General features: G+C 71.8%; 43 protein-coding genes and 1 pseudogene. 17 read left to right on the forward strand and 27 right to left on the reverse strand.

The genetic code is table 11. From position 1 onward, the window contains the following. Positions 1 to 645: 645 nt before the first annotated feature. Both tyrS and A3IG_RS0118015 read right to left on the reverse strand, forming a co-directional pair. On the reverse strand, positions 646 to 1911 hold the full coding sequence (gene tyrS / locus A3IG_RS0118010; RefSeq protein ID WP_018384984.1) for a tyrosine--tRNA ligase: 1266 nt from the start codon (positions 1909 to 1911) through the stop codon (positions 646 to 648). 182 nt (positions 1912 to 2093) lie between these two features. Then, positions 2094 to 2768, reverse strand: coding sequence for a DNA-3-methyladenine glycosylase (locus A3IG_RS0118015; RefSeq protein WP_018384985.1), 675 nt, complete (start codon positions 2766 to 2768; stop codon positions 2094 to 2096). Positions 2769 to 2927: 159 nt separating this feature from the next. Here A3IG_RS0118015 and A3IG_RS0118020 point away from each other — a divergent pair, with 159 nt between their 5' ends. The 3 genes from A3IG_RS0118020 (at position 2928) to A3IG_RS0118030 (ending at position 5302) form a co-directional block, all read left to right on the forward strand. Continuing rightward, a complete protein-coding gene (locus A3IG_RS0118020) occupies positions 2928 to 3710 on the forward strand; it encodes a sporulation protein (RefSeq protein WP_018384986.1) in 783 nt (260 codons plus the stop codon). 158 nt (positions 3711 to 3868) lie between these two features. Continuing rightward, on the forward strand, positions 3869 to 4402 hold the full coding sequence (locus A3IG_RS0118025; protein WP_018384987.1) for a YbhB/YbcL family Raf kinase inhibitor-like protein: 534 nt from the start codon (positions 3869 to 3871) through the stop codon (positions 4400 to 4402). A gap of 396 nt (positions 4403 to 4798) precedes the next feature. Then, positions 4799 to 5302: an HNH endonuclease gene (locus tag A3IG_RS0118030; RefSeq protein WP_026220384.1), complete on the forward strand. Its 504-nt coding sequence runs from the start codon at positions 4799 to 4801 to the stop codon at positions 5300 to 5302. Between the two features lie 90 nt (positions 5303 to 5392). Here A3IG_RS0118030 and A3IG_RS0118035 read toward each other — a convergent pair whose 3' ends face one another. The 6 genes from A3IG_RS0118035 to A3IG_RS0118060 all read right to left on the reverse strand — a co-directional run bounded on the left by A3IG_RS0118035 (position 5393) and on the right by A3IG_RS0118060 (position 11219). Continuing rightward, a complete protein-coding gene (locus A3IG_RS0118035) occupies positions 5393 to 7348 on the reverse strand; it encodes an outer membrane protein assembly factor BamB family protein (protein ID WP_078500631.1) in 1956 nt (651 codons plus the stop codon). Between the two features lie 293 nt (positions 7349 to 7641). Further along, the gene (locus A3IG_RS0118040) at positions 7642 to 7932 is read right to left on the reverse strand and encodes a 4a-hydroxytetrahydrobiopterin dehydratase (RefSeq protein WP_018384990.1); all 291 of its coding nucleotides are present in this window, start codon (positions 7930 to 7932) and stop codon (positions 7642 to 7644) included. A 12-nt stretch (positions 7933 to 7944) separates the two neighbouring features. Continuing rightward, positions 7945 to 8712 carry a sulfite exporter TauE/SafE family protein gene (locus tag A3IG_RS0118045; RefSeq protein ID WP_018384991.1) on the reverse strand — a complete coding sequence of 256 codons (768 nt, stop codon included), beginning with the start codon at positions 8710 to 8712 and terminating at the stop codon, positions 7945 to 7947. 89 nt (positions 8713 to 8801) lie between these two features. Beyond that, positions 8802 to 9803, reverse strand: coding sequence for an SPFH domain-containing protein (locus A3IG_RS0118050; RefSeq protein ID WP_018384992.1), 1002 nt, complete (start codon positions 9801 to 9803; stop codon positions 8802 to 8804). Positions 9804 to 9837: 34 nt separating this feature from the next. After that, complete coding sequence (locus A3IG_RS0118055; RefSeq protein ID WP_078500633.1) at positions 9838 to 10263, reverse strand: NfeD family protein; 426 nt, start codon at positions 10261 to 10263, stop codon at positions 9838 to 9840. A 161-nt stretch (positions 10264 to 10424) separates the two neighbouring features. Beyond that, entirely contained in the window at positions 10425 to 11219 is a 795-nt protein-coding gene (locus A3IG_RS0118060) for an ABC transporter ATP-binding protein (RefSeq protein WP_026220386.1), read from the reverse strand. Positions 11220 to 11338: 119 nt separating this feature from the next. On the opposite strand from A3IG_RS0118060, the gene A3IG_RS0118065 reads away from it, so the two are divergent. Beyond that, on the forward strand, positions 11339 to 12193 hold the full coding sequence (locus tag A3IG_RS0118065) for a hypothetical protein (RefSeq protein WP_018384995.1): 855 nt from the start codon (positions 11339 to 11341) through the stop codon (positions 12191 to 12193). 55 nt (positions 12194 to 12248) lie between these two features. Here A3IG_RS0118065 and A3IG_RS0118070 read toward each other — a convergent pair whose 3' ends face one another. Continuing rightward, positions 12249 to 12905, reverse strand: a complete 657-nt coding sequence (locus A3IG_RS0118070) for a response regulator (protein ID WP_018384996.1) — start codon at positions 12903 to 12905, stop codon at positions 12249 to 12251. Continuing rightward, the gene (locus tag A3IG_RS0118075; RefSeq protein ID WP_018384997.1) at positions 12898 to 14088 is read right to left on the reverse strand and encodes a GAF domain-containing sensor histidine kinase; all 1191 of its coding nucleotides are present in this window, start codon (positions 14086 to 14088) and stop codon (positions 12898 to 12900) included. Before A3IG_RS0118075 ends, A3IG_RS0118070 begins: the two co-directional genes overlap by 8 nt. Before the next feature lie 423 nt (positions 14089 to 14511). On the opposite strand from A3IG_RS0118075, the gene A3IG_RS0118080 reads away from it, so the two are divergent. Further along, the gene (locus A3IG_RS0118080; RefSeq protein WP_018384998.1) at positions 14512 to 14934 is read left to right on the forward strand and encodes an aggregation-promoting factor C-terminal-like domain-containing protein; all 423 of its coding nucleotides are present in this window, start codon (positions 14512 to 14514) and stop codon (positions 14932 to 14934) included. Between the two features lie 93 nt (positions 14935 to 15027). On the opposite strand, the gene A3IG_RS0118085 is transcribed toward A3IG_RS0118080, so the two are convergent. Next, positions 15028 to 17697, reverse strand: a complete 2670-nt coding sequence (locus A3IG_RS0118085) for an ABC transporter ATP-binding protein/permease (RefSeq protein WP_078500635.1) — start codon at positions 17695 to 17697, stop codon at positions 15028 to 15030. A gap of 236 nt (positions 17698 to 17933) precedes the next feature. Between A3IG_RS0118085 and serB the strand changes: the two genes are divergently transcribed. Then, entirely contained in the window at positions 17934 to 19151 is a 1218-nt protein-coding gene (gene serB / locus A3IG_RS0118090; RefSeq protein WP_040911847.1) for a phosphoserine phosphatase SerB, read from the forward strand. 41 nt (positions 19152 to 19192) lie between these two features. Here serB and A3IG_RS0118095 read toward each other — a convergent pair whose 3' ends face one another. The 3 genes from A3IG_RS0118095 to A3IG_RS0118105 form a co-directional block, all read right to left on the reverse strand. Continuing rightward, positions 19193 to 19711, reverse strand: coding sequence for a SixA phosphatase family protein (locus tag A3IG_RS0118095; RefSeq protein WP_018385001.1), 519 nt, complete (start codon positions 19709 to 19711; stop codon positions 19193 to 19195). Between the two features lie 108 nt (positions 19712 to 19819). Further along, entirely contained in the window at positions 19820 to 20041 is a 222-nt protein-coding gene (locus A3IG_RS30250) for a hypothetical protein (RefSeq protein ID WP_018385002.1), read from the reverse strand. A gap of 172 nt (positions 20042 to 20213) precedes the next feature. After that, on the reverse strand, positions 20214 to 21542 hold the full coding sequence (locus A3IG_RS0118105) for a CynX/NimT family MFS transporter (protein WP_018385003.1): 1329 nt from the start codon (positions 21540 to 21542) through the stop codon (positions 20214 to 20216). A gap of 48 nt (positions 21543 to 21590) precedes the next feature. Here A3IG_RS0118105 and A3IG_RS0118110 point away from each other — a divergent pair, with 48 nt between their 5' ends. Next, positions 21591 to 22256: a FadR/GntR family transcriptional regulator gene (locus tag A3IG_RS0118110; protein WP_018385004.1), complete on the forward strand. Its 666-nt coding sequence runs from the start codon at positions 21591 to 21593 to the stop codon at positions 22254 to 22256. A gap of 68 nt (positions 22257 to 22324) precedes the next feature. On the opposite strand, the gene fabI is transcribed toward A3IG_RS0118110, so the two are convergent. Both fabI and fabG read right to left on the reverse strand, forming a co-directional pair. Then, entirely contained in the window at positions 22325 to 23092 is a 768-nt protein-coding gene (gene fabI / locus A3IG_RS0118115) for an enoyl-ACP reductase FabI (RefSeq protein ID WP_018385005.1), read from the reverse strand. A gap of 4 nt (positions 23093 to 23096) precedes the next feature. Beyond that, positions 23097 to 23816 (reverse strand): 3-oxoacyl-[acyl-carrier-protein] reductase, encoded by a 720-nt coding sequence (gene fabG / locus A3IG_RS0118120; RefSeq protein ID WP_018385006.1) that lies wholly within the window; start codon positions 23814 to 23816, stop codon positions 23097 to 23099. Positions 23817 to 24056: 240 nt separating this feature from the next. Between fabG and A3IG_RS0118125 the strand changes: the two genes are divergently transcribed. The 4 genes and pseudogenes from A3IG_RS0118125 (at position 24057) to A3IG_RS0118140 (ending at position 28335) form a co-directional block, all read left to right on the forward strand. Then, positions 24057 to 25583 carry a TldD/PmbA family protein gene (locus tag A3IG_RS0118125; protein ID WP_018385007.1) on the forward strand — a complete coding sequence of 509 codons (1527 nt, stop codon included), beginning with the start codon at positions 24057 to 24059 and terminating at the stop codon, positions 25581 to 25583. Between the two features lie 124 nt (positions 25584 to 25707). After that, entirely contained in the window at positions 25708 to 27114 is a 1407-nt protein-coding gene (locus A3IG_RS0118130; protein ID WP_018385008.1) for a metallopeptidase TldD-related protein, read from the forward strand. Positions 27115 to 27240: 126 nt separating this feature from the next. Beyond that, positions 27241 to 27502 (forward strand): annotated as a pseudogene (locus A3IG_RS35280) (DUF3099 domain-containing protein); the annotation flags it as partial. Between the two features lie 611 nt (positions 27503 to 28113). Then, positions 28114 to 28335, forward strand: a complete 222-nt coding sequence (locus A3IG_RS0118140; protein WP_018385011.1) for a hypothetical protein — start codon at positions 28114 to 28116, stop codon at positions 28333 to 28335. 35 nt (positions 28336 to 28370) lie between these two features. Here A3IG_RS0118140 and moaA read toward each other — a convergent pair whose 3' ends face one another. The 3 genes from moaA to A3IG_RS30260 all read right to left on the reverse strand — a co-directional run bounded on the left by moaA (position 28371) and on the right by A3IG_RS30260 (position 31836). Continuing rightward, the gene (gene moaA / locus A3IG_RS0118145) at positions 28371 to 29375 is read right to left on the reverse strand and encodes a GTP 3',8-cyclase MoaA (RefSeq protein ID WP_018385012.1); all 1005 of its coding nucleotides are present in this window, start codon (positions 29373 to 29375) and stop codon (positions 28371 to 28373) included. A 407-nt stretch (positions 29376 to 29782) separates the two neighbouring features. Then, positions 29783 to 31414, reverse strand: coding sequence for a solute symporter family protein (locus A3IG_RS0118150; protein WP_018385013.1), 1632 nt, complete (start codon positions 31412 to 31414; stop codon positions 29783 to 29785). After that, positions 31411 to 31836, reverse strand: coding sequence for a DUF485 domain-containing protein (locus tag A3IG_RS30260; protein WP_104530792.1), 426 nt, complete (start codon positions 31834 to 31836; stop codon positions 31411 to 31413). The genes A3IG_RS0118150 and A3IG_RS30260 overlap by 4 nt, the downstream gene beginning before the upstream one ends. Before the next feature lie 596 nt (positions 31837 to 32432). Here A3IG_RS30260 and A3IG_RS0118160 point away from each other — a divergent pair. After that, positions 32433 to 33977, forward strand: coding sequence for a S8 family peptidase (locus A3IG_RS0118160; protein WP_026220389.1), 1545 nt, complete (start codon positions 32433 to 32435; stop codon positions 33975 to 33977). Between the two features lie 18 nt (positions 33978 to 33995). On the opposite strand, the gene A3IG_RS30265 is transcribed toward A3IG_RS0118160, so the two are convergent. After that, positions 33996 to 35069: a lysoplasmalogenase family protein gene (locus tag A3IG_RS30265; RefSeq protein ID WP_018385016.1), complete on the reverse strand. Its 1074-nt coding sequence runs from the start codon at positions 35067 to 35069 to the stop codon at positions 33996 to 33998. Then, positions 35066 to 35953 (reverse strand): sterol desaturase family protein, encoded by an 888-nt coding sequence (locus tag A3IG_RS0118170; RefSeq protein ID WP_018385017.1) that lies wholly within the window; start codon positions 35951 to 35953, stop codon positions 35066 to 35068. The genes A3IG_RS30265 and A3IG_RS0118170 overlap by 4 nt, the downstream gene beginning before the upstream one ends. 279 nt (positions 35954 to 36232) lie before the next feature. Here A3IG_RS0118170 and A3IG_RS0118175 point away from each other — a divergent pair, with 279 nt between their 5' ends. From A3IG_RS0118175 to A3IG_RS0118190, 4 genes are all read left to right on the forward strand, one after another. Next, positions 36233 to 37237 carry a DEDDh family exonuclease gene (locus A3IG_RS0118175; protein WP_040911851.1) on the forward strand — a complete coding sequence of 335 codons (1005 nt, stop codon included), beginning with the start codon at positions 36233 to 36235 and terminating at the stop codon, positions 37235 to 37237. A 155-nt stretch (positions 37238 to 37392) separates the two neighbouring features. Next, a complete protein-coding gene (locus A3IG_RS0118180) occupies positions 37393 to 38265 on the forward strand; it encodes an SURF1 family cytochrome oxidase biogenesis protein (RefSeq protein WP_018385019.1) in 873 nt (290 codons plus the stop codon). A 198-nt stretch (positions 38266 to 38463) separates the two neighbouring features. Further along, on the forward strand, positions 38464 to 40254 hold the full coding sequence (locus A3IG_RS0118185; RefSeq protein ID WP_018385020.1) for a glycoside hydrolase family 15 protein: 1791 nt from the start codon (positions 38464 to 38466) through the stop codon (positions 40252 to 40254). A gap of 10 nt (positions 40255 to 40264) precedes the next feature. Next, on the forward strand, positions 40265 to 41026 hold the full coding sequence (locus A3IG_RS0118190; protein WP_018385021.1) for an SDR family oxidoreductase: 762 nt from the start codon (positions 40265 to 40267) through the stop codon (positions 41024 to 41026). 7 nt (positions 41027 to 41033) lie between these two features. On the opposite strand, the gene A3IG_RS0118195 is transcribed toward A3IG_RS0118190, so the two are convergent. From A3IG_RS0118195 to A3IG_RS0118220, 6 genes are read right to left on the reverse strand one after another with little or no spacing between them, the layout of a single operon-like run. Continuing rightward, complete coding sequence (locus A3IG_RS0118195) at positions 41034 to 41660, reverse strand: hypothetical protein (protein ID WP_018385022.1); 627 nt, start codon at positions 41658 to 41660, stop codon at positions 41034 to 41036. After that, positions 41657 to 42262, reverse strand: coding sequence for a DUF6286 domain-containing protein (locus tag A3IG_RS0118200; RefSeq protein ID WP_018385023.1), 606 nt, complete (start codon positions 42260 to 42262; stop codon positions 41657 to 41659). The genes A3IG_RS0118195 and A3IG_RS0118200 overlap by 4 nt, the downstream gene beginning before the upstream one ends. Next, a complete protein-coding gene (locus A3IG_RS0118205) occupies positions 42259 to 42651 on the reverse strand; it encodes an Asp23/Gls24 family envelope stress response protein (protein WP_018385024.1) in 393 nt (130 codons plus the stop codon). Before A3IG_RS0118205 ends, A3IG_RS0118200 begins: the two co-directional genes overlap by 4 nt. Next, a complete protein-coding gene (locus A3IG_RS0118210) occupies positions 42648 to 42830 on the reverse strand; it encodes a hypothetical protein (protein WP_018385025.1) in 183 nt (60 codons plus the stop codon). Before A3IG_RS0118210 ends, A3IG_RS0118205 begins: the two co-directional genes overlap by 4 nt. 59 nt (positions 42831 to 42889) lie before the next feature. Next, complete coding sequence (locus A3IG_RS34810) at positions 42890 to 43237, reverse strand: hypothetical protein (RefSeq protein WP_018385026.1); 348 nt, start codon at positions 43235 to 43237, stop codon at positions 42890 to 42892. 33 nt (positions 43238 to 43270) lie between these two features. After that, positions 43271 to 43765 (reverse strand): Asp23/Gls24 family envelope stress response protein, encoded by a 495-nt coding sequence (locus A3IG_RS0118220; protein ID WP_018385027.1) that lies wholly within the window; start codon positions 43763 to 43765, stop codon positions 43271 to 43273. 194 nt (positions 43766 to 43959) lie between these two features. Here A3IG_RS0118220 and A3IG_RS30270 point away from each other — a divergent pair, with 194 nt between their 5' ends. Continuing rightward, positions 43960 to 44829, forward strand: a complete 870-nt coding sequence (locus A3IG_RS30270; protein WP_018385028.1) for a hypothetical protein — start codon at positions 43960 to 43962, stop codon at positions 44827 to 44829. The last annotated feature ends 160 nt before the right edge of the window (positions 44830 to 44989 follow it).

The raw sequence follows: 44989 nt of genomic DNA on the forward strand, positions 1-44989 counted from the left end.
CATCGGCGGCAGGCCAGGCCTCGGAGGTCACATACGCGGCAGAGCGGCGGTCCGTCACCGGGAAAAATCGGCGACCACCACCAGCGTCCCTGCATATGTTGTTTCAAAGGAACCACCCGACAGGCAGCCCCAGCCCACACNACGCGGGCCAGAACCCACCCATCCGGGGGTATCAACTAATCTGGCGTTGATTTTTGGTACGCTGTTGAGTTCTCAAGGAACGAACGCTTCCTTCAAGACCCTTTCACCGGTCTCTCCGGGCGCTTTCCGTTCGGTGATCCAGACTCTATCAGAAGATTTCCCGACCTGAGTCCTTCTCGTTTTCGCCTTGGCCTTTCGGCTTCGGCATGTCCACTACGTTAGCGCATTCCTTCGCGGCTTGCGAATTCCTGACTCGGAGGCCTTCCTCGCACTTTCCATGCCGTATCGACACGAGCGCGCAAAGGTGCGCCCGAGTTGATTCGGGTCAGATCGTAAGAGGAGATTCGCGTAGTGGTTGCCGCCAGCGAGGTTCCGGGTGCACCGGCCGTCCCGCTGTCAAGCGGCTCAGGCCACGTTACGCATTCAGGTCCGCGGAGTCAAGTTCGGCCCTTCGCCCCGGGACGGTGGAGGCACCGTCCCGGGGCGAAGGGCGTCGTCCACCGGTCAGTCCGTCGCCACTTCGACGGCCGCGAGGTGCTTCTTGCCCCGGCGCAGCACCAGCCAGCGACCGTGGAGCAGGTCCTCGGGAGCTGGCACGGCGTCCTCCGCGGTGACCTTGGTGTTGTTCACGTAGGCCCCGCCTTCCTTGATGGTGCGCCGGGCGGCGGACTTGCTGCTGACCAGGCCCGATTCCGCGAGGAGGTCCACCACCGGAGCCAGGTTGCCCACCTTCGCGTACGGCAGTTCGGCGAGGGCGGCCGTCAGCGTGGAGCGGTCCAGGTCGGCGAGGTCCCCCTGGCCGAACAGTGCCCGCGAGGCCGCGACCACCCGTTCGCAGTGGTCGGCACCGTGGACCAGGGATGTCATCTCCTCGGCCAGCGCCCGCTGGGCGGCTCGGGCCGCGGGGCGTTCCCTGGTGAGCGTCTCCAGCTCCTCGATCTCCTCGCGGCTCCGGAAGCTGAAGATGCGCAGCAGCGTGGGGACGTCCCGGTCCTCGGCGTTCAGCCAGAACTGGTAGAAGGCGTACGGCGTGGTCAGCTCGGCGTCGAGCCAGATGGTGCCGCTTTCCGTCTTGCCGAACTTGGTGCCGTCCGCCTTGGTGATCAGCGGAGTGGCCAGGGCGTGGACCGATGCCCCGGTGACTCGGTGGATCAGGTCGATCCCCGCGGTCAGGTTGCCCCACTGGTCGCTGCCACCGGTCTGGAGGGTGCAGCCGTAACGGCGGTACAGCTCGAGGTAGTCCAGGCCCTGGAGGATCTGGTAGCTGAACTCGGTGTAGCTGATGCCCAGGTCGGAGTTGAGCCGACGGGCCACCGCCTCCTTGGCGATCATCTTGTTGACCCGGAAGTGCTTGCCCACGTCCCGCAGCAGCTCGATCGCCGAAAGACCGGACGTCCAGTCCAGGTTGTTGACCATGACGGCCGCGTTGGGCCCCTCGAAGGTGAGGAACGGTTCGATCTGGGACCGGACGCGCTCGACCCAGTTGGCGACGGTCTCGGGGGCGTTGAGCGCCCGCTCCGCTGTCGGCTTGGGGTCCCCGACGAGCCCGGTGGCGCCACCGACCAGGCCGAGGGGACGGTGTCCCGCCCGCTGGAAGCGGCGGAGGGTGAGGATCTGCACCATGTTGCCGATGTGCAGGCTGGGAGCAGTCGGGTCGAAACCGCAATAGACCGTGACAGGGCCGTCCGCGAGCGCCTTACGCAGTGCGTCCTCGTCGGTGGACAGGGCCAGCAGCCCGCGCCACTTCAGCTCGTCGACGATGTCCGTCACGGGTCCGTGTCTCCTTGGGGTTCCGCTTGGTTCCTCCCGGACCGGGTGGTTCCGGGCCAGGTGCGGGGGTCCGCCCTACGAGCCTACGCGGTCGCCGCTCCGCGTCCGAGCCCGACCGTCCCGGGGGCGGACACCCCCGGGCAGGGGGTGCGCGGCCGGGGACGTGGGTCGCCGGCCGACGGCTACGGGGCGACCGTGCCCGCCCTGACCGGGCGCCGGCGCGGCACGTGCGGCCGGTAAGGGCTGACCGTCGGGTCCCCGGCGATCCAGAACCGCCAGGGCGTTGCGGCTCCGTCCCCGCTGAGCCCGGTGCGGGGTCCGGCCAGGACGGTGTCCGGGTCCGCAGGAGCACCGCGCAGCACCCGGAACGGGGTGTCGGTGGCGGGAACCGGGGGCGGGCAGACGTCTGCGCCGTACTGCGTGAGGTCCACGTCGAGGGCGGTGGCCAGCCGGGCCGGCCCCTTGGCCAGCTCACTGTCCCTGCGGGCGGTGGGGCGGCGGCCACGCGCCTGTTCGACCCCTCGGATGATCTCCCCCGCGCGCAGCAGCACTCCGGACGCCTTGTCCTCCGGTCCGCAGACCAGGTTCAGGCAGTGCCACATGCCGTAGGTGAAGTAGACGTAGGCGTGCCCCGGGGGGCCGAACATGGCGGCGTTGCGGTCCGTGCGTCCGCGGTACGCGTGCGACCCGGGGTCGTCCGCTCCGTCGTACGCCTCGACCTCGGTCAACCGCAGTTCGATCGGGCCCCGTGGGGTCGTCCGGACCAGGACCCTGCCGAGGAGGTCCCGGGCCACCTCGGTGACGTGGCGGTCGAAGAAGGTCCGGTCCAGGGGGGTACGGTCGAGTTCGTCGGGCATGCCGGCGAGGTTAGTGCAACGCTGCCCCGCGCCGACGTCGGCCCGGGCTGCCACGGCGGGCGGGGCCGAGCGGAACCACGCGGGCTGTTTCGACGTGTGTGGCGTGTATACAGTGCGCCAGGGTTGAGTAACCGAGTGTCGCAGTCGAGAGGAACGAACGTGGGCTTCAAGAAGCTGCTTGCCAGTCTGGGCGCCGGTGGCGCCTCGGTGGAGACCGTCCTGACCGAGCCCAACGTCGTTCCCGGCGGAGTGGTGCAGGGAGAGATCCGGATCCAGGGCGGTTCGGTGGCCCAGCAGGTCGAGGGTCTCTCGGTCGGCCTCCAGGCGCGCGTCGAGGTCGAGTCCGGGGACGGCGAGTACCAGCAGGACGTGCAGTTCCACAAGCAGCGACTCGGCGGCGCCTTCGAGGTACGGGCCAACGAGGTCCACACGGTGCCGTTCGGGCTGGAGATCCCCTGGGAGACCCCGATCACGATGTTCGAGGGCAGGCACCTCACCGGAATGAACGTGGGGGTGGTCACCGAGCTGGAGATCGCCCGTGCGGTGGACTCCGGGGACCTCGATCCGGTCAACGTGCACCCGCTGCCGGCCCAGCAGGCCGTCCTGGACGCGTTCGGCTCCCTGGGGTTCCGCTTCAAGAGCGCGGACCTGGAGCGGGGCCGGGTGCACGGGACCAGGCAGGGGTTGCCGTTCTACCAGGAGATCGAGTTCCACGCGCCGTCGCAGTTCCGCGGGCTGAACCAGGTGGAGCTGACCTTCGTGGCGGACTCCCGGGAGATGGACGTGGTGCTGGAGATGGACAAGAAGCCCGGTCTGTTCTCCGAGGGGAGTGACTCCTACCGTGCGTTCAAGATGCCGCTGAACGGCTTCCAGAACACCGACTGGACGGCCTACCTCAACCAGTGGATCTCCGAGGTCGGTGGGCGCCGCAACTGGTTCTGAGCCGGGCCGGCGATCATCGCCGCGTGCGGCGCGTCGGTCGGGGAGTCGTCACGGTCAGGGGGCGTGGTCGCCGGGTGCGATCACGCCCCCCTTGGTGTCGGGCGGGTCTAGGGTGACTGCTGACCACCGAGTCCCGCACTTCCCCGGGAGGACTGACCGTGACCGAGTCGAACCGGCCCCCGCTCCCCCACGACTTCCTGCCCCCGGTGCCGTCGTTCACCGTGGTCAGTGACGACCTGGTACCGGGGGCGGTACTGGCTGACGCGCAGGTCCACGCGAAGGGGAACACGTCCCCGCACCTGCGCTGGGAGGGGTTCCCGGAGCAGACCCGCAGTTTCGCCGTGAGCTGTTTCGACCCTGACGCGCCGACCGGCAGCGGGTTCTGGCACTGGGTGCTCTTCGACGTCCCGGCGACGGTGACCGAGCTCCCGGCGGGCGCGGGCAGCGCGGGCTTCGTGGGGCTCCCCGACGGGGCGGTGCACGCCCGGAACGACTACGGGACCAGGGACTTCGGTGGCGCCGCGCCGCCCGCGGGGGACCCGGCGCACCGGTACATCTTCACCGTGTACGCGGTGGACACCGACACGCTGGGGGTGGGCGCGGACGCCTCGCCCGCTGCGGTCGGCTTCAACCTGCGCTTCCACACGTTGGCCCGGGCGCACGTGATCGGCGAGTACGCGACGCCGGAATGAGAAAACCCGTTGCGGGTACGGCCCGGTGACGGCACAGTAGGCCTGTTCGACGCACACCTCATGGTCGTCGGGCAGTCGGCACCGCAGTGGCGGGGCGGACGGAGCCGTGAGAACCGGCTCGGTCCGCTGCCGGAGCCTCGGTCGTCAACCGGGCGTCCGCGCCGACTGCCGTCCCCTTCCGGTGCGCCCCGGTCGGGTGCCCCGGTTCGTGGGTGGCGATCCACCTCGTCGTCGTTCCCGCGCGGTTCGGCCGTGCTCCCGTTGCTTCCCCCGCACCTGGCCTGATCTGTGCCCACGTCCTGTCCGCCGGGAAATTGCGTTGTTCGGGGCCTGGCGCGCTCGGCACAGTGGAGTCACCTCGCCAGGGGGCGGGGCGGGTCCGTGGAGGTGGGCAGGGTGCAGCAGACGTTGGTCCTCAACGCGAGCTTCGAGCCGCTGGCGACGGTGTCCCTGCGGCGCGCGGTGGTGCTGGTGCTCCAGGACAAGGCGGTGGTGGAGCAGGAGCATCCGGGGCTGCGGTTGCGTGCCGCGACGGTGGAGCTGCCGGTGCCCCGGGTGATCCGACTCTGCCGGTACGTCCGGGTGCCGTTCCGACAACGGGCGGCCTGGTCGCGGCGCGGCGTGCTGGTGCGGGACCGGCACCGGTGCGCGTACTGCGGACGCCGGGCGACCACCGTCGACCACCTGGTACCGCGCTCCCGGGGTGGCGCCGACTCCTGGCTGAACACGGTGGCGGCCTGCGCGGCGGACAACCAGCGCAAGGCGGACCGCACGCCGGAACAGGCGGGGATGACCCTGCTCAGCGCCCCGTTCGAGCCGACCCCGGGGGACGCTCTGGTGCTGGCGTTGGGCCTGGCTGAGCCGGACGCGCTGCCACGGTGGCTGGCGGTGTCCGCGTAGCGGTCGCCAGGGGGCGGTTCGGGGCCGTGCACGACGTCGGGCCCGCCCCCGGTCGGGGGCGGGCCCGGCGGTCCGCGTCCGGGCGGTGGGTCACTTGGGGCCGAAGGCGACGACCCTGGGGTTGTAGCTGGAGGCGTACGCCTCCACGCCGAATATCAGGTCACCCTTGAGTACGAGCTGGTTGAAGTCCAGCGACGTCATCACCGAGGAACCCGAGGGGAAGGAACCGCCCTCGGTCTGCTTGCCGGAGTCCAGGGCGATGCTGACGAGCTTCCCCGAGGTGTCGTAACCGCCTTCCTTCGCGGCCACCACCGAGGTGTCGTTGACCGCGAGGATCTGGGCGCCCTTCTCGGCGGTCCCGATGTCCTGGTGCCACTTCTCCGCGCCGGTGGTCAGGTCGAAGGCGGCCACCGTGGCACTCTTGCCGCTGCTGCCCTTGCCCACGGCGGTCACCATGGTGGTGCCGGTGAAGTAGTACCTGGGGAGTCGGCCGAGCACCGAGGTCCGGTCGGGCAGGTTGCCGAACGCCTGGGCCATGGGTATCTGCCGGCCCGGCTTGCCCTTGGCGTCGAACGCCACGATGTTGCCGCGGGCGGCGGCACTGCCCTCGTTGACCAGGGCGACGGCGGGGGCGGCGGAGAGTATGGAGACCTTGGTCTGTGAGTCACCGGGCGCGGAGTAGGTCCACAGGCTCTTGCGGCCGTTGTTGAGGTCCAGCGAGTGGATGACGGTCTTGTCGGAGTCGAAACAGGTCTGCTCGACGAGGACCGCCGTCGGGGTGGCCTCACCGGTGATGTTGCAGTACTCCTTGCCACCGGCGTCCCAGTTCTTCTTGCCGGCGTCGAGCGAGTAGGAGAAGACCATCTCGGCGGTGATGGCGAAGACCCGGTTGTTCTTCTCGTCGATGGCGACGTCGCCGTAGTCGCCGTCCTCCGCACCGGGCTTGACGTCCTTGAACCACACGGGGCGGCCGGTCTTGGTGTCGATGATGGTCAGCAGGGTGCACGGGTGGAAGGACTCCGCGCTCGCCTTGCGGAACAGCACCGCGGCCTTGCCGTCGGAGGTGATCTCGTCGGACATGTAGCAGGGCACGGCGTTGGACTCGGGGGCCTCGACGTCCCAGGCCTTCTCGCCGGTCTTCAGGTCGTAGGCGGTGATGGACTGCTCGTCGCCGAGGATGAAGTTGTTCCCGGACAGCCAGTTGCCCACCAGGCCGGTGGATGACGAGGGAGAGGTGTCCGCGGCGGTCTTGGCCTTCCACAGCGTGGTTCGGTCGGGCTCGAGTTGGAACGTGCTGGTGCTCAGCGCCAGCCCGTCCTTCCCCTCGTTCTCGTTGCCCTTCTTCTCCGGGTCGTCCGTCGACGGCCCGCCGTTCTGGCCGCTGGTCGTGCCGCCGGTCTTCGCCTCGTCGTCCTTGCCGTCGTCGCCGGTGAGGACGACGACCGCGCCGATCGCCAGGGCGAGCGCCACGACACCGCCGACGACGCCGAGGACCACCCCGTTCTTCCGGCCGCCCCCGCCGCCCGTGGGTGAGGGAGGCGTCGGGTAGCCCGGCTGCTGGGGGTAGCCGCCGCCCCAGCCTGGCTGGCCCGGTACGCCTGGCTGGCCCGGTACGCCTGGCTGGCCCGGTACGCCTGGCTGGCCGTACGGCGCCGGCTGCGGGTAGCCGTACCCCGGCTGGGGCTGGGGCGTGCCGTACCCCGGCGGGGGCGGAGGGGCGCCGTAACCGGACTGGGGTTGCGGGTATCCGTACCCTCCGGGCTGGGCGGGCGGTGCCGGCGGCGGGGGTGTCGCCGGTGCGCCGGGCGTCGCCGGAGGGGGCGGTCCCGTCCAGGCCTGCGTCGGGGCGTAGTGCGCTCCGGCGCCGGGCGGGGGCTCCGGTGGCTGGCCGAACTGGCCTGCCGCTGGTGGCGGCGGGGGCGGCTGTTGTCCGGACTGCCCCGGTGGCGGGGGCGGATCGCTCGGGCCCGTCCACGCCTGCGTCGGGGCGTAGTGCCCGTCGGGCTGGTCGTTCTGCCCGTGGGTGCCATGTGGTTGGTCGGCCATGTCCCCGTTCCCGTTTCATCCCCGTGTTGCGGCCTGCTCGGTGAGTCCTCACCACGCCGCTTGCACCGCGAGCCAACAGGGCCTTCCGCCGGGGGCCCGGTGACTCGCGGCGCGGCCGGCCAGGTCAGGACCCCCGGGAAGGCACAATATGGATCCCCCGCATGGTAGCGAGGGTTCCACCTCAGGGCTGAACGGGCATGGGCGTCGGCGGAAACGGTGACGGGAACGAGACACACGCCGGCGCGTGGATTCCGTTATGTGGGCTTCCGTCGGGGTGCGTGATGGGTCGTCGCTCACTCGTTGTCAGTGACGGCGTCGATGCGCTGGGCGAGCTGGATGTCGAGTTCGGTGAGGCCTCCCACGGAGTGGGTGCTCACGGCGAAGTGCAGGGTCCGCCAGCGGATGTCGATGTCCGGGTGGTGGTCCATCTCCTCGGCCACCCGGGCGACCTCGTCGACGACGGCGATGGCTGCGGGGAAGTCACGGGCCTGCACGGTGCGGCGCAGGGTGTCGCCGTCGCGCCGCCACTGCGGGAGCCGGGCGAGGTGGCTGGTGAGCTGGTCTTCGGTCAGTTTCTCTGGCATGGGCCCAGCCTCTCAGCCGAGCACCAGTTTCGCGACGGCGACGAGGCCGACGACGACGATGACGCCGCGCAGCACCGTGGGGGACAGCCGCCGGCCGATCTTCGCGCCGATCTGTCCGCCGATGGCCGCTCCGACGGCGAGCAGGCCCACGGCGCTCCAGTCGAAGTCGGCCACGAAGAGGAAGACCACGGCGGCGACCCCGTTGACGATCAAGGCCAGGACGTTCTTGATCGCATTGATCCGCTGGATGTCCTCGGTGAGGGCGAGCCCCATCATGCCGAGCAGCAGGACGCCCTGGGCGGCACCGAAGTAGCCGCCGTAGATCCCACAGAGCCCGATGCCCACGGTGAGCAGGGGCCCACCGTAGTGGGAGGGTTCGGTGCCGTCGCGTTCCCGGCGGGCCGCGACGGCGCGGGCGAGACGGGGTTGTAGGACCACCAGGACCAGGGCGATGCAGATCAGGGCCGGAACGATGGCGTCGAACGCCGCGGAGGGGAGTTGGATCAGCAGGAAGGCGCCGGTGAGGCCGCCGAGCAGGGAGGCGGTCCCGAACCGCAGGACCCTGGAGCGCTGGCCGACGAGTTCGCGACGGTACCCCACGGCGCCGCTGACCGAGCCGGGGACCAGGCCCAGGGTGTTGGAGACGTTGGCGGTGATCGGCGGGAGGCCGACGGCGAGCAGCACCGGGAAGGTGATCAGCGTGCCGGAGCCGACGATGACGTTGATCGTCCCGGCACCGATGCCCGCGGTGAGGACCGCGAGCGCTTCCAGGACGGTCATGCTGCCCCTCTTCGCTGGTTCTGGGATCGTCGCAGGGTGCCTCGATCATGCCCGAAGAGGGACGGCGTGGCGGCTGGGGGGGCGGGAGGTCAGGTGCCCTCGCCGAAGAGCGGGTTCTCCCGCCGGGTGGGCAGCGGCTTGGGCTCGACGGTGGGGGCGGGGCCGGCGGGGGGTCGGCTGCCACCGTTGGACCCGTTCCCGCCGGGGGCCGGGGGCTGGGGGGCCATGCCCCCCAGGACGCCGCCGAGGCCCTTGAGCGCGTCGCCGAGCTCGCTGGGGATGATCCACAGCTTGTTGGCGTCGCCTTCGGCGATCTTGGGGAGCATCTGGAGGTACTGGTAGGCGAGGAGCTTCTGGTCCGGATCGCCGTCGTGGATGGACTGGAAGACGGTGCTGATGGCCTTGGCCTCGCCCTCGGCGCGCAGGGCCGCCGCCTTGGCCTCGCCCTCCGCGCGGAGCACCGCGGACTGCCGTTCGCCCTCGGCGGTGAGGATCTGGGACTGCTTGATCCCCTCGGCGGTGAGGATGGCGGCACGCTTGTCCCGGTCGGCCCGCATCTGCTTCTCCATCGAGTCCTGGATGGAGGTGGGGGGTTCGATCGCCTTCAGCTCGACGCGGTTGACCCGGATGCCCCACTTGCCGGTGGCCTCGTCCAGCACGCCGCGCAGGGCCGCGTTGATCTCCTCACGGGACGTCAGGGTCCGCTCGAGGTCCATGCCGCCGATGATGTTGCGCAGGGTGGTGACGGTGAGCTGCTCGATCGCCTGGATGTAGCTGGCCACCTCGTAGGTCGCGGCCCGGGCGTCGGTGACCTGGTAGTAGATGACGGTGTCGATGTTCACCACCAGGTTGTCCTGGGTGATGACCGGTTGCGGCGGGAAGGGGACGACCTGCTCCCGGAGGTCGATCCGGTTCCGGATCGTGTCGATGAACGGAACGACGATGTTCAGGCCCGCGTTGAGGGTGCGGGTGTACCGGCCGAAGCGCTCGACGATGGCGGCGCTCGCCTGCGGAATGACCTGGACGGTCTTGATCAGTGCGATGAACACCAGCACGACCAGGATGATCAGGACGATGATGATGGGCGTCACGCCGCTCAGTCTCCCTTAAGCACGATGAGGCCAGCTAGACGACGACGGCGGTGGCGCCGTCGATCTCCACGACGTCGACCTGCTGCCCTGCCTCGAAGATCTGTCCGTCGTCGAGCGCGCGGGCGGACCACACTTCACCGGCCAGTTTGATCCGGCCGTTGCCGCTGTTGTCCACCCGCTCCAGAACCACCGCCTGGCGGCCGCGGAGCGCGTCGATGCCGGTCCTGGCCTCCATGGGCGGTCTCTGGTTACGCCTCGCGATGGGGTTCACCACCACCAGCAGGGCGGTGGACACCACGGCGAAGGTGACGACCTGCACCACGATGCCGCCGCCGACGGCGGAGACGATCGCTGCGGACAGGGCACCACCCGCGAACATGGCGAATTCCGGCATCGCGGTCACTACCAGGGGAATACCCAGGCCAACCGCGGCGATCAACCACCAGATCCAAGCGTCCACCTACTCATCGTAGGCGTGTCACCGCCCTTCGTACGAGGGGCAATTGGGGTGCACACCGGTGTTTCCCTCATGGCCTGCCGGTTTGTCGCGTGATCGGGTGGTACTGCGGCCGGCGGCCCGTGACCCGCCCCGGCTGTGGACTCCCCCGAGCCGGGTTCCGGTCAGGAGTTCAGGGGCAGCCCGTAGGCGGTCCAGCGGTCCTCGCGGCGTTCCACCACCAGGGGCAGACCGAAGCACAGCGAGAGGTTGCGGGAGGTGAGTTCGAGTTCGATGGGGCCGGCCGCGATCACCTTTCCCTGACGCAGCATCAGGACATGGGTGAATCCCGGCGCGATCTCCTCGACGTGGTGGGTGACCATGATCATGGACGGGGCGATGGGGTCGCGCGCCAGCCGACCGAGGCGCCGCACCAGGTCCTCACGTCCACCGAGGTCAAGGCCGGCCGCGGGCTCGTCGAGGAGCAGCAGCTCGGGGTCGATCATGATGGCGCGGGCGATCAGGGTGCGCTTGCGCTCGCCTTCGGACAGGGTGCCGAAGGTCCGGTCGGCGAACTCGGCCATGCCGAGCCGGTCGAGGATCATCCGGGCCCGGGTCTCGTCGGTCTCGTCGTAGCTCTCCCGCCAGTGGGCGGTCATGCCGTACGCGGCGGTGAGCACGGTGTCCAGGACGGTCTGCCGGCGGGGCATCTTCTCGGCCATGGCGACGCCGGCCATGCCGATCCGCGGGCGGAGCTCGAACACGTCGACGGCTCCGAGCCGGTCACCCAGGATGCTGACGGTGCCCGTGGTGGGGAACAGGTAGCTCGACGCGAGGTTGAGCAGGGTGGTCTTCCCCGCGCCGTTGGGGCCGACGATCACCCAGCGCTCACCCTCCGAGACCTTCCAGGAGACCTGGTCCACCAGCGGGCGGCCATCGCGGACCACGGATACGTCCACCAGCTCCAGCACGTCACTCATGTGCCCGTTGTCTCCCATGCAGTGTGGTCATCTGAGGTCTTGTCCCCGGCCGGCGCCGCGCGGACGCCTAGGCAAAACCTACGCCACCGGCTGTCCGGGCCGGTCCATAGGCTGGGGGCATGCTTGAGGAACGTCGCTCAGGGCGGTTCGTCGCGTGGGGAAACGCCACGATCGCCGGACTTGTCGCACCGGATGACGCCGCGGGGAAGGTCCGCGGCACGGACACCGTGCACCACGTCGAAGGCCTGCCCACCGCCGGTGGGCAGCCGTCAGCCGAGCGCGTGGCGCTCGCCTGGGGCCTGGGCCGGCTGCGGGCCCTGGGGGTGCGCGGGTTCCGGCTGGCCCTTCCGGTGCCCGGGCACCCGCTGGGGCTGAGCGGTCCGCCGGATTTCAACGTCCTGGCGCTCGAGGCGGGCGAGGCCGTGATCGCCGTGCTGTCCGACGCCGGGCCGGGTGACCACGTGCGGGGCGCGGAGGGCGGCGGGGGTCTCGGTCTCGTGCCGGAGGTGACCGCGGCCGGGCCGCAGGGTGACCAGCACGTGGCGGTGGTGTGGCGCTGCCTGCCGGTGCTCGGGGGCCCGCCCGCCGACGTCCCCTCGCTCGCCGAGGCCGAGCGGGAGCTGTCCCAGGCGCTGCGGGAGGCGACCAGGACGCTGACCGCGCTGGACGTCGCCGGGTCAGCCGGCCCGGCACGGACGGCCCTTGACGCGCTCAGGTCCGCGGGGCCGCGCCCCCTGTTGGCGCCGGGTTACCCGGGCCGGGCCGTGCGGGTGCTGGAGACGGCGCAGCGGGTGGCCTCGCTCGTGGGCATCGCGATGGGCGGCTCGGGTTCCGGCGAGCACGGGACGGCGATCACCGCCTCCCAGGTGGCGGCGCGCACGGCGGCGCTGCGGACGGTGGAGCGCACCGCCCGTCGGGCCCAGACCGCGGCCTACAACGCGTACCTGGAGGAGCGTGACCGGGGCCGCGCGTGACCCCGCCCCGTGCGGCGGCGGGGCCCGGCGGCGAGTGGTGACCGGCGCGGGCGGGTCAGTCCGCCATGTCGTGGCGGACCGCCCACAGCGCAGCCTGGGTGCGGTCGGCCAGGTCCAGCTTCATCAGGATGTTGGACACGTGGGTCTTGACGGTCTTCTCGGAGAGCAGCAGGGCCCGGGCGATCTCGCGGTTGGACCGGCCGTTGGCGATCAACGCCAGGACCTCGCGTTCCCGTTCGGTGAGCGTGCCGCCGCGGCCCTGCCCGCCGTTGGGGGCGTCGGGGCTCAGCAGGGTCTCGGCGACCTCGGGTTGGAGCAGCACATGGCCGGCGTGCACCGAGCGGATGGCACTGGCCAGGGCTTCCGGGTCGATGTCCTTGTAGACGTAGCCCATCGCTCCGGCGCGCAGCGCGGGGATCACCGACCGCCGCTCGGTGAAGCTGGTGATGACGAGGACCCGGGCGGTGCTGCCGCGGTCCCGCAGGGCCCGGAGCGCTTCGATCCCGTCCATTCCAGGCATGGCCATGTCCATCAGGACCACGTCGGGACGCAGCTGCGTGGCCCGCTCCACGCCCTGGGCCCCGTCGCCGGCCTCGCCGACCACCTCGATGTCCCCCTGGACCTCGAGGAAGGTGCGCAGCCCCCGGCGGACCACCTGGTGGTCGTCCACCACCAGCACCCGGATCCGCTGTGCCGTCTCCTGGTCAGCCACCGGGCACCACCATCTCGACCACGGTGCCCCGTCCGGGCGCCGATGTGATGTGCAACGTTCCGCCCACCGCCCTGGCCCGGTCCCGCATCGAGACGAGCCCCAGGTGTCGCCCGGCCCGCCGAACGGCGTCGGGGTCGAAGCCCCTGCCGTCGTCGGCCACCCGCAGCACGGCTCCCCTGCCGTGTGCGCCGCCCTCGCCGTCGCCACCGGCCAGGTCCATCCGGACGGTGTCGGCCCCGGCGTGGCGCAGCGCGTTGTGCAGCGCCTCCTGGGCCACCCGCAGCAGCGCCTCTTCCTGGGCGGAGGGGAGGGGGTGTGCGTGGTGGCAGGCGAAGGTGACGTGGGCGGAGTGCGCCCGGTTCAGCACCTCCGCCTGACTACGGAGGGTGGCCACCAGCCCGTCCTCGTCCAACCCCGCGGGGTGCAGCTCCACCACCACCGCGCGCAGCTCGTCGGTGGCCTCGGCGGCGAGCTCCGCGACCTGGGCGAGTTCCGCCCTGGCCCGGCCCGGGGCGCGGTCCACCAGGGTGGCCGCTGCCTGGGCGGTGAGTCGCAGCGAGAACAGCTTCTGGGAGACGGCGTCGTGCAGCTCCCTGGCGATCCTGGCGCGTTCCTCGGCGATGGTCAGTTCGCGGCTCCGCTCGTACAGGCGGGCGTTGGTCAGGGCGATGGCGGCGTGCGCGGCCAGCAGGCGCAGCAGCGCCTCGTCCCGGTCGGTGAAGGCGCACCTGCCGTCAACGCAGGAGTCGCTGTCGTTCGCCAGGAACAGGGCGCCGAGGACCTCGTCGCCGTGCAGGACGGGCACGCCGAGGAAGTCCCCGAGGTTGGGGTGGGCGCGGGGCCAGCCCCCGAACCTGGGGTGTTGCTGGACGTCACCGAGCCGCTGGGGGGTGGCCTCGCGCAGCATCACCGCGAGGATGCCGTGCTGGCGGGGCAGTGGGCCGATGGCCTTCCACTGGTCCTCGCTGATCCCGTCCACCACGAACTGGGCGAAGCCCCCGTGGTCGTCGGGCACCCCGAGGGCGGCGTAGTCGGCTCCGAGGAGTTCCCTGGCCGAGGAGACGATGGTCTGGAGCACCTCGCTGACCTCGAGCTGTCGGCTCATGGCCAGCACGGCGGCGCTGATCGCCTCGATGCCCGTGGCGGGGCCGGGCCGGCGGTCGCCGGGGTCGGAGGTGGACATGTGCCTCACGGTACCCGCGCGGAACGGAGGCCGGGGTGGCCGTGGTCGGGGGCCCGTCCGCGGTGTGAGCGGGGTCACCCCGAGCCGGGGCGGGCGGGCACGGTGTGTGCTCCGGTGGGGACGCTGAGCGGTGGCGGCTGTGAGCTGACCCATAGGACTTAGGTCCTCTACGACCGCGCCTCGTAGGCGGCTCGGTGTTCGCCGCCGTCGGCGGGGCAGCAACGGCCACGGTGGGAGCTACGACCGGGGGTCGTAGCGGGGATGCTTGTCCGGTTTGGGGTCGATCGTCATATTGGTTGGCGTCGCACATGGTCACGGCGGATCCGTGGCACCGACGTACCCCCACCCGTAGCGGCCCGGCGCACGAGCGCCCGGAGCGGGCATCGTCCAGGCGACTTCCCCACCCGGAAGGTGTTCATGCGTATGCCGATCAAGACGATCAAGCGACTCTCCCCGCGGAGGGCCGTCGTGGCCGGTGCCGCCGTGCTGGTCGCTTCGGGAGGCGCCGTGGCGATGGCCTCGCCCGCCAACGCGGCACCGACCGACTCCGCCCCGGCGAGCAGTTCGCGCCAGATCGCCCGGCAGATGATCCCGAACGACACCCAGTACTCGTGCTTCAGCAACATCGTGCAGCACGAGAGCAGCTGGGACCACACCGCTGTGAACCCGACCAGCGGTTCCTACGGTCTGGTGCAGGCGCTGCCGGCGACCAAGATGGCCTCGGCGGGCAGCGACTGGAAGACCAACCCGAAGACCCAGATCAAGTGGGGTTTGGACTACATGAACGACCGCTACGGCAGCCCGTGTGACGCCTGGGCGTTCTGGCAGAACCACCACTGGTACTGATCTGACCCCGGCCGGCCCGGTCAGACGGAACGAGGGTGGTGACCCCTGCGGGTCACCACCCTCGTTCCGTGCTCCCCGCGGGGAGCGCGCCGGTCAGCGGCGCATGACCTCCGGCTCGTGCCGGCGCAGCAGCCGGATCACGATCACGCCGCACAGCACGCCCATCCCGAACAGCACGCCGACGTCGAACAGCCACTGTCCGCGGGTCGCCTCCCACAGCGGGTCGGTGTTCCCCGGGTTCTGTTTGTCCCACGGCGCCATCAGGGTGGCGAGGCGGGCCGTGGTTCCCTCGGCGGCCACCGCCCACCTGGAGGGCATCAGCCAGGCGACCTGCTCGAGGCCCGGCTTGTCGTAGACCTGGAAGAGGACCCCGGTGAAGACCACCTGGACGATGGCGAAGAGCACCAGCAGCGGCATGGTCTTCTCCGCGGTCTTCACCAGCGCGGAGATGATCAGTCCGAACATCATCGAGGTGAAGCCGAGGGCCACCATGCTCACGGTCATCTCGATGGCCGGGGTGTTCTCCACGATCAGGCCCTCGGCCGGCATCTCGCGGGGGGCGAAGCCGATCGCACAGATGATCACACCCTGGAAGGCCGTGATCAATCCGAGCACGATGACCTTCGACATCAGGTAGGCCGAACGGGACAGTCCGGTTGCCCGTTCCCGTTCGTAGATCACCCGTTCCTTGATCAGTTCCCGGACGGAGTTGGCCGCTCCGGAGAAGCACATGCCGATCACCAGGACCAGCAGGATGGTGCCCGCGGCCTGGTTGAACTGGACCTTGCCCTGTTTGGTCAGGGGTGGTTGGGACAGGCCGAACTCGGCGGGGATGACCACGCTGACCACGCCCAGGATGATCGGCAGGACCAGCATCAGCGCGATGAAACCGCGGTCGGAGGCGATCACCGACCCGTAGCGGCGGACCAGCGTCCAGAGCTGCGAGCCCCAGCTCTGCGGTTTGTGCGGCCGGACCATCGACGGCGGCTGCACCGGCATCGCCTGCGGGGGCGCGGCGTCGATGTCGGCGGCGTACCGCTGGTAGTGGGCCGAGCCGTGCCAGCGGCCTCCCCAGTCGTGGTCGCGGTAGGTCTCGAACGCCTGGAAGACGTCGGCCCAGGTCTCGTACCCGAAGAACTCCAGTGCCTCGTTGGGCGGCCCGAAGTACGCGACCGAACCCCCGGGGGCCATCACCAGCAGTCGGTCACACAGGGCGAGTTCGGCCACCGAGTGGGTGACCACCAGCACCGTGCGGCCGTCGTCGGCCAGCGCCCGCAGCAACTGCATGACGTCGCGGTCCATGCCCGGGTCCAGGCCGGAGGTCGGCTCGTCGAGGAAGATCAACGAGGGCTTGGTGAGCAGTTCGAGGGCGACCGAGACGCGCTTGCGCTGGCCGCCGGACAGGGAGGTGATGCGCTTGCCGGCGTGGATGTCCAGTTTGAGCTCGCCCAGCACCTCCTCGACCCGGCGGTTGCGCTCGGCGGTCTCGGTGTCGCCGGGGAACCGCAGCTTGGCCGCGTACCGCAGGGCGGTGCGCACGGTGAGCTGGGGGTGCAGGATGTCGTCCTGGGGAACCAGACCGATGCGCTGGCGCAGTTCCGCGAACTGCTTGTAGAGGTTGCGGTTGTCGTACAGGACCTCGCCCTCGTCGGCCGGCCGGTAGCCGGTGAGCGCGCGCAGCAGGGTGGACTTCCCCGAGCCGGAGGGGCCGATGACGCCGATCAACGACTTCTCCGGGACGCCGAAGCTGACGTTGTTCAGGATCTTCTGCCCGCCGCCGACCTTCACCGTGAGCCGGCGGGCCGAGAAGGAGACGGCCCCGGTGTCGACGAACTCCTCGAGCTGGTCACCGACCAGACGGAACGTGGAGTGGCCCACGCCCACGATGTCGTCCGGACGCAGCAGGTGGCGTTGGATGGGCTGACCGTTGACGTAGGTGCCGTTGTGGCTGCCGAGGTCAACGATCTCGTAGCGGCCGTCGGCGGTGGCCCGGAACTCGGCGTGGTACCGGGAGACCTGCAGGTCGGAGACGACGTGGTCGTTGTCGAGGGCGCGGCCGATCCGGGTGACCCGCGTGGTGAGGTTGCGGATCATCGTTGGCCCACGGCTGCCCCCGGGGCCGGGGTACTGCAGGCCCGGCTGGGGCTGGCCGTAGGGCGGCTGGGCGGCCGGGGGGTGTTGGGGGCCGGGGCCCGCCGGGGCCCCCGGCTGGCCGGGGGCGAACGCGGCCCCGCCCTGCCAGGCCCCCGGAGCACCGGCTGGTTGGGGTTGGCCGGGGTGCGGTGGCTGTCGCTGCGGCTGGTAGGGCCCTTGCGCCTGCTGTGGTACGTGTGGCTGGGGTGGCTGTTGATGGGGCGGCTGCCCCGCGGGCTGCGGGGTGCGCGGCGGGGCCATCCCGGCCTGGCCCTGGGCGGCGATCCCCGGGGCCATGGCGGTGGGCGCGCTGTAGACGTCGGGCCGTGCCGCGGCAAAGGTCAGGCGGGGGCCGTCGGTGGCGTTGCCCAGGTGGACGACCGAACCCGGGCCGACCTCGACCTGTTGGACTCGTCGTCCCTGTGCGTAGGTGCCGTTGGTGCTGCCCTGGTCCTGGAAGACCCAGGCCCGTCCGTTCCACCCGATGCTGGCGTGCCGCCATGAGACCCGGGCGTCGTTGAAGACCACGTCGGCCTGCGGATCACGACCAAGCAAATATGACCGGGACGGCTCAAACGTCCACGTTTGTCCGTTCAATTCCAGTACGAGTTCCGGCACTCCATGCCCCACAACGTTGTCCCCCGAGTTGTCCCCCCGTGCGGGGAGTCTAGGGATGCTGAATATCGGGTGGAACTATTGCAGGCCGCGGGGTCGAACAGAAAGCTGGGTGTGATCCCGCAACACAGTTGTCGACGAACCGTGGAACGAGTGCCACGAACCGTGCGCGGAACGGCCCCTCCGGGGCTGTCCGGCTGGCGGAACGCCGGGTGGCCAGTTCACTCGTGGCCGCTACCGTGGGGCTCATCATGAGAGATTCCAGCGCCCGAACGGATGTTCCCACCCTTCTCGTCAAGATCTTCGGCAAGGACCGTCCAGGCATCACGGCCGGCCTGTTCGACGTGCTGGCCGGGTTCGGCCTGGACGTGGTCGACATCGAGCAGGTCGTCACCCGGGGGCGGCTGGTGCTGTGCGCCCTGGTCACCCATCCGGCGCAGGGCCAGGCCACCGAGGGCGAGGTGCGGGCCACCGTGCACCGCTGGGCCGAGTCCATGAAGCTCGACGCGGAGATCCTCTCCGGCGTGGGCGACAACCGGCCCAGGGCCGAGGGCCGCTCCCACGTCACCGTGCTCGGCCACCCACTGACCGCCAGGTCCACCTCCGCCATCGCCGCGCGCATCGCCGACTGCGGAGGCAACATCGACCGCGTCTTCCGGCTGGCCAAGTACCCGGTGACGGCCGTCGAGTTCGCCGTGTCCGGGGTGGCCACCGAGCCGCTGCGCACCGCCCTGGCGGCGGAGGCGCACCAAAGGGGCGTGGACATCGCCGTGGTCAGCGCCGGCCTGCACCGCCGGGCCCAGCGCCTGGTGGTGATGGACGTGGACTCCACGCTCATCCAGGACGAGGTGATCGAGCTGTTCGCGGCGCACGCCGGCTGCGCGGAGAAGGTGGCCGCGGTCACCGCCGCCGCGATGCGCGGGGAACTGGACTTCGAACAGTCGCTGCACGCCCGGGTGGCGCTGCTGAAGGGCCTGGACGCGCGGGTGGTGGACAAGGTGCGCCAGGAGGTGCGGCTGACGCCGGGCGCGCGCACCCTGATCCGCACCCTCAAACGGCTCGGCTACCAGGTGGGCGTCGTCTCCGGTGGGTTCACCCAGGTCACCGACGACCTCAGGGTACGCCTCGGGCTCGACTTCGCCGCGGCCAACACCCTGGAGGTGGTGGACGGGCGGCTCACCGGGCGGGTCGTCGGCGAGCTGGTGGACCGGGCGGGCAAGGCGCGGATACTCGCCAGGTTCGCCGCGGAGGCAGGTGTGCCGCTGGCGCAGACCGTGGCCGTCGGGGACGGGGCCAACGACCTCGACATGCTCAACACTGCGGGACTCGGGGTCGCGTTCAACGCCAAGCCGGTGGTGCGCGAGGCCGCGCACACCGCGGTCAACTTCCCGTTCCTGGACACCGTGCTGTACCTGCTGGGGATCACCCGCGAAGAGGTCGAGGCCGCGGACCTGGTGGACGGGGCCTGACAGCCGCCGGTCGGGCCCCGAACGGGTCGGGGCCCGGCTCCTCAGTCGTGCGGTGACCAGTAGGCGGTCAGCCTGGCCACTCCGTGCTCGACGGACTTCCACGGCCCGGAGAAGGTGAGCACCGCGGCGGCACAGGTCGGGAAGCCGTAGCTGACCAGCCGGGCCGCGCTCTCCGGTTCCGCGGCGCCGGCCAGCGCGTCCACCAGGGCGTGCATGCCCGGGTTGTGGCCGATCACCACCAGGTCACCGACGTCGTCGGGGACCTCGGTGAGCAGGGCGAGCAGGTCGCCGAGGCTCGCCTCGTACAGCCGCTCCTCGTACACGGTCCTGGGGCGGCGGGGCAGCTCGTGGGCCACGAGCTTCCAGGTCTGCCTGGTCCGCACCGACGTGGAACACAGGGCGAGGTCGAGGTCGATGCCGGACCCGGCGAGCCAGTGGCCGGCCGCCGGGGCGTCCCTGCGGCCGCGGTCGGCGAGGGGTCGCTCGTGGTCGGGCACCGACGGCCAGTCGGCCTTGGCGTGGCGGAGTACGACGATCCTGCGGGGCGTGTCGACGCTCATGCTCCTCAGCTTCGCAGAAAACCCGCGGGGCGGCGCGCCCCGGGGGGCACCACGACCCCGGCCCCGCCGGTGCGGGCGGGAGGCCGCCGGAGGGGGCTTGGGGTGGCCTCAGTGGACCAGGAAGTCGAGGACCACGTCCGGCAGCACCCGTTGGACCTGCTCCATGACCGGGTGCTGCCCCCGGTCGGGCCGCTCCGTCGCCCGCGCGGGACACGCGGCGAGCGCGAGCAGCGTCACGAACGCGGCCACCGGCAGGGCGAGCGCCGCCCACCACCCCACCCTCGTCAGCGGCTTGGCGCTCGAGGGTGCCGGGTACTGCCGAGGGTGCATGGCCGCTCCAGGGTCTCGTCCGTCCTCGCCCCGTGGCGCTCCGGGCGGGGCGCCGGGTGCCCCCGGCGTACCCATGACGTTAGGGGGAGCGGGCGTCCGTTCCCATCAGGCGGACCACCCAGTTATCCCTGAACCCACCCCCAGGTCGGGGGTGGGGTTAACCCCACCCCGCTCAGCCGCTGACCGGACGCCGCCGAAGCTGGTCCTCGACGTGCCCGGCCCGACCGGCGAGCACCCCGGCGGCTACCTGGGGCAGCAACAGCGCGGCGATCAACGCGATCGGGAGGTCCCAGTCGCCGCTGTGGTCGTACAGGGCCCCGACCGCGATGGGCCCGGGGATGGAGATCAGGTACCCCACCGACTGGGCGAACGCGGAGAGCTTGCCCACCCCCACCGCGCTGCGGGCCCGCAGCCCCACCATGGTCAGCGCGAGCGGGAACGAGCAGTTGGAGACGCCGAGCAGCACGGCCCACACCCAGGGCGCCTGGGCCGGCGCCAGGGCCAGCCCCAGGTAGCCGACGATCCCGAAGAGACCGAGCCCGACCACGAACCCGCCCTGGTTGCGGTAGCGGGCGGCCATCGCCGGCAGCACGAACGCCAGCGGCACGCCCATCCCCATGGTGACCGCCAGCAGCACCCCGGCCTGCCCCGCGGAGACCCCGGCGTCCCGGAAGATCTGCGGCAGCCAGCCCATGGTGATGTAGGCGCCGGTGGCCTGGAGGCCGAAGAAGACGGCCAGCGCCCAGGCGGTGCGGCTGCGGCTGATCGGGAAGGCGGGGACGGCGGGTCGCGGCCCGTCCTCCGGCCGCGCCCGGTCCTCGGTGCGGGCCCGGAGCACGATCACCGCCCAGGGCAGCACCGCCACCGCCGCGAGCACCGCCCACGAGCCGAGACCCAGCCGCCAGCTCCCGCCCAGCGCGTCGGCCATCGGCACGGTGACCGCCGCCGCGGTGGAGGTACCCAGGGCGAGCGCCATCGAGTACAGGCCGGTCATCGGCCCGATCCGGTCGGGGAACCAGCGTTTGACGATCACCGGAAGCAGCACGTTGGAGACCGCTATGCCGGCCAGCGCCACGGCACTGAACAGGAGGAACAGCGCCGTGCCACCGGACACCGCGCGCACGGCGAGGCCGGCGGTGATCGCGACAAGACCGGCCCCCACCACGGCGGCCGGGCCGGACCGGCGGGCGAGCCGGGGGGCGAGCCCACCGAAGACCGCGAAGCACAGGGCGGGCACCGAGGTCAGCATCCCGGCGACGGTGCCGCTCATCCCGAGCCCGTCCCTGACCTCCTCCATCAGCGCGCCGAGGCTGGTCACGGCGGGCCGCAGGTTGACCGCCGCCACCACGAGCCCGACCATCACCAGCCATCGCACCCCGGGAGCCCGACGAACGGTCGGTCCCTCGGCGCCGGCTCCGACCGCCGGCCGGTCCACCGCCCCGTCCGGGCGTCCCGGTCCGGACTCCCTGGTCCGCGTTCCCGCGGCACTGTCCTCTTGCATGCCCCCATCATAGAATCATGGGATGTATTCGTTCTGCTCGGGAGTGACATGCCGCTGACCGCGCCCCACCGCTCGGCGCTCGCCGCCCAGGTGATCGCCCAACTCAGGAACCAGATCACCTCGGGCGAGTGGCCCGTGGGCACCCGCATCCCCACCGAGCCGGAGCTGGTGGCGCAGCTCGGGGTGGCCCGCAACACCGTCCGGGAGGCGATCAGGGCGCTGGCGCACAACGGACTGCTCGACATCCGCCAGGGCTCGGGCACCTACGTGGTGGCCACCAGCGAACTCGCCGGGGTGATGCAACGCCGGTTCGCCGGGGCCGACCACCAGCACGTCGGCGAGCTGCGCAGCGCCCTCGAGGCGGCCGGGGCCCGGCTGGCCGCGGTCCGCCGCACCGACGCCGACCTGCGACTCCTGCACGGCGCACTCGCCCGGCGTGAGGACGCCTGGAGGTCGGGCGACACCGAGACGTTCGTACAGGCCGACGCGACCCTGCACCAGGCCGTCGTGGCCGCGTCGCACAACGACGTCCTGGCCGCCCTCTACGCCGACCTCGGCGAGGTGCTCCGGGACAACCTGCGCCGGAACGTCGGCACCGACCTGGAGTCCGCGGAGTACAAGGACCACTCGCGACTGATCATCGCCATCGAGGCCGGGGACGCGCTGGAGGCCGCCGCGCTGGCCGCCTCCTACGCCCCCCGCTGCGCCCCCTGACGCCCCGGCCGGGGAACGCGCGAGCCACGCCGGCAGGGCCGGCGTGGCTCGCGGTCAGACAGTCCCGGTCACGCCCCGACGGCGTGCACCCCCCCGTCCACGTGCAGGATCTCTCCCGTGGTCTTGGGGAACCAGTCGGACAGCAGGGCGACGACCCCCCGGGCCGGGGGCTCCGGGTCGGCGAGGTCCCAGGACAGCGGGGCCCGCTCGTCCCAGACCTTGGTCAGCCCGTCGAAGCCCGGGATGGACTTCGCGGCCATCGACTTGATCGGCCCGGCGGAGACCAGGTTGACCCGGATGTTCCGGGGGCCGAGGTCGCGGGCGAGGTAACGGGCGGTGGAGGCCAACGCCGCCTTGGCGACGCCCATCCAGTCGTACTGCGGCCAGGCCACCGACGCGTCGAAGTCCATGCCGACGACCGACCCGCCCTGCTCCATCAGCGGCAGCGCGGCCATGGTCAGCGACTTCAGGGAGTAGGCGGAGACCTGGAGCGCGGTGGCCACCGAGTCCCACGGGGTGTTGAGGAAGTTGCCGCCCAGGGCGTCCTGCGGCGCGAAGCCGATGGAGTGCACCACCCCGTCCAGGCCGTCCACGTGCTGACGCACCCGTTCGGCGAGGCTGTCGAGCTGCTCCTGGTTGGAGACGTCGAGTTCCAGCACCGGTGCCGGCTTGGGCAGCCGGGCCGCGATCCGCTCGACCAGGCTGAGCCGTCCGAATCCGGTCAGCACCACCTCGGCGCCCTGCTCCTGGGCGAGTTTGGCGCTGTGGAAGGCGATCGACGACTCCAACAGGACGCCGGTGACCAGAATCCGCTTGCCGTTGAGAAGTCCACTCATGATGTCAGTGCCCCATGCCCAATCCACCGTCGACGGGAACGACGGCTCCGGTGATGTACGTGGCCTGGTCAGAGGCGAGGAAGCGCACCGCGTCGGCCACCTCCTCGGGCTGCGCGTACCGACCGAGCGGCACCTGGCGGAGGATCTCCGCCTTGCGCTCCTCGCCGACCACCTGGGTCATGGCGGTGTCGACGAAGCCGGGGGTGATGACGTTGACGGTGATGTTCCGCGAGCCGAGCTCACGGGCCAGGGAGCGGGCGAACCCGACCAGACCGGCCTTGGAGGCGGCGTAGTTGGCCTGACCCGCCGCGCCGCTGAGGCCGACCACCGAGGAGATCAGGACGATCCGGCCCGAGCGGGCCCTGAGCATCCCCCGGCAGGCCCGCTTGACCGTGCGGAAGGTGCCGGTGAGGTTGGTCTGCAGGACGGCTTCGAAGTCCTCCTCGGACATCCGCAGGAGCAACTGGTCACGGGTGATGCCCGCGTTGGCGACCAGCACCTGCACCGGACCGTGGCTCGCCTCGACCTCCTTGTAGGCCGACTCCACCTGCTCGGGGTCGGTGATGTCGCACTTGACGCCGAGGACGCCGAGCGCGGTCAGTTCCTCCGGCGGCTCACCCGAGCGGTATGTGATCGCGACCTTGTCGCCTCCGTCCGCGAAGGCACGGGCGATGGCCAGGCCGATCCCTCTGTTGCCTCCGGTGACGAGTACCGAGCGGCTCAACGGTCCACCCCTGTCCTGATGGGAATCCGTGCGTCGGACACGGAACGTACCCTACGAAAGCTATCGGTCCGCTCGGGACCAGGAGGACTCCGGCCCCCACAGCGCCCCAGGACCGGCTCTGTCGGATTCCACCAAGCCCGGCGGGCGGCGGCGGGCCCGGTCGGGAGGTTATCCACTGGGCCGGGACCGATCGGCACGTCATGATTCACTGCGAACGACCCGACACCGAACGGAGGCGCTGTGCCCCATCAGATCGATCCGGCGTTCCTGGCCCATCCCCTGCGCACGCTCGCCGACGCCGCGTTGCAGCGGGCTCGGGAGCTGGGCGCGGAGCACGCGGACTTCCGCTTCGAGCGGGTGCGCAGCGCCGCCTGGCGGCTCCGGGACGCCCACCTCGCCGGCTCCTCGGACACCACGGACACCGGGTTCGCGGTGCGCGTGGTGCACCGGGGAGCCTGGGGGTTCGCCTCGGGGGTGGACCTGACGGCGGACGCGGCGGCCCGGGTCGCCGAACAGGCGGTGGCCATGGCCCGGTTGTCGGCGCAGGTGGCGGTGGCCGCGGGTTCCGGTGACCGGGTGGAGCTGGCCGACGAACCGGTGTACCCGGACGCCACCTGGATCTCCTCGTACGAGGTCAACCCGTTCGACGTCCCGGACCGGGAGAAGACGGACCTGCTGACCGCGTGGAGCGAGCGGCTCCTCGCCGCGCGGGACGTGTCCCACGTGGACGCCTCGCTGCTCGCGGTGCAGGAGAACAAGTTCTACGCGGACACCGCCGGCACCAGCACCACGCAGCAGCGGGTACGGGTGCACCCCGTGCTCACCGCGGTCGCGGTGGACGCCGCGTCGGGGGCGTTCGAGTCGATGCGCACGTGTGCGCCACCGGCCGGGCGCGGCTGGGAGTACCTGACCGGGACCGGCTGGGACTGGGACGACGAGCTGGCGCGGATTCCGGGGTGGCTCGCCGAGAAGCTCCACGCGCCCAGCGTGGAGCCGGGCAGGTACGACGTGGTGATAGACCCGTCGAACCTGTGGCTGACGATCCACGAGTCCATCGGCCACGCCACCGAGCTGGACCGGGCGTTGGGTTACGAGGCGGCGTACGCGGGCACCTCCTTCGCCACCTTCGACCAGCTCGGAACGCTGCGGTACGGCTCGGAGCTCATGAACGTCACCGGGGACCGCACCGTGGACCACGGTCTGGCCACCGTCGGCTACGACGACGAGGGCGTGGCCGGGCAGTCCTGGGACCTGGTCCGGGACGGGGTGCTGGTGGGTTACCAGCTCGACCGCGGGATGGCCCGGCGGTCGGGCTTCGAACGGTCCAACGGCTGCGCCTTCGCGGACTCGCCCGGCCACGTCCCGGTGCAGCGGATGGCGAACGTCTCCCTGCGGCCGGCGGCGGACGGCCCGTCCACCGAGGAGCTGATCTCGGGGGTGGAGCGCGGGCTCTACCTGGTCGGGGACCGGTCCTGGTCGATCGACATGCAGCGGTACAACTTCCAGTTCACCCAGCAGCGGGCCTACCTGATCCGTGACGGCCGGCTGGCCGGGCAGCTCAGGGACGTCGCCTACCAGGGGGTGACCCCGCAGTTCTGGGGTTCGCTCAAGGCGGTCGGCGGTCCGCAGACGTATGTCCTGGGTGGGGCGTTCAACTGCGGGAAGGCGCAGCCCGGGCAGATCGCGGCGGTGAGCCACGGCTGTCCTTCCGCCCTCTTCAGCGACGTCAACGTCCTCAACACGGCGCAGGAGTCCGGCCGTTCCTGAGCCGGCACGCCGCTGCCGGCGGCACGCCGCACCACGAGTACCGGACGTGCCGCGCGTGGACCACCAGGCCACCAGCCCACCCGCCGCGGTCACTCCGGCGGAGAAGCGAAGGAAGAGGAGACAGATGAGTTCCCCGGTTGCCCCGCACGAGGTCGTCGAGCGTGCCCTCGAGCTGTCCCGCGCCGACGGCTGCGTTGTGATCGCCGACGAGCACTCCACCGCCAACCTGCGCTGGGCAGGCAACGCCTTGACCACCAACGGCGTGACCCGCGGGCGCACCCTGACCGTGGTGGCGACGGTGGACGGAGCCCAGGGCACCGCGTCGGGGGTGGTCTCCCGCTCCGCCGTCACCGCGGACGAGCTGGAGCCGCTGGTGCGCGCCGCGGAGGCCGCCGCCCGGGACGCCGGGCCGGCCGAGGACGCCCAGCCGCTGGTCTCCGGGGTGCCGCGGAGCCCCGCGTTCACGGACGCGCCGGACGAGACGTCGGGGGAGGTCTTCGCCGCGTTCGCCCCCGCCCTGGGCGAGGCGTTCGCCAGGGCCAGGGCAGGGGACGCCGCGGGACCGCGGGAGCTGTACGGCTTCGCCCAGCACACCGTGACCTCCACCTACCTGGGGAACTCCGCGGGGCTGCGGCTGCGCCACGACCAGCCGACCGGGTCGGTGGAGCTGAACGCCAAGTCCCCGGACCGGGCGCGCTCGGCCTGGGCCGGCGCCAGCACCCGCGACTTCACCGACGTGGACCTGGTTGCGCTCGAGGACGAACTGGTCCGGCGGCTGGAGTGGGCACGGCGCGCCGTGGAGCTCCCGGCCGGTCGGTACGAGACGCTGCTGCCCCCCACCGCCGTCTCCGACCTGCTGGTCTACCAGTACTGGTCGTCGGGCGCGCGGGACGCCAAGGAGGGTCGGACGGTCTTCAGCAAGCCGGGGGGCGGCACCCGGGTCGGTGAGCGGCTGTCCCCGCTGCCCCTCACCCTGAGCAGCGACCCGTGGGAGCCGGGCCTCGAGGCGGCGCCCTTCGTGATCGCGCACGCCTCGGGTGACGACTCCTCGGTGTTCGACAACGGCCTGCCGCTGGAGCGGACCGACTGGATTCGGGACGGGGCGTTGAACGCGCTGCTCACCAGTCGCCACTCGTCGGGCCTGACCGGTCTGCCGGTGCGGCCGGGCGTGGACAACCTGGTGCTGCGCAGCCCGGAGGGGACCAGGTCGCTGGACGAGATGGTGGCGGCGACCGAACGCGGGCTGCTGCTGACCTGTCTGTGGTACATCCGCGAGGTGGACCCGGCGACGCTGCTGCTCACCGGGCTCACCCGGGACGGGGTGTACCTGGTGGAGGGCGGCGAGGTCACCGGGGCCGTCAACAACTTCCGGTTCAACGAGTCGCCGGTGGACGTGCTGGGCCGGGCGGTGGAGGTGGGCCGGACCGAGCGGACCCTGCCCCGGGAGTGGGGTGACTACTTCACCCGGGCGGCGATGCCGGCGATGCGGGTGCCGGACTTCAACATGAGCTCGGTGAGCAAGGGGGTGTGAGCGGCTCGAACCGGTGGGAGGGCCGCCACGCGGGGCGCCCCGGTCTCGATGGGAGCGGGGTCCCGGCGTACCGTGGAGCAGTCCGGGACCGGCTCCCGGTTCTTCGACGCAACCGGACGGTGAGGGATGCGGAAGCAGAGCGGAGGTCCCGGGGTATTCCGGATCACCGGCGCCAGGACCGGGCTCACCGAGGACGTCGGGGGCAGGCAGCGCCGCTATGTGATCTCCATGGTCGTCCGGTCCCTGTGCGTGCTCCTCGCGGTGCTGCTGTGGAACGTCTCCCGTCCGTTGGCGTGGGCCGCGCTGGTCGGGGGTGCGCTGTTGCCGTACGTCGCGGTGGTGATCGCCAATGCCGGTCGGGAGAACGCCCCGGGGTTGCCCACCACCGTGCTCCCCCCGCTGCTGCGCCGCCAGTTGCCGGCCCCCGCCCCCGCCCCCGGCGCTTCGGCGGACCAGTCAGAACAGCCAGACCAGTCAGAACAGCCAGACCAGTCGGCGCAGTCAGACCAGTCGGCCGAGTCAGCCGCGGGACACACGGAGCGCGTGGAGCGCGTGGTCCACACGGGTACCGTGGTGTCCACGGGTTGCGAGGGGCACCCGGGTGCCGGGAGCGACACAGGTGTGGTAGGCGACACGGGCGCAGTGGGTGACGCCGGTGCCGCAGCACGCCCCGCTGACCCCGAGCCGGCGGGTGGAGACGGGGCGGACGCCGGGCCGGTACATTCGGCCACGTCGGCCGAGGAGCAGCCGGTCGGCAGCCACGCAGGTCACGGCGGCGCTCCACCGTCCGAGCAGCGACAATCCGGACGGGCACCGTCCGAATTCCGCTGAATGCTCAAGAAAAGCTCAAGAGAATCAACGAATTCTGCTGCACCCCGGGGGCTGGCCCGTGCCATACTTCGTACGCGCTCCGTATCCCCCGTCGGAGCGACGGACCGACGCCGGGCGGCTCCCCCCGTGGCTGCCCGGCGTCGCCCATGTCTGGCCGAGGTGAGGATCGTGACGCAGCGTGCGGCAGCGGAGCCGATCTGCTCCGCCAAGGGATGCCGTCAACCGGCCGAGTGGGTCCTCGCCTGGAACAATCCCAAGATCCACACCCCGGACCGGCGCAAGACCTGGCTGGCCTGTTCCGGCCACCGTGAGCACCTGTCGTCGTTCCTCGGGGTGCGGGGGATGCTGAAGGACGTGGTCCCGTTCGCCCAGTGGACGGCACAGCAGTAGTCCCCCGGCCCGGCGGCACCGGCGAACGCCGCGGTTCAGCCGCCGATCGCGGACATCGGGCGGTCGGGCTGGAGGAAGGCGGGATCGTCCAGGCCGCTGCCGGCCTTCTTCCCCCACATGGCGATCCGCCACAGCTCGGCGATCTCCGCGTCGCTGGCTCCGGCCCGCAGACTCGTCCGCAGGTCGGACTCCTCCCGGGCGAACAGGCAGGTGCGGACCTGGCCGTCGGCGGTGAGTCGGGTGCGGTCGCAGGCGCGGCAGAACGGGCGGGTCACGCTGGCGATCACGCCGACCCTGGCCGGGCCGCCGTCCACCAGCCAGCGTTCCGCCGGGGCGGAGCCCCTCCGGTCGTCCAGCTCCGGGGTGAGGTCGAACCGCTGGGTGAGCCGCTGGAGGATCTCCGCGGCGGTGACCATGTCCGAGCGCTGCCAGCCGTGCTGGGCGTCGAGCGGCATCTGCTCGATGAAACGCAGCTCGTAGTCGTGCGCCAGGGCCCAGGACAGCAGGTCGGCGGCCTCGTCGTCGTTGATCCCGCGCATCAGCACCGCGTTGACCTTCACCGGGGCCAGTCCTGAGGCCCTGGCCGCCAGCAGGCCCTCGATCACGTCGCCGTGCCGCCTGCGGCGGGTCAGCCGCTGGAAGACGTCGGGCCGCAGGGTGTCCAGTGAGACGTTGACCCGGTCGAGCCCGGCCTGGCGCAGCGCGGCGGAGTTGCGGGCCAGGCCGATGCCGTTGGTGGTCAGGGACAGCCTGGGGCGGGGCCGCAGCTCGGCGCAGGCGGCGACGATGCCGACGAGGCCGGGGCGGAGGAGTGGTTCACCTCCGGTGAAGCGCACCTCGCGCACCCCCAGCTCCGTGACCGCGATCCGGACCAGCCGGACGATCTCCTCGTCGGTGAGGAGCTCGGACTTGGCCAGCCACTGGAGCCCTTCTTCGGGCATGCAGTAGGTGCAGCGGAGGTTGCACCGGTCGGTCAGGGAGACCCGCAGGTCGGTGGCGATGCGTCCGAAGCTGTCGATGAGAACGACGTCCACCTCCATTCGCGGCGGGCGCTGCCCGCGCCCGCTTCGCCCTCAAGATTAGGACGGTCGTCCGACATTTGCCCCGTCGTTTCCCGGTGCCACGTCTCGATCCCGCGACACTTACGGAACATTCACCATCGGATCGGACATATCGACCAGGTACACCTGGCTCTTCGGGGTCGTGAGGGGACGCGGGCGCCAGCCAGTGCGCAAGGGGTTGACGTGACCGGCGCCCGTGTCTGGCCGCAGAGTACGCCAGAACGCGTATACCACAACAGCCTGTCTCACCCATGGCCAACGCCTTTTGGGGGATGCCGTCGTGGCCACGATGCGGGGTCGCCCCGGTCCCTACCGCCGTAGGGACCGGGGCGACCCCGAGCCGGACGTCCCGGCCGCCGGTGCGACCGGCCGCGACGTCCGGTGACTCAGTGCGCGCCGGCTCCGGTCAGCGAGCGCACCTCCAGCTCCGCGTACTTCTTCACGTCGGGCTCCTCCTTGGACAGCAGGGTGGCGATCCAACCGAGCAGGAAGCCGAGGGGAATGGAGACCAGGCCCGGGTTCTCCAGCGGGAACCAGGCGAAGTCCACGCCGGTGAACAGGGACTTCTCCTCTCCTGAGACCACCGGGGAGAAGACGACCAGGAGCACCGAGGAGGTCAGTCCTCCGTAGATGCTCCACAGCGCCCCCTGGGTGGTGAACCGCTTCCAGAACAGGCTGTACAGCATCGTCGGCAGGTTGGCGGACGCGGCGACCGCGAAGGCCAGGGCGACCAGAGCGGCGGTGTTCAGCCGGTCCGCGAAGATGCCGAGCACGATGGCGACGGCGCCGATGCCGACCGCCGCCAGCTTGGCCACGGCCAGCTCCTCCTTCTCCCCCGCCTTGCCCTTGCGGATCACGTTGGTCCACAGGTCGTGGGCGAACGACACCGAGGAGGCGAGGGTGAGCCCGGCCACCACGGCCAGGATGGTGGCGAAGGCCACCGCGGAGATCACCGCCAGCAGGATCGCCCCGCCGGTGGAGTCGGGACCGCCACCGACCGCCTCGGCGAGCAGCGGCGCCGCCGTGTTGCCCGCGGGGTTGGACTCGGTGATCCGATCCGGACCGACCATGGCCGCCGCGCCGAAGCCCAGCGCGATGGTCATCAGGTAGAAGGCCCCGATGATGCCGATGGCCCAGTTGACCGAGGTGCGGGCGGCGCGCGCGGTGGGCACGGTGTAGAACCGGACCAGGATGTGCGGCAGTCCCGCGGTGCCCAGGACCAGGGCCAGACCGAGCGAGATGAAGTCCAGTTTGCTGGTGCCGTCCTTGCCGTAGCGCAACCCGGGTTCCAGGAAGGCGTCACCGTGGCCGCTGGAGTCGGCCGCCGCGCCCAGCAGGGTGGAGACGTTCCAGTCGAACTCGTTGAGCACCAGGATGGTGACCAGCAGGGTGCCGCTGATCAGCAGCACCGCTTTGATCATCTGGACCCAGGTGGTGCCCTTCATCCCACCGATGGTCACGTAGACCACCATGGTGAGTCCGACCAGGGCGATGACCAGGCGGCGGGCGGCCTCCCCGTCGATCCCCAGCAGGAGCGCCACCAGCGTGCCCGCGCCGACCATCTGCGCCAGCAGGTAGAAGATCGACACCACGATCGTGGAGGTACCGGCGGCGGTGCGCACCGGGCGCTGCCGCAGCCGGAACGCCAGCACGTCGGCCATGGTGAACCGGCCGGAGTTCCGCAACGGCTCGGCCACCAGCAGCAACGCCACCAACCAGGCGACCAGGAAGCCGATGGAGTACAGGAACCCGTCGTACCCGTACAGGGCGATGGCGCCGGCGATGCCCAGGAAGGAGGCCGCCGACATGTAGTCGCCGGAGATCGCCAGTCCGTTCTGGAAGCCGGTGAAGGAACGCCCGCCGGCGTAGAAGTCGGTGGCGCTCTTGCTCTTCCGCCCCGCCCAGACGGTGATCGCCAGGGTGGACACCACGAAGAGCGAGAACAGGCTCAGGATGAGTGTCCTGTGGTCGCTGGCCTCGCTCTCGGCGAGGTACGTCATGGTCGCGTGGCCGGTCATCGCGCGTCACTCTCCGGGGCCGCCTTGGTGGTGCTGGTGGTGGTGCCGGCGTCGAACGTCCCGCCGCCGGTGTCGGTGTCGAGGTTCGCCAGCGACGCCTCCAGCGACGCCCTGATGAGGTCGGCGCGCGGGTCCAGCCTGGCGTTGGCGTGGCGCGCGTACCACCAGGCGATGAGGAACGTCGTCAGGAACTGGAGGAGCCCGAACACGAACGCCGTGTTGATGTTGCCGACCACCGTGCTCGCCATGAAGTCACCGGCGTAGTTGGACAGCAGCACGTACAGCAGGTACCAGGAGATGAACGCGACGGTCAGCGGGAAGGCGAACCTGCGGTAGGAACGGCGCAGTTCACCGAACTCGGGGCCGGCTTGTACCTGCGAGTACGGATCGTCCGGCGGCACCGGACGGTGAGCGGTATCCACTCGATCTCCTGGGGGGCGGGCCCGCACTCGGGCGGGCTACGGGCACACGGGCACGCGTGACAACGTGACGCGCGTCACGTCACCAGATGGTTCCGCGCATGCTAGGGGTGTGCGCGAGCCCCGGAGAAGGGGGAACGGGGCCACGGTCCGCCCAAGCGCCACCACCACGCGCCAAACGGTTCGTTCCACAGGACGAACGGCTCCGCCGCCGCCGACCGGACACTCACCCGTTCGACGGAACCCGCGGGTTTCGGCCGCATTGACACGGTGGGTGCGGGAGTTGGCTCAGCGTCAGGCAGACGCGGGCACGCCGCACCTCTTCTTGTGCGCTCGCCGCCGGCCGCTTGGAGAGCCCCTGCCCACGTTCCTCGGCAGGGGCGCGGCCTTCGGCGACCGTCGCCCGGCGACAACCGGCTGGTCCGGTTTCGTCACCGGTGTCACACCGCGTGGTGCCGGTGCGTGATTTTGCCGCAGATGACCAAGAAACCATTGAGTGGGTGGCCTGGTCAGCGATAGCTTCACTCGATCGCTGTGCCGCCGTCGACCCGATCGCGCGGTACGCGTTGTTGAGGCTTTTCTCGGCGAATGGAGAACCCATGAGTGCTGTTCCAGCCCGTCGGCGTCGCGCCGCGACCGTTCCGTTGAGCATCGTTGCGGCGGCGGTCCTGGCGTGCACGCCCCTGGGCGTCAGCGCGGCGTCCGCGGACAGCGGCGGTGACGGCGAGCGGGCCACCGCCGCCGCGGAAGGCCCCACCATGAGCTACGTGGTGAACACCAGAACCGGCTCCGGGGCGATCCACCTCGCGGAGAAGGCGGTCAAGAAGGCCGGCGGCACCGTGGTCATGTCGTACCCGCAGATAGGCGTGGTCGTCGCGCACTCCACCAACCCGCAGTTCGCCCAGGAGATGCGGTCCGTCCGCGGCATCTCCTCCGTCGGTTCCACCCGCACCGTGCCGATCCGCTCCGCGGCGACCACCGAGGTCGGGAAGCCGACCATGGTGAGCGCCGAGCAGTCGGCCGAGGCCGAGGCGCAGGCGACCGCGGGCCAGGAGCCCAAGGAGCCGTTGCAGTGGGACCTGCCCGCCATCAAGGCGGACAAGGCACACGCCATCTCCACCGGCAGCAGCAAGGTGAACGTCGCCGTCATCGACACCGGCGTCGACGACACCCACGAGGACCTGAAGGCCAACTTCGACCGGGACTCGTCGGTCTCCTGCGTCGGCGGTGCCCCGGACACCTCCGACGGCGCCTGGCGGCCCTTCCCGGACTCCGACGGCAACTACCACGGCACCCACGTCGCGGGCACCATCGCGGCTCCCCGCAACGGCACCGGCGTGGCCGGCGTCGCTCCCGGGGTGAAGGTCTCCGCGATCAAGGTCAGTGAGCCGGGCAACAGCCTGTTCTACTCCGAGAGCGTGGTCTGCGGGTTCGTCTGGGCTGCCGAGCACGGGGCCGACGTCACCAACAACAGCTACTACGTGGACCCGTGGCTGTTCAACTGCCCGAGCGACCCCGACCAGAAGGCCATCGCCGAGGCGGTGGGCCGGGCCGCCGCCTACGCGCAGCACAAGGGCGTCCTGAACGTGGCCGCCGCGGGCAACGACTACTTCGACCTCGCCGCCGACGAGCTGGTGGACGAGTCCAGCCCGGACGACAGCGAGGCGGTGTCGCGCACCATCGACCCGAGCGTCTGCCTCGACGTCCCGGGCCAGCTCCCCGGCGTGGTCACCGTCTCCGCCACCGGGGCGAAGACCGGTAAGTCCTACTTCTCCAACTACGGCCTCGGCGTGATCGACGTCGCCGCGCCCGGCGGCGACCGCCGGGTGGCCCCGGACGCGCCCTACGAGGACGGGCGCATCCTGTCCACCCTGCCGAACAACGAGTACGGCTACCTCCAGGGGACCTCGATGGCCAGCCCGCACGCCGCGGGTGTCGCCGCCCTGCTGAAGAGCACCCACCCCTGGGCCTCGCCGAAGGTCCTCCAGATGATGATGAAGGCCCAGGCGGACCCGGTGGCCTGCCCGGAGCTGTACGACTACAACGGTGACGGCAAGGCCGACGCCGTCTGCGAGGGCACCAAGGAGTACAACGGGTTCTACGGGCACGGCCTGGTTGACGCGCTGGACGCGGTGCGCCGGTAGTCCCCCGGGTCACGCCCGTCAGCCAGGCGCGGCGGACGACCCACGGGCCGGGCGGGGAGGTTCCACTCCCCGCCCGGCCCTTTCCCGTCCGGCCTCCCGTCCGGCCGGCCAGGGCCGCCGGAGCGCGCCGATGACCAGCAGGAACTCCGCCGTGATGTAGGTCGCCATGACCCAGAGACCGGCCATCGGGGGGCGGGGCCACTCCGCGATGTCGAACGCGATCAGGGTGTCGGAGAACAGGAACAGCGCGCCTCCCACGGCTGCGCGCACATCGAGGCCGACGGCGGTGGCCGCGGTGGCCGCGAGCAGCAGTCCGTAGCCGGCGACCGGCAGCCGCAGGGCTCCGAGGTCGGGCCACAGCAGGGCGATCCCGGTCAGCCAGACGGCGCCGTAGGCCGTCGCGGCGGCCCGGACCCGCGCCGGCGAGGACAGCGCCCCGCCGCGCACGAAGTGCCCGACGAAGCACAGGTGTGCCGCACCGAAGCAGGCCATCCCGCACAGGAACGCCACGTCCGCACCCACCTGGAGCAACACGTCACCGGCGCAGCTCAGCAGCAACGCCGCCACCAGGAGCCGGGAGGCGCCGCGGGCGACGGCGTAGGCGGCCAGCATCGGCATCAGGGCGGGCTTGGTGAGCTTGGTCAGGAGGTCCGTCTCGGCGGTCAACGAGGCCAGGTGCAGCGCGCTGACCGCGCCGAAGGCCGCGAGCAGGGCGGCGCTGAGGGGGCCGGTGGCCGACCCGCCGCGCCGGACGGCGAGGCGCAGCCCGACGGTCCCCCCGATCCGCCCGAGCGCACCGGTTCCCCTGGGCGCACCGGCCCGCCGGGGCGTCCGTGGCCGACCCGACCACCGGTGGAGCGGCGACAGGAGCACCGGGGGGCGACGGGCGGCGGGGCGGGAGGACAGGGGTGGGGGTCCGGCCGGCGGGTGGTCGGTGGCCGCCCGCCGGGACGAGCGGTCGTCCGGTGACCGTTCGTCGGACGGCCGCTCGCCGAGCGGTCGTCCTTCAGGGGGCCGGCGGCCCGGTGGACGGTTGTCGGGTGGGGAGCCCGGGCCGGTGGGGCGCTGGTCGTGCGGCTTCGGTGATCTCACGCTGCGGGGTCCTGTCGTGCGGGCATCAGCGGCAGCAGCCTGATCGGTGGGGCCTGGTCCGGCTGCCACCCCGGTCCCCTGAAGACATACCCACAACGCTCCCGCCAGGACCGCGTGCCACGGACGTCGCGGGCGATGGCGGCGTACTCGTGGGTGGCCACCCGGAGCGGGTTGTGGGTGGCGATGTTCTTGGTGAGCCCGTAGACGCAGCGTTCGCCCTCGGGAGTGAACGAACGGAAGAGGCGGTCCCAGACGATCAGTATCCCGCCGAAGTTCCGGTCCAGGTAGCCGCCCTGGGACGCGTGGTGCACCCGGTGGTGGGACGGAGTGTTGAACACCGACTCCACCGGTCGGGGGAGCCTGTCGATCCGTTCGGTGTGGATCCAGAACTGGTACAGCAGGTTGACCGAGGAGCAGAAGGCGAGCGTTGCGGGGTGTACTCCGGCCAGCACCACCGGGACGTAGAAGATCCAGGTGGTGAGGCTGGTCCAGGGCTGGCGCAGCGCGGTGGAGAGGTTGAACCGCTGGCTGGAGTGGTGCACCACGTGGCAGGCCCACAGCAGGCGGACCACGTGGTGGCCGCGGTGGGACCAGTAGTAGAAGAAGTCCTGGACCAGCAGGAGCAGCGGCAGGGTCCACCAGAGCACCGGGACGCGGAACGGAGTGAGTGCGTAGAGGCCGGCGTAGGCGGCGACGATCGGCACCTTCCACAACAGGTCGAACCCGATGCTGCCCAGCCCCATGGTCAGGCTGGTGGCGGTGTCCTTGACGGCGTACCCGCGCTCGTCCTCGTCCGGATGGAAACGGTAGGAGACGATCTCGACCGCGGTGAGCAGCACGAAGGCCGGTATGGACAGCAGCACGACGTTGGGAAACCCGGTCATATCAGGCAGGGTAGGCGTGGCATCCCGCCCCGGGCCAGATGTGGTTACTAGTGAGTAAGAAAAATCTGGCGCCCGTTGGTCCCTGGCGCCCCAGGAGCCCCAGTGGCACTCCCGTCCGGTCGCGGACCACCGCTCGGCACCTGTGGGGGCGAGCCCAACTGAGGCTCCCTCACCCCACACCACCTCACCACTGTGTGGTGGCACGCCGGTTGGTCGGGCGCTGGACAGCACCGGTCCTTCCGCGGACCGGTGTCCGAAGTGGCCCGTATCCTCAACGCCATGCTGGACATGAGCGCAGCCGCATCGCGGCGCCCCTGGCCGGCCGCCTACCCCGACGGTTACGCGGTCGTTGACGTGGAGACCACTGGTCTGGCCCGCCATGACCGGATCGTGTCGGCCGCGGTCTACCGGCTGGACACCCGGGGGAACGTCCAGGACCACTGGTACTCCCCGGTCAACCCGGAGCGCGATCCGGGCCCGGTGTGGATTCACGGGCTCACCGAGGAACTGCTCGCCGACGCACCCCTGTTCGGGGAGGTCGTGGACGAGCTCACCGAACGGTTGACCGGTCGGGTGCTGGTCGCCCACAACGCGGTGTTCGACTGGTCGATGCTGGCCCGGGAGTACGCCCGCAGCGAGCGGCAGCCCCCGGTCAGGACCCGGCTGTGCACCATCCACCTCGCCAAGGACCTGGGGCTTCCGCTTCCCAACCACAAGCTGGAGTCGCTCGCCGCCCACTACGGGATCGTCCAGCGGCAGGCCCACCACGCCCTGGACGACGCCCGTGTGCTCGCCGAGGCGTTCCGGCCCAGCCTGCACCTGGCCGCCGCGGCCGGTCTGCGCCTGCCCCTGCTCGCCTGCAGGCCGCTGGACGTCCCGCTGCCCCAGCCACGGGACGCCCCGCCGGCGTCGGCAGCCGGGTCGGCGCCGTGGCAGGGCTGGCGGCCGACGCGTCGGCTGCCGCCGTGCCCGCACCCCAACCCCGGCCGGCTCCGGCCCGGCGGATCGCTGGTCCAGGGGATGCGGGTGGCGTTCTCCGGGGACACCGGCATCGAACGCGAGGAGCTCGAGGACCGCGCCACCGCCGCCGGGCTGCACGTGTCCCGCAGCATCAGCCGGCTCACCAGCGTGCTGGTCACCAACGAGCCGGACTCGGGCACCGGCAAGGCCCGGCGGGCACGGGAGGTGGGCACGCCCGTGGTGGACGAGCGCACCTTCGTCTCGCTCCTCGAGGCGGTGCTCCCCGCGCCCAGGGCCCCGGCGCCGGGGGCCGGTCCCACCTGACGCCCGCCACGGCAGGCGGTACCTGACACGCCCCGCCACGGCGGGCGGCCGACGCGGGGCTCCGTCGGCTTCCCGCATGGGGTGTCCGGAGTGGACCCGTTCGGCGGCGGTACCCGGCCCGCGTCGGGCGTCCCCCGGAGCGGTACCGTCGAGGGGTGTCGTACCGCTTTCTCCTCTCCCGCCGGTGGCTGCTGCTCACCCTGCTGGGCCTGGTGCTGATCCCGGTCATGGTGAAGCTGGGGTTCTGGCAGTTCCACCGCCATGAGGACCGGGTGGCGAACAACGACCAGATCGCGGCGACCCTGAAGTCCCGGCCCGTCCCGGTGGGCGAGCTGACCGCTCCCGGCCGCGAGGTCTCCGGCGACCGCGTCTGGCGCTCGGTGACCGCCACCGGCCGCTACGACACCAGGCACGAGGTGGTGGCGCGCCAGCGGACCGCTGCGGACGAGGCCACCATCGGCTACTTCGTGATCACGCCCCTGGTGATGGACGACGGGAACGCCCTGCTGGTCAACCGCGGCTGGGTGTCGCCCGGGAACGACATCACCACCTACCCGGACGTTCCGCCGGCCCCCCGGGGCGAGGTCACGGTCACCGGCCGGCTGCGGCCGGACGAGACCACGGGGAACAGCGGCATCAAGAACAAGCAGGGCCTGCCCGACCGCCAGATCATGTTGATCAACAGCGAGCTGCTCGCGGGGGGCCTTCCGTATCCGCTGGTCGGCGGCTACGTCGAGCTGTCCGGGACCTCGCCGCAACCCAAGGGCGAGCAGCCCGAGCTGGTCCCGGGACCGGACCACTCCAGCATCGGCAACCACCTCGCCTACGCCATCCAGTGGTGGCTGTTCACGGCGATGGTCCCGGTCGGCTGGGTGGTCCTGGCCCGGAGGGAACACCGGGACCTGCTGGCCCAGGCGAACGGCACCAGGCCGCCCGCCGGTGGCGCCGCGGGACCGGGCGGTACCGTCCCGGCCCCCGCGCCCGACGCCGACCAGCGGCCCGAGCCCGCCCAGGCGACCCGACCCTGACCATGCCCGGCCCTGACCACGGGCGGCCCGCTCCGCCCCGGTGAGGCCCGGGCCGTTGTCCGTCACCCCGCCGTCCCCAGGAACCGGGGACGGATCAGGAGTACCCGGCCGTGACACGGGCAGACGAATCCCTGCCCGGTATCACGCCGGGCAGGGGCGGCCGTGCCCGGGTCGGTGTCGTGGAAGGGGGCGCAAGCGGTGGCATGGCGGATCGAGGACTACGCGCTGGTCGGGGACCTGCACACGGCTGCCCTGGTCAGCAGGGACGGCTCCATCGACTGGCTGTGCCTGCCCCGGTTCGACTCCGGCGCGTGCTTCGCCGCCCTCCTCGGCGACGAGGAGAACGGTCACTGGCGGATCGCCCCCTGCGGGGAGCACGGCTGCACCCGGCGGGCGTACCGGGGGGACACCCTGGTCCTGGAGACGTTCTGGAACACCAGCACCGGCTCGGTGAAGGTCATCGACTTCATGCCGCACCGGGACGAGCTGCCCGACCTGGTCCGCATCGTCGAGGGCCTGCGGGGCGAGGTCCGGATGGAGAGCGAGGTGCGGCTGCGCTTCGACTACGGGCGGATCATGCCGTGGGTGCGCCGCAGCGGTCACTCCTGGACCGCCATCGCCGGCCCCGACTCCGTCCGGCTCGGCACCGACCCGCGTTCCCACACGCACAGCGCGGGCTTCCGCACCCGTTCTGAGTTCACCGTGCGGGCCGGTGAACGGGTGCCGTTCACCCTGATCTGGCACCCCTCCCACGAACCGGGCCCTCCTCCGGAGGACCCGGAGACGGCGCTGGCGTCCACGATCCGGGTGTGGGACGAGTGGGCGGCGGGGTGCGCCTACCGGGGCCCGTGGCGGGAGGCCGTGGTGCGGTCCCTGATCACGCTGAAGGCACTGACGTACCGGCCCACCGGCGGTGTGGTGGCGGCGGCCACCACCTCGTTGCCCGAGGTCATCGGCGGCCAACGCAACTGGGACTACCGGTACTGCTGGCTCCGGGACGCCACGCTGACCCTGGCCGCCCTGGTCCGCAACGGCTACCTGGAGGAGGCGGGTGCCTGGCGCGAGTGGCTGCTGCGGGCGGTCGCCGGCGACCCGGCGGACCTGCGGATCATGTACGGGCTCGCCGGCGAGCGCCGCCTGCCCGAGATGACCCTGGACTGGCTGCCGGGCTACGCCGGGTCGTTCCCGGTCCGGATCGGCAACGCCGCTGCCGAGCAGCTCCAGCTCGACGTCTACGGACAGGTCGTGGACACGCTGTTCCTGGCCCGGCAGGCCGGGCTCGGCGCCGAGGTGGACGTCTGGCGCCTCCAGCGCGCCCTGCTCGACCACCTGGAGTCCAACTGGCGCCAGCCGGACGAGGGGCTGTGGGAGGTCCGGTGCGAGCGCCGGCACTTCGTGCACTCCAAGGTGATGGCCTGGGTGGCGATGGACCGCGCGGTGCGTACCGTCGAGGCGGGGGACTACCCGGGGCCGGTGAAGCGGTGGCGGGCGCTGCGGGACGAGATCCACCGCGAGGTGTGCACGCGCGGCTACGACACCGAACGGGGCACCTTCACCCGTTCCTACGGCTCCCGCGAGCTGGACGCGGCCACCCTGGTCATCCCCCGGGTGGGGTTCCTCCCCCCGGACGATCCGCGGGTGGTCGGGACGGTGACCACGATCGCCCGCGAGCTGGAGCACGGCGGGTTGGTCCGGAGGTACGCCGATCCGGTGGACATCGCGGTGGACGGGGTACCGGGGACCGAGGGGGCCTTCATCGCCTGCTCGTTCTGGCTCGCCAACGCCCTGCACACCATCGGCGAACACACCGCGGGCCGAGACCTGTTCGAACGGGTGCTCGACCTGCGCAACGACGTGGGCCTGCTCGCCGAGGAGTGGGATCCGGTCACGGGACAACAGGTCGGCAACTTCCCCCAGGCCTACAGCCACATCGACCTGATCAACACCGCCTGCGTACTCTCCGGCCACGAAGTCACGCCCGCGCAGTAGCCTGAGCCCCATGGATCTCGGACTGTACGGGCGGACCTACCTCATCACCGGTGCCACCCGTGGACTCGGACTCGCCACCGCGCGCACCCTCCTCGACGAGGGTGCCCAGGTCGTGATCACCGGGCGCAAGGACTCCTCGGTGGCCGAAGCGGTCGCCGCGCTCGACGTCCCTGAACGGGTGTTCGGCATCACCGCCGACAACGCGGACCGCGGCGCGGCCGAGCGCCTGGTCACCGCCACGAAGGACCGTTTCGGCTCCTTCGACGGCATCCTGATCAGCGTCGGGGGTCCCCCCGCCGGGCCGGCCACGGCGGTCGAGGACGACCAGTGGCGGGAGGCGTTCGAGGAGGTCTTCCTCGGCGCGGTGCGGATGGCGCGCACCGCAGCCGCGGCCCTGGAGGCGGGAGGAGTGATCGGCTTCGTGCTCTCCGCATCGGTCCACCAGCCGATCCCCGGCCTCGCCATCTCCAACGGGCTGCGCCCGGGCCTCGCCGGGGTCGCCAAGACCCTCGCCGACGAGCTCGGCCCGCGTGGCATCCGCGTGGTGGGCCTGCTCCCGGCCCGGATCGACACCGACCGGGTACGGGAACTCGACGAGCTCAGCGGCGACGCCGAGGCGGCCAGGGCCAGGTTCAGCGCGCTGATCCCGCTGGGCCGCTACGGAACCCCGGAGGAGTTCGGCCGGACCGCGGCCTTCCTCCTGTCGCCGGCGGCGTCCTACCTGACCGGGATCATGGTCCCGGTGGACGGCGGTGCGGCTCGCGGCTGGTGACCGGCCGTCACTCCACCCGGGTGGCCGGGTGGCGGTCGCCGCGCAGCCTGACGTCCGTGGGCAGCACGGGCAGCCCGACGGAGGCCCGGGCGTCGGCGATCTGCTCGTGGTGCAGGCGTTCCACGATCGACGCGGGCCTGGCGTGCGGGGCCAGGGTGAGGATCATCCTGGCCCCGGGGACGCCCCGGCGGGTGTGCAGCGTCACCGTCGCCCCGTCCACCCCGTCCATCCGGCGGGTCTCCACCTCCAGGGCGTCCTCCAGCGCCCGGCCCCGCAGCCAGGCGGAGCCGGCGTCCTCCCGGTCGGGGTCCCCGAAGTGACCGAGCAGGACCCGGCCGAGCCGACGGCCGTGGAGCTGCGCCAGCAGCCACCACAGGCTCAGCAGCACCAGCAGCCCCAGGGCGGTGAAGACCACGGGCCACCACCAGCCCTCGTCCCGGTAGCGGGTGCGGTCGGCCTCGCTCAGCACCGGCTGGTCCGGCCGGTCCAGCGGCCACCACGACGGCAGGGTGAAGTTCCAGTGCCGCTCCAGGTCCAGGCCGCTCACCAGCACCAGCAGCCCTCCGGCGAGCAGCACCAGACCGGCCAGGGCCAACAACACCCGGTTGACCAGGGTGCGTGCGGACCAGCTCATCCGCCGTTCACCTCCCGCAGGACCACGGTCAGTCGAGGCGGCCGGGTCAGGCCGAGCCCGGTCACCTCACCCGGGAGCAGTGCCTCCAGTTCCCGGCGCACCTCCGCGGGATCACGGAAGTGGACATCGACGCGGACCTTGATCCGCCGTCGGCCGGTCTTCACTCGGACCCCACGCACCCCGGACACCCGCAGCACGTCGTCCCGCAGCACCAGCGCGACCGCCTTGCGGTCGAGGCCGGCCCGCATGGCGGGGGCGGGGGTGTTCATCGGCAGGACCGCCCGCAGTCCCGGGCTGAGCGCCAGCCACAACAGCCACAGGCCGAGCACGGCCGCGACCGCCGCGCCGAGCAGCACCCACGGGTCGTCGAGGTGACGGGACGCCAGTTGGTCGGCGAGTTCGCGCCGCCACCGCCCGGCCCTGCGGTGGGCGCCGTGGACCGCGACGGTGTCGTAGAGCAGTGCGCCGGACGCCACCAGCACCACCGCGGCGACCACGGCCGACGGAATCCGCCGCGAGGACCAGAACCGGTGCGGGCCGCGCACCGGGGCCGGCTCGGGGCGCTCAGCCTCTGCGGCCGGCACGACCTGGGTCTGCGTCACTGCGCCCTCCCCTGCGACTCGTCGAGCCCCGCCCTCGGATGCAGTCGCTCCACCTGGACCGTCACCTCGGGCACCGCCATGCCGGTGAGCACCCGGACCCGCTCGACCACTTCGCCGCGCAGCGCGGCGCAGACCGCGGCGACGTCGCAGGGGTAGGCGAGTTCCACGGCGAGGCGGATCCGGGCGCTGCCCGCGCGGACGGCGACCGAGGCGTGCGGTGCCCGGCCGGTGTGCGGCCGGCCCTGTTGCGCGGTGGTGTCCAACGCCTCCCTGGCGGCCTGGCCGGCGACCTTGGCCACCACCCGGTCGGCGATCCTGAGGGCTCCGCGATCCGCGGCGGGCACGCGTTCCAGGACCTGGCCGCCGGTGGCGGAGGGCGGCACCGTCACCGCCGCCGGTTGCGGGGACGGAAGAAGTCGCCCGGCTCGAGGTCGCCGTCGAGGAAGCGACCAGCGATGAAGCCGACGGCGCCGAGCGCCGCCACCAGCAGGAAGGCCCCGAAGCCGCCGAAGTACCCGGCGAATCCCAGGGCCATGCCGACCACCAGGCCGATGACGGCCATGCTCATGGTGCCTCCTTGTGTTCAGCGGCGTTGCGGTCCATGGTCCCGCGGGTCGCCGTGGCCAGTCACCGCACCCTGGTCCGACGTCTGCGGCGCAGCGCCGCGGCCAGGGCCCTGCCGCAGCGCACCGGCCAGGAACCACGGCGGTAGGCGGTCACCCGGGGTTCGCCGGGTACCGGCCCCCTGCCACGGGGACCCGCCCGGGAGCCGGTGGCGTGGTCCTCCCCGGCCGGGCTCGGGCCGGGGACCCGGGCCGGCTCGGCGAGCACCGCCCGCCAGTGGCGCAGCCCGGCCACGAACAGCTCCGGGTCGCCGCCGCGGTCGGGGTGACAGTCGCGCACGAACGCCCGGTACTCCTGGCGCCTGCGGGCTCGTTCCGCCGTGCCGTCGGGGCCGGGCGCCCTGCCCGTCACGCCGTCACCTTCCTCCTGGCCGTGCCCGGTTCGCTACTGGATCCGGGGCTCGGGCTCCTCTTCCTCCTCGTCGGGGAGCTTGACGTCGCCGACGGCGATGTTGACCTCCACGACCTCAAGACCGGTCATCCGTTCGACCGCGCTGATCACATTCTCCCGCACGGCACGTGCCACATCAGCGATGGCCACTCCGTAGTCCACCACGATGTCCAGGTCGAGGGCGGTCTGCACCTCTCCCACCTCGGCCTTGACGCCCCGGGTGACGCTGGGCTTGCCGCCGGGCACCCGATCCCGGACTGCGCCGAACGTCCGTGCGAAACCGGTGCCCATGGCATGCACACCGACCACGTCGCGGGCCGCCATTCCGGCGATCTTCTCCACCACTCCGTCGGAGATCGTCGTCTTCCCCCGTGCCGCGGGCGCCGCCAGGGTGCGCCTGGCGGTGCTCACCGCCTTGCCCTCGCCGGCGCCCTCCCTGGCCTCGGCCGTGGGGTTCTCGTTGCCGCCTCGATACCCGATGTCCGTCATGAGCCCAGTTCCTTTCCCAGCGCTTGCGTCAACCCTATGGTCGTCTGCCCACAACCGCCCGGGTTATTGGGCAGGACGACGACGGCCGTTCGAGTGGACCGGACACCGGGCGGACCGGGCAGGATGGGCACCATGCGACCGTGCCACCAGCCACCGGAACCCCAGACCCGTCGACGCCGTGGGAGGGAGCGCCCGTGAGCGAGCAGCCCGGACCGAAGCCCAACGGGGCGACCGGAGGCCTGACCGCGGCGGTGCGGTACCAGGTGGGACTGGGCCAATTCCTTCCCCTGGGCGAGGCCGGGGACGACGCCTGGATCGCCGAGGCTGCGGCGGCCTCCCTACTGCGCGCGGCGGGGGAGGCGGTGGACGGCGTGTGGGTCACGCGGATGCGGGTGCGCCCGGACGACGGCGGCGGGCCGCCACCCTCGGCGGCGCCCGTCCCCGCGGGCGCGGCGCCCCGGGTCCCGCTCCGGGTGTGCGTCGATCTGGAGGTGGCGCTGGACGCCCTGCACCGGAGTTCCCTGCCCGACCTCACCGACCAGGTGCGGCTGGCGCTGCTCCGGGGCGCGGACACCTGGGTGGGCCTGCGGGTCTCCGCGGTGGACCTGTCGGTGGTGAACCTGCGGGACCGCCCCTCCCCCGGGGACCCGCACGGCGCCCCGGGGACGCCGGACGGCGACGGGCCCGCGGACGGCGACACTGCGGGAGCGGCCCTGGTCGGACGGGGAGACGAGGGACCGGGGCCGGGGCCCGAGGGGCGCGCCGCCCGTGCGGCGCTCGCGGTGCCGGGCGTCGCCGGCCTGGACGCCGGGCTCGGCGGTCTGCTCCCGGGCCGGGTACCCGGTGTCCGGATCGAGGACGACGGGGTACTGGTGCACCTCCGGGTCGCCCCGGGGCACCGCCCGCTCGACGTGGCCCGGGCGGTCCGTGGCCCGGTCGCCGCGGCGGTGCCGGACGGGGACGCCCACCCGGGTCGGGTGCCGGTCACCGTGGTGGTCACCGGGGTCCGCGAGCCCGACACGGGGGCGGGCGGCTCGGGGACGGGCGGAACCAGCACCGGATAGGGCCTGTCTGATAAGTAGCGCCGTCCGCCCGGAGGGCGGGGGTCGCGGCGTCTGGTGCGTGCGATCGCAAGGCGGAGGGTCGTCCTCGTACTGGGCGTACATGGACGATCCCGACAACGCAGCGAGCGTGCGTGCCAGGCGTCACGACCCAGGCGGGATT

Origin of the sequence: Wenjunlia vitaminophila DSM 41686 (assembly GCF_000380165.1) — a bacterium.
GTDB lineage: Bacteria > Actinomycetota > Actinomycetes > Streptomycetales > Streptomycetaceae > Wenjunlia > Wenjunlia vitaminophila.

What these genes read in the sequence shown, in the direction of transcription:
- A3IG_RS0118015 (WP_018384985.1), bottom strand. Translation starts at nt 2,768, where the DNA reads ATGCCCGACGAACTCGACCGTACCCCCCTGGACCGGACCTTCTTCGAC.
- A3IG_RS0118035 (WP_078500631.1), bottom strand. Translation starts at nt 7,348, where the DNA reads ATGGCCGACCAACCACATGGCACCCACGGGCAGAACGACCAGCCCGAC.
- A3IG_RS0118040 (WP_018384990.1), bottom strand. Translation starts at nt 7,932, where the DNA reads ATGCCAGAGAAACTGACCGAAGACCAGCTCACCAGCCACCTCGCCCGG.
- A3IG_RS0118045 (WP_018384991.1), bottom strand. Translation starts at nt 8,712, where the DNA reads ATGACCGTCCTGGAAGCGCTCGCGGTCCTCACCGCGGGCATCGGTGCC.
- A3IG_RS0118060 (WP_026220386.1), bottom strand. Translation starts at nt 11,219, where the DNA reads ATGAGTGACGTGCTGGAGCTGGTGGACGTATCCGTGGTCCGCGATGGC.
- A3IG_RS0118065 (WP_018384995.1), top strand. Translation starts at nt 11,339, where the DNA reads ATGCTTGAGGAACGTCGCTCAGGGCGGTTCGTCGCGTGGGGAAACGCC.
- A3IG_RS0118075 (WP_018384997.1), bottom strand. Translation starts at nt 14,088, where the DNA reads ATGTCCACCTCCGACCCCGGCGACCGCCGGCCCGGCCCCGCCACGGGC.
- A3IG_RS0118080 (WP_018384998.1), top strand. Translation starts at nt 14,512, where the DNA reads ATGCCGATCAAGACGATCAAGCGACTCTCCCCGCGGAGGGCCGTCGTG.
- serB (WP_040911847.1), top strand. Translation starts at nt 17,934, where the DNA reads ATGAGAGATTCCAGCGCCCGAACGGATGTTCCCACCCTTCTCGTCAAG.
- A3IG_RS0118095 (WP_018385001.1), bottom strand. Translation starts at nt 19,711, where the DNA reads ATGAGCGTCGACACGCCCCGCAGGATCGTCGTACTCCGCCACGCCAAG.
- A3IG_RS30250 (WP_018385002.1), bottom strand. Translation starts at nt 20,041, where the DNA reads ATGCACCCTCGGCAGTACCCGGCACCCTCGAGCGCCAAGCCGCTGACG.
- A3IG_RS0118105 (WP_018385003.1), bottom strand. Translation starts at nt 21,542, where the DNA reads ATGCAAGAGGACAGTGCCGCGGGAACGCGGACCAGGGAGTCCGGACCG.
- A3IG_RS0118110 (WP_018385004.1), top strand. Translation starts at nt 21,591, where the DNA reads ATGCCGCTGACCGCGCCCCACCGCTCGGCGCTCGCCGCCCAGGTGATC.
- fabI (WP_018385005.1), bottom strand. Translation starts at nt 23,092, where the DNA reads ATGAGTGGACTTCTCAACGGCAAGCGGATTCTGGTCACCGGCGTCCTG.
- A3IG_RS0118130 (WP_018385008.1), top strand. Translation starts at nt 25,708, where the DNA reads ATGAGTTCCCCGGTTGCCCCGCACGAGGTCGTCGAGCGTGCCCTCGAG.
- moaA (WP_018385012.1), bottom strand. Translation starts at nt 29,375, where the DNA reads ATGGAGGTGGACGTCGTTCTCATCGACAGCTTCGGACGCATCGCCACC.
- A3IG_RS0118150 (WP_018385013.1), bottom strand. Translation starts at nt 31,414, where the DNA reads ATGACCGGCCACGCGACCATGACGTACCTCGCCGAGAGCGAGGCCAGC.
- A3IG_RS0118160 (WP_026220389.1), top strand. Translation starts at nt 32,433, where the DNA reads ATGAGTGCTGTTCCAGCCCGTCGGCGTCGCGCCGCGACCGTTCCGTTG.
- A3IG_RS0118170 (WP_018385017.1), bottom strand. Translation starts at nt 35,953, where the DNA reads ATGACCGGGTTTCCCAACGTCGTGCTGCTGTCCATACCGGCCTTCGTG.
- A3IG_RS0118175 (WP_040911851.1), top strand. Translation starts at nt 36,233, where the DNA reads ATGCTGGACATGAGCGCAGCCGCATCGCGGCGCCCCTGGCCGGCCGCC.
- A3IG_RS0118190 (WP_018385021.1), top strand. Translation starts at nt 40,265, where the DNA reads ATGGATCTCGGACTGTACGGGCGGACCTACCTCATCACCGGTGCCACC.
- A3IG_RS0118195 (WP_018385022.1), bottom strand. Translation starts at nt 41,660, where the DNA reads ATGAGCTGGTCCGCACGCACCCTGGTCAACCGGGTGTTGTTGGCCCTG.
- A3IG_RS0118210 (WP_018385025.1), bottom strand. Translation starts at nt 42,830, where the DNA reads ATGAGCATGGCCGTCATCGGCCTGGTGGTCGGCATGGCCCTGGGATTC.
- A3IG_RS0118220 (WP_018385027.1), bottom strand. Translation starts at nt 43,765, where the DNA reads ATGACGGACATCGGGTATCGAGGCGGCAACGAGAACCCCACGGCCGAG.